The organism is Pseudomonas sp. YQ_6, from assembly GCF_043103245.1.
Taxonomy (GTDB): domain Bacteria; phylum Pseudomonadota; class Gammaproteobacteria; order Pseudomonadales; family Pseudomonadaceae; genus Aquipseudomonas; species Aquipseudomonas alloputida.
The window spans coordinates 57,672-113,449 of record NZ_JBICJR010000047.1 but is presented as its reverse complement, the minus strand read 5'-3'; the positions used below and the strand labels follow the sequence as shown (position 1 = coordinate 113,449).

At 61.2% G+C, this 55,778-nt stretch carries 53 protein-coding genes, 1 tRNA gene and 3 pseudogenes (1 of these 57 only partly in view); 38 read left to right on the top strand and 19 right to left on the bottom strand.

The window, feature by feature from the left end:
• Positions 1–377: the 5' portion of a TetR/AcrR family transcriptional regulator gene (locus ACF8FG_RS15420; RefSeq protein WP_076402838.1), read on the bottom strand. Its footprint begins 229 nt before the window's first position; only the first 377 of its 606 coding nucleotides appear in the window; its start codon is at positions 375–377; its stop codon lies off the left edge, out of view.
• A 161-nt stretch (positions 378–538) separates the two neighbouring features.
• On the bottom strand, positions 539–1,747 hold the full coding sequence (locus tag ACF8FG_RS15415; protein ID WP_318081695.1) for an MFS transporter: 1,209 nt from the start codon (positions 1,745–1,747) through the stop codon (positions 539–541).
• A gap of 259 nt (positions 1,748–2,006) precedes the next feature.
• Between ACF8FG_RS15415 and ACF8FG_RS15410 the strand changes: the two are divergent.
• The 3 genes and pseudogenes from ACF8FG_RS15410 to ACF8FG_RS15400 form a co-directional block, all read left to right on the top strand.
• Positions 2,007–2,117 (top strand): annotated as a pseudogene (locus tag ACF8FG_RS15410) (transposase domain-containing protein); the annotation flags it as partial.
• Positions 2,118–2,549: 432 nt separating this feature from the next.
• The gene (locus ACF8FG_RS15405; protein WP_019438235.1) at positions 2,550–3,344 is read left to right on the top strand and encodes an OBAP family protein; all 795 of its coding nucleotides are present in this window, start codon (positions 2,550–2,552) and stop codon (positions 3,342–3,344) included.
• A gap of 730 nt (positions 3,345–4,074) precedes the next feature.
• Positions 4,075–4,401, top strand: coding sequence for a general stress protein (locus tag ACF8FG_RS15400; protein ID WP_081343580.1), 327 nt, complete (start codon positions 4,075–4,077; stop codon positions 4,399–4,401).
• 170 nt (positions 4,402–4,571) lie between these two features.
• Here ACF8FG_RS15400 and ACF8FG_RS15395 read toward each other — a convergent pair whose 3' ends face one another.
• Positions 4,572–4,844, bottom strand: a complete 273-nt coding sequence (locus ACF8FG_RS15395) for a PepSY domain-containing protein (RefSeq protein ID WP_014590392.1) — start codon at positions 4,842–4,844, stop codon at positions 4,572–4,574.
• 297 nt (positions 4,845–5,141) lie between these two features.
• Here ACF8FG_RS15395 and ACF8FG_RS15390 point away from each other — a divergent pair, with 297 nt between their 5' ends.
• Positions 5,142–5,543 (top strand): NUDIX hydrolase, encoded by a 402-nt coding sequence (locus tag ACF8FG_RS15390; RefSeq protein ID WP_318081696.1) that lies wholly within the window; start codon positions 5,142–5,144, stop codon positions 5,541–5,543.
• Between the two features lie 5 nt (positions 5,544–5,548).
• Here the strand turns inward: ACF8FG_RS15390 and ACF8FG_RS15385 are convergent, their stop codons facing one another.
• A complete protein-coding gene (locus ACF8FG_RS15385; RefSeq protein ID WP_014590391.1) occupies positions 5,549–6,667 on the bottom strand; it encodes a sensor histidine kinase in 1,119 nt (372 codons plus the stop codon).
• 147 nt (positions 6,668–6,814) lie between these two features.
• Between ACF8FG_RS15385 and ACF8FG_RS15380 the strand changes: the two genes are divergently transcribed.
• The 4 genes from ACF8FG_RS15380 to ACF8FG_RS15365 all read left to right on the top strand — a co-directional run bounded on the left by ACF8FG_RS15380 (position 6,815) and on the right by ACF8FG_RS15365 (position 10,134).
• On the top strand, positions 6,815–7,177 hold the full coding sequence (locus tag ACF8FG_RS15380; protein WP_019438231.1) for a response regulator: 363 nt from the start codon (positions 6,815–6,817) through the stop codon (positions 7,175–7,177).
• Between the two features lie 149 nt (positions 7,178–7,326).
• Complete coding sequence (locus ACF8FG_RS15375) at positions 7,327–8,529, top strand: zinc-dependent alcohol dehydrogenase (protein WP_076402834.1); 1,203 nt, start codon at positions 7,327–7,329, stop codon at positions 8,527–8,529.
• Between the two features lie 13 nt (positions 8,530–8,542).
• Positions 8,543–8,776: a PLD nuclease N-terminal domain-containing protein gene (locus tag ACF8FG_RS15370; protein ID WP_010954786.1), complete on the top strand. Its 234-nt coding sequence runs from the start codon at positions 8,543–8,545 to the stop codon at positions 8,774–8,776.
• Positions 8,777–8,808: 32 nt separating this feature from the next.
• Positions 8,809–10,134, top strand: coding sequence for an SDR family oxidoreductase (locus tag ACF8FG_RS15365; protein WP_076402833.1), 1,326 nt, complete (start codon positions 8,809–8,811; stop codon positions 10,132–10,134).
• A gap of 246 nt (positions 10,135–10,380) precedes the next feature.
• Here ACF8FG_RS15365 and ACF8FG_RS15360 read toward each other — a convergent pair.
• Positions 10,381–10,569: pseudogene (locus ACF8FG_RS15360) on the bottom strand (DUF6555 family protein); the annotation flags it as partial.
• A 311-nt stretch (positions 10,570–10,880) separates the two neighbouring features.
• Between ACF8FG_RS15360 and ACF8FG_RS15355 the strand changes: the two are divergent.
• Both ACF8FG_RS15355 and ACF8FG_RS15350 read left to right on the top strand, forming a co-directional pair.
• Positions 10,881–11,345, top strand: coding sequence for a hemerythrin domain-containing protein (locus ACF8FG_RS15355; protein ID WP_014590387.1), 465 nt, complete (start codon positions 10,881–10,883; stop codon positions 11,343–11,345).
• 76 nt (positions 11,346–11,421) lie between these two features.
• On the top strand, positions 11,422–11,679 hold the full coding sequence (locus tag ACF8FG_RS15350; protein ID WP_076402832.1) for a hypothetical protein: 258 nt from the start codon (positions 11,422–11,424) through the stop codon (positions 11,677–11,679).
• A 599-nt stretch (positions 11,680–12,278) separates the two neighbouring features.
• On the opposite strand, the gene ACF8FG_RS15345 is transcribed toward ACF8FG_RS15350, so the two are convergent.
• Positions 12,279–12,366, bottom strand: a tRNA-Ser gene (locus tag ACF8FG_RS15345).
• A 133-nt stretch (positions 12,367–12,499) separates the two neighbouring features.
• On the opposite strand from ACF8FG_RS15345, the gene ACF8FG_RS15340 reads away from it, so the two are divergent.
• The 8 genes from ACF8FG_RS15340 to ACF8FG_RS15305 all read left to right on the top strand — a co-directional run bounded on the left by ACF8FG_RS15340 (position 12,500) and on the right by ACF8FG_RS15305 (position 18,243).
• Positions 12,500–13,171 carry a Bax inhibitor-1/YccA family protein gene (locus tag ACF8FG_RS15340; protein ID WP_014590385.1) on the top strand — a complete coding sequence of 224 codons (672 nt, stop codon included), beginning with the start codon at positions 12,500–12,502 and terminating at the stop codon, positions 13,169–13,171.
• Positions 13,172–13,334: 163 nt separating this feature from the next.
• The gene (locus ACF8FG_RS15335) at positions 13,335–14,714 is read left to right on the top strand and encodes a uracil-xanthine permease family protein (protein WP_318079923.1); all 1,380 of its coding nucleotides are present in this window, start codon (positions 13,335–13,337) and stop codon (positions 14,712–14,714) included.
• 95 nt (positions 14,715–14,809) lie between these two features.
• Entirely contained in the window at positions 14,810–15,202 is a 393-nt protein-coding gene (gene tusD / locus ACF8FG_RS15330; RefSeq protein ID WP_076402780.1) for a sulfurtransferase complex subunit TusD, read from the top strand.
• A gap of 1 nt (position 15,203) precedes the next feature.
• Positions 15,204–15,563: a sulfurtransferase complex subunit TusC gene (gene tusC / locus ACF8FG_RS15325; RefSeq protein ID WP_014590382.1), complete on the top strand. Its 360-nt coding sequence runs from the start codon at positions 15,204–15,206 to the stop codon at positions 15,561–15,563.
• The gene (gene tusB / locus ACF8FG_RS15320; RefSeq protein ID WP_014590381.1) at positions 15,563–15,859 is read left to right on the top strand and encodes a sulfurtransferase complex subunit TusB; all 297 of its coding nucleotides are present in this window, start codon (positions 15,563–15,565) and stop codon (positions 15,857–15,859) included. Before tusC ends, tusB begins: the two co-directional genes overlap by 1 nt.
• Positions 15,856–16,191 carry a TusE/DsrC/DsvC family sulfur relay protein gene (locus ACF8FG_RS15315; protein ID WP_010954804.1) on the top strand — a complete coding sequence of 112 codons (336 nt, stop codon included), beginning with the start codon at positions 15,856–15,858 and terminating at the stop codon, positions 16,189–16,191. Before tusB ends, ACF8FG_RS15315 begins: the two co-directional genes overlap by 4 nt.
• Positions 16,188–17,189: a glycosyl transferase family protein gene (locus tag ACF8FG_RS15310; RefSeq protein WP_135198425.1), complete on the top strand. Its 1,002-nt coding sequence runs from the start codon at positions 16,188–16,190 to the stop codon at positions 17,187–17,189. Before ACF8FG_RS15315 ends, ACF8FG_RS15310 begins: the two co-directional genes overlap by 4 nt.
• Positions 17,190–17,283: 94 nt before the next feature.
• The gene (locus tag ACF8FG_RS15305; RefSeq protein ID WP_014590378.1) at positions 17,284–18,243 is read left to right on the top strand and encodes a glutathione S-transferase family protein; all 960 of its coding nucleotides are present in this window, start codon (positions 17,284–17,286) and stop codon (positions 18,241–18,243) included.
• Between the two features lie 106 nt (positions 18,244–18,349).
• Here ACF8FG_RS15305 and cysG read toward each other — a convergent pair whose 3' ends face one another.
• The 6 genes from cysG to ACF8FG_RS15275 form a co-directional block, all read right to left on the bottom strand.
• On the bottom strand, positions 18,350–19,741 hold the full coding sequence (gene cysG / locus ACF8FG_RS15300; RefSeq protein ID WP_318079924.1) for a siroheme synthase CysG: 1,392 nt from the start codon (positions 19,739–19,741) through the stop codon (positions 18,350–18,352).
• Positions 19,742–21,022 carry a serine--tRNA ligase gene (gene serS / locus ACF8FG_RS15295; protein ID WP_014590376.1) on the bottom strand — a complete coding sequence of 427 codons (1,281 nt, stop codon included), beginning with the start codon at positions 21,020–21,022 and terminating at the stop codon, positions 19,742–19,744.
• Positions 21,023–21,052: 30 nt separating this feature from the next.
• The gene (gene crcB, locus ACF8FG_RS15290) at positions 21,053–21,427 is read right to left on the bottom strand and encodes a fluoride efflux transporter CrcB (RefSeq protein ID WP_003251205.1); all 375 of its coding nucleotides are present in this window, start codon (positions 21,425–21,427) and stop codon (positions 21,053–21,055) included.
• Positions 21,424–22,749 carry a replication-associated recombination protein A gene (locus ACF8FG_RS15285; protein ID WP_019438220.1) on the bottom strand — a complete coding sequence of 442 codons (1,326 nt, stop codon included), beginning with the start codon at positions 22,747–22,749 and terminating at the stop codon, positions 21,424–21,426. The genes crcB and ACF8FG_RS15285 overlap by 4 nt, the downstream gene beginning before the upstream one ends.
• A 12-nt stretch (positions 22,750–22,761) precedes the next feature.
• Positions 22,762–23,385, bottom strand: a complete 624-nt coding sequence (lolA, locus tag ACF8FG_RS15280; protein WP_392518933.1) for an outer membrane lipoprotein chaperone LolA — start codon at positions 23,383–23,385, stop codon at positions 22,762–22,764.
• A 62-nt stretch (positions 23,386–23,447) separates the two neighbouring features.
• Positions 23,448–25,952 (bottom strand): DNA translocase FtsK, encoded by a 2,505-nt coding sequence (locus ACF8FG_RS15275; RefSeq protein WP_014590374.1) that lies wholly within the window; start codon positions 25,950–25,952, stop codon positions 23,448–23,450.
• A 406-nt stretch (positions 25,953–26,358) separates the two neighbouring features.
• On the opposite strand from ACF8FG_RS15275, the gene aat reads away from it, so the two are divergent.
• The 3 genes from aat to infA all read left to right on the top strand — a co-directional run bounded on the left by aat (position 26,359) and on the right by infA (position 28,123).
• Positions 26,359–27,039, top strand: a complete 681-nt coding sequence (gene aat, locus ACF8FG_RS15270; RefSeq protein ID WP_014590373.1) for a leucyl/phenylalanyl-tRNA--protein transferase — start codon at positions 26,359–26,361, stop codon at positions 27,037–27,039.
• A gap of 56 nt (positions 27,040–27,095) precedes the next feature.
• Positions 27,096–27,803, top strand: a complete 708-nt coding sequence (locus tag ACF8FG_RS15265; RefSeq protein ID WP_003251215.1) for an arginyltransferase — start codon at positions 27,096–27,098, stop codon at positions 27,801–27,803.
• A 101-nt stretch (positions 27,804–27,904) separates the two neighbouring features.
• Positions 27,905–28,123, top strand: a complete 219-nt coding sequence (gene infA / locus ACF8FG_RS15260; protein WP_002553999.1) for a translation initiation factor IF-1 — start codon at positions 27,905–27,907, stop codon at positions 28,121–28,123.
• Positions 28,124–28,208: 85 nt separating this feature from the next.
• On the opposite strand, the gene clpA is transcribed toward infA, so the two are convergent.
• Complete coding sequence (clpA, locus tag ACF8FG_RS15255; protein WP_010954812.1) at positions 28,209–30,479, bottom strand: ATP-dependent Clp protease ATP-binding subunit ClpA; 2,271 nt, start codon at positions 30,477–30,479, stop codon at positions 28,209–28,211.
• A gap of 30 nt (positions 30,480–30,509) precedes the next feature.
• The gene (gene clpS / locus ACF8FG_RS15250; RefSeq protein WP_003251220.1) at positions 30,510–30,872 is read right to left on the bottom strand and encodes an ATP-dependent Clp protease adapter ClpS; all 363 of its coding nucleotides are present in this window, start codon (positions 30,870–30,872) and stop codon (positions 30,510–30,512) included.
• Between the two features lie 230 nt (positions 30,873–31,102).
• Between clpS and cspD the strand changes: the two genes are divergently transcribed.
• Positions 31,103–31,369, top strand: coding sequence for a cold shock domain-containing protein CspD (gene cspD, locus ACF8FG_RS15245; protein ID WP_014590372.1), 267 nt, complete (start codon positions 31,103–31,105; stop codon positions 31,367–31,369).
• A 71-nt stretch (positions 31,370–31,440) separates the two neighbouring features.
• Here the strand turns inward: cspD and icd are convergent, their stop codons facing one another.
• Positions 31,441–32,697, bottom strand: a complete 1,257-nt coding sequence (icd, locus tag ACF8FG_RS15240; RefSeq protein ID WP_014590371.1) for an NADP-dependent isocitrate dehydrogenase — start codon at positions 32,695–32,697, stop codon at positions 31,441–31,443.
• A gap of 414 nt (positions 32,698–33,111) precedes the next feature.
• On the opposite strand from icd, the gene ACF8FG_RS15235 reads away from it, so the two are divergent.
• From ACF8FG_RS15235 to ACF8FG_RS15175, 13 genes and pseudogenes are all read left to right on the top strand, one after another.
• Positions 33,112–35,337, top strand: a complete 2,226-nt coding sequence (locus ACF8FG_RS15235) for an NADP-dependent isocitrate dehydrogenase (protein ID WP_014590370.1) — start codon at positions 33,112–33,114, stop codon at positions 35,335–35,337.
• A gap of 202 nt (positions 35,338–35,539) precedes the next feature.
• Positions 35,540–35,980 (top strand): NUDIX hydrolase, encoded by a 441-nt coding sequence (locus tag ACF8FG_RS15230; RefSeq protein ID WP_019438216.1) that lies wholly within the window; start codon positions 35,540–35,542, stop codon positions 35,978–35,980.
• A gap of 59 nt (positions 35,981–36,039) precedes the next feature.
• Positions 36,040–37,164, top strand: a complete 1,125-nt coding sequence (gene mnmA, locus ACF8FG_RS15225) for a tRNA 2-thiouridine(34) synthase MnmA (RefSeq protein WP_014590369.1) — start codon at positions 36,040–36,042, stop codon at positions 37,162–37,164.
• Positions 37,161–37,787: a high frequency lysogenization protein HflD gene (gene hflD / locus ACF8FG_RS15220; protein WP_010954818.1), complete on the top strand. Its 627-nt coding sequence runs from the start codon at positions 37,161–37,163 to the stop codon at positions 37,785–37,787. The genes mnmA and hflD overlap by 4 nt, the downstream gene beginning before the upstream one ends.
• A 215-nt stretch (positions 37,788–38,002) precedes the next feature.
• Positions 38,003–39,373 carry an adenylosuccinate lyase gene (gene purB / locus ACF8FG_RS15215; RefSeq protein WP_010954819.1) on the top strand — a complete coding sequence of 457 codons (1,371 nt, stop codon included), beginning with the start codon at positions 38,003–38,005 and terminating at the stop codon, positions 39,371–39,373.
• Positions 39,374–39,454: 81 nt separating this feature from the next.
• Positions 39,455–40,621: a cupin domain-containing protein gene (locus ACF8FG_RS15210; protein ID WP_014590368.1), complete on the top strand. Its 1,167-nt coding sequence runs from the start codon at positions 39,455–39,457 to the stop codon at positions 40,619–40,621.
• Positions 40,614–41,042 carry a GNAT family N-acetyltransferase gene (locus ACF8FG_RS15205; RefSeq protein WP_003251237.1) on the top strand — a complete coding sequence of 143 codons (429 nt, stop codon included), beginning with the start codon at positions 40,614–40,616 and terminating at the stop codon, positions 41,040–41,042. Before ACF8FG_RS15210 ends, ACF8FG_RS15205 begins: the two co-directional genes overlap by 8 nt.
• 207 nt (positions 41,043–41,249) lie before the next feature.
• Positions 41,250–43,211 (top strand): DNA topoisomerase III, encoded by a 1,962-nt coding sequence (locus ACF8FG_RS15200; RefSeq protein ID WP_076402775.1) that lies wholly within the window; start codon positions 41,250–41,252, stop codon positions 43,209–43,211.
• 146 nt (positions 43,212–43,357) lie between these two features.
• Positions 43,358–44,647: an FAD-binding oxidoreductase gene (locus ACF8FG_RS15195; protein WP_267273262.1), complete on the top strand. Its 1,290-nt coding sequence runs from the start codon at positions 43,358–43,360 to the stop codon at positions 44,645–44,647.
• A gap of 193 nt (positions 44,648–44,840) precedes the next feature.
• The gene (locus ACF8FG_RS15190; protein WP_318078979.1) at positions 44,841–45,671 is read left to right on the top strand and encodes an alpha/beta hydrolase; all 831 of its coding nucleotides are present in this window, start codon (positions 44,841–44,843) and stop codon (positions 45,669–45,671) included.
• Positions 45,672–45,839: 168 nt separating this feature from the next.
• Positions 45,840–46,619, top strand: a complete 780-nt coding sequence (locus tag ACF8FG_RS15185; protein WP_003251244.1) for a TSUP family transporter — start codon at positions 45,840–45,842, stop codon at positions 46,617–46,619.
• A gap of 111 nt (positions 46,620–46,730) precedes the next feature.
• Positions 46,731–47,507, top strand: a complete 777-nt coding sequence (locus tag ACF8FG_RS15180; protein WP_135198422.1) for an RHS repeat-associated core domain-containing protein — start codon at positions 46,731–46,733, stop codon at positions 47,505–47,507.
• A 3-nt stretch (positions 47,508–47,510) separates the two neighbouring features.
• Positions 47,511–47,660: pseudogene (locus tag ACF8FG_RS15175) on the top strand (hypothetical protein); the annotation flags it as partial.
• A gap of 9 nt (positions 47,661–47,669) precedes the next feature.
• Here the strand turns inward: ACF8FG_RS15175 and nudC are convergent.
• Both nudC and ACF8FG_RS15165 read right to left on the bottom strand, forming a co-directional pair.
• Positions 47,670–48,500, bottom strand: coding sequence for an NAD(+) diphosphatase (nudC, locus tag ACF8FG_RS15170; RefSeq protein WP_019437254.1), 831 nt, complete (start codon positions 48,498–48,500; stop codon positions 47,670–47,672).
• A 36-nt stretch (positions 48,501–48,536) separates the two neighbouring features.
• Entirely contained in the window at positions 48,537–49,349 is an 813-nt protein-coding gene (locus ACF8FG_RS15165; protein ID WP_014590363.1) for a crotonase/enoyl-CoA hydratase family protein, read from the bottom strand.
• A 150-nt stretch (positions 49,350–49,499) separates the two neighbouring features.
• On the opposite strand from ACF8FG_RS15165, the gene nhaB reads away from it, so the two are divergent.
• From nhaB to ACF8FG_RS15150, 3 genes are all read left to right on the top strand, one after another.
• On the top strand, positions 49,500–51,002 hold the full coding sequence (nhaB, locus tag ACF8FG_RS15160; protein WP_014590362.1) for a sodium/proton antiporter NhaB: 1,503 nt from the start codon (positions 49,500–49,502) through the stop codon (positions 51,000–51,002).
• A gap of 146 nt (positions 51,003–51,148) precedes the next feature.
• Entirely contained in the window at positions 51,149–51,694 is a 546-nt protein-coding gene (locus tag ACF8FG_RS15155) for a lipocalin family protein (RefSeq protein ID WP_003251256.1), read from the top strand.
• An 87-nt stretch (positions 51,695–51,781) separates the two neighbouring features.
• Entirely contained in the window at positions 51,782–52,741 is a 960-nt protein-coding gene (locus ACF8FG_RS15150) for a ribonuclease Z (protein ID WP_019437253.1), read from the top strand.
• Here the strand turns inward: ACF8FG_RS15150 and ACF8FG_RS15145 are convergent.
• Complete coding sequence (locus ACF8FG_RS15145) at positions 52,738–54,021, bottom strand: Zn-dependent hydrolase (protein WP_019437252.1); 1,284 nt, start codon at positions 54,019–54,021, stop codon at positions 52,738–52,740. The two genes, ACF8FG_RS15150 and ACF8FG_RS15145, sit on opposite strands and share 4 nt — an antisense overlap.
• Before the next feature lie 49 nt (positions 54,022–54,070).
• Positions 54,071–55,561 (bottom strand): NCS1 family nucleobase:cation symporter-1, encoded by a 1,491-nt coding sequence (locus ACF8FG_RS15140; RefSeq protein WP_014590359.1) that lies wholly within the window; start codon positions 55,559–55,561, stop codon positions 54,071–54,073.
• Positions 55,562–55,778: the final 217 nt, after the last annotated feature.

Sequence of the window (55,778 nt, the reverse complement as noted above, 5' to 3'; positions counted from 1 at the left end):
TACCGCTGGGCCTCAGGCGAGCCGCCACCCAACACCGCTCTGGCGTCGCGCAGCACGATGCGCTGGATCTCGGGCTCCAGCGCCATCTCCAGGTAGGCGTGGCAGCGTTGGCGAAAGCCGTCCAAGGCGTTCTCGGCGGTCTCGGTAATGGCACGCAGGCGCTCGTCCATTTCAGCGTCGAGCTGCTCGACGACGGCTATCAGCAACCCCTTCTTGTCGCCAAAGTGGTGGTACAGCGCCCCCCGCGTCAAGCCCGCCCGGGCAGTCAGATCATCCATCGAGGCGTGCGCATACCCCTGCTCGCTGAACATCTGGCGGGCGGTGCTCAGCAACAGGGCTCGGGTTTCTTGCATTGCGGCGCGGGTGCGGCGAACCATCCAGCTATTCCTTGTGTTCAGGCGGCATGGGGAGGGCGTATGCGAGTATTCATACCGCTTGCATGCATTGTCTTGGGCCCGAGGCCCACTGACAAGCCTGTCGTATCGCCGCGCGGTGACCGAGCCCCAAGCCGGGCGGCCTGCACCGAGCCTGAAGCCGATCAAACCGAATACGACGCCTGTCGGGCTCGGTCGCGCATGCGCTGGTAGCCCCAAAGCGCGACCAACAACACTGCGGCCCCGGCGGCCAAGGCCACGTTGAATCCGGCCTGGGCACCCCACACATCGACCACCTGCCCAGATGCTGCGGCACCGCCGGCAACTCCAACGTTGAGGCCGGCGAGCAACCAGGTCATCCCTTCGGTCAGCTTGCTTTCGGGCACGATGCGCTCTACCAGCGACATCGCCACGATCATGGTCGGGGCGAAGAACAGACCCGCAACCAGCACGGCGATGGCCAGCCCGATGATGTTTCCCACCACCAGCAGCGGCAAGGTTGTCGCCGCCGTCGCCAACCCATCCAGCAGTAGCAGCTTGTGTAGCGGGGTATCGAGTTTCAGGACACCGAACACCAGCCCCGCGACACAGGAGCCGATGGCATAACAGGACAGCACCACGCTGGCCGCAGCCGGCATGTCCATCTGCTCGGCGAATGCCACGCTGACGATGTCGACCGTACCGACGATCAAGCCCATAGCGACCATCAGCAAGGTCAGCAGGCGTACGTCGGCCAGCCTGAACACCGACGTGCTGTCTTGCCCGGTGGCGGCATCAGCCTCTACTGGCGGCTCGGTGCCGACCTGCACCGCCAAGGCGAACACGCCGATGGCCAGGAACACGGCAGCAGCCAATGTACCGGCCTGCGGAAGTACCGCCACGCTCAGCCCCACCGAAATCGGCGGGCCAGCAATGAAGGTGACTTCGTCAAGAACGGTTTCCAGCGAGTAGGCTGTCTTCAGTTGCGCCTTGCCGCGGTAAATCGCGGTCCAGCGCGCGCGCACCATCGCCGACATGCTGGGCATGAAGCCGGCGAGCGCGGCCCCGACGAACAGGGTCCAGTCCGCCAGCCGCCAATAGCTGCAAGCCAACAGCAGAAGGATGCCCAGCACGCTGAGCCCGGCGGCGGCCGGCAATAAGCGGCCCTGGCCATGGCGGTCGATCAGGCGCGAGATCTGCGGCGACATCAGTGCATAGGTCAGCACGAAGGTGGCCGCCACCGCACCGGCCAGGCCGTAACTGCCGGTGATCTGCGACAACATGGTGATGATCCCGATACCGGTCATCGGCAACGGCAGCCGGGCCAGCAGGCCGGCCAAGGCGAAGCCCTTGGCGCCTTTGGCCTGGAACAACTCGCGGTAGGTACTGAACACGCTCGACTCTCCTTATCGAAAGGCCCTTGGGCAGTCACGCTCAAGGTAAAATACATGCAGCTCGTATGATTAAAACCTTATTATCATACGAATTGAATGTAAATACTCGACGGGGAACGTCCTTATTCAGCCGCCCTGCCCCGTGACGCCTTGTGTGTCGCGAGCACTCGTTCGCCGTTGAGCGAGAGTTGAAGGTGTGAGCGATGAGGCCCGCAGGCCAGTCGCCACGAACGTCGCTGCAGTCGTAGAGCTTGCTTGAACCACCAAAGCCAACGGCCAAGAACCCTATGCATGGCATCGCCACGTACTGGAGGACTTGCCGCATGCCGCGAAGGTTGAGGATTACGAATCGCTATTGCCGTGGAAGTGAAAGTCGGGGAAGCCACGGTAAACCAAGCCCTGACCTTGCGGCAGGAGGGGAACGTGGATCGGTTAAGAAACGCAAAAAGCCCTGAATAATCAGGGCTTTCCTCACGCCTCTGTCCCATTGGGCCGGCGCGCTCCGCTTGCCATTTGACCACAAGATTCAATGACGTGAACCGTCGCATATGTCTGTCGCAGATCACGCGCATAGACTGGCCCTGCGTTGGAGAACCCTGCGATGACATTGTAGGGACTTTTCTTTCACCCCATTTTCACGACACCTAGGCAACACTCGTCCTATCCCCCCGTGTGATAGAAGCTCCCATTAGCCCGCCTAGCAGCGGGCTTTCTTTTGCCTAGAATTCGGCCGTTTGTCTTCTGAGTTGTCCGTTCAACAGGCCCAAGCTGTCCCTTGAGGACACTAGCTAGAGCCACTCTCATGCCACAACTCATCAGATTCATAACCCTTCCCCTGGCCTGTAGTCTTCTGTGGGCTTGCTCTGCTCCTGAGACGAAGTCGCCTGTGGAGACGCCTGGCAGGCCCGAATCCGCAAAGACCCAGTTGCTGGAAGCCGGCGCCGCGACCTTGCAGGCCAAGCCGCCCATTGAGGCCATCAACGCCTACCTGGATGGCTTCCACTTTTACAACGGACATCCTGATGTGCAGATGGAAGCGCATCACTACTGCTCCATCCTGAATGAGGATGTCATCCAGTGCGTCATCTTCGACGGTAATACCAAGGAAGCGAAGATCATGGGTGTCGAGTACATCATCGACGAAAAGCTGTTTGCTGATCTGCCGGCCAACGAGAAGGCGATGTGGCACAGCCACGGGTATGAAGTCTCGTCCGGTCAGTTGGTTGCACCAGGCATACCAGCGACTGCTGAACATGCGCTGATGGAGCGGCTTGCCCATACCTACGGGAAGACATGGCACACGTGGCACACCGACCAGGATAAAGCTCTTCCTGTGGGCGTTCCGCAGTTGATGATGGGGTTCACAATGGATGGCCAGGCTGACCCGGCGATGGTCGGGCAGCGCAATCGCCGTCTGAAGGTAGATGCGGCAAAAATCAAAGCTCAGCGGGCTGACATTCAAATCCCTGCGGCTGATCCCAAGGCGGATGGTTGGCAACACGGCAACGTTATTCAGATCACCGATCCAACGGGTGCTCATCTGCATCGGCCCGCCACGTCGACATCTGAGAAAGCGAACAGCCGTTCCAGCCAATAGCACTTGGGACAGTTGCATATAGTTATGCCCCTGGCGTGCCCCTCTTGGGACGGCTGTCGTAAACCGCACCCTGGCAAAGCCAGGCTACGGCCCTTTCGGGCTTACATCCTCACGCTCTGGCCCATCCTTGGGCCGGCGCGCTCCGCTTGCCTTATCCAAATTATCCCGGCGCATCCCGCAACTTGGATTCCCGGCCACCCTTGTCAGTAGTTGCCATCATCCAGCAGCGGGCTGGGCAAGCTAGCCTCATGTCAAAGTGAACGTTCAGCACACCGCGCCACTCCATCTACCGCAACGTGTTTCACGAACAGCACGGCAACGTAAGGATACTAATCAACATCCATGGAGAGGAAAGCTGTGAGCGTCACACTGAGATGTCTAAAATGCGGTGGGCAAGACCTTGTGACACCAATAAAGTTGAACAAAAAGGCCATTCTCACGTGCCGAAGGTGTGGCGCAATTGCAAATTATGGCGATCTGATGCAAGCAGAAGGCAGACGGCTCATCGCCGACATCCGGCAGCGTCTGCCCCTCTTGGAAGTAAGTTAGCCGCGCTCAGATCGCCACACCTACCTATACCATTGCAACGATCTTTATCACACGATACGTTGCGCTTTACGATCTTTCGCGCCCCCGGTCAGCTAGCACGAAAGTAAAGGGAGCATCCCGCACTCTCCCGGCATCCGAAGAAAACACAGGCTCTCTGTGTGAACACACGAGGTGCGAGATCATGGCTAACGATCAAGACAAGGCTGGTCAGCAAGGCGGCACCGCTCAAAACAACCCTGGCAATTTTGCCAATGATCCACAACGGGCGTCTGAAGCCGGCCAGAAAGGTAGTCAAATGTCCGGAGGGAGACCTGAGGGTCAGCAAACTGGGCATGGCCGCGGCAGTAACCTTCAGGAAGATGATCCTCAGCGTGCCGGTGGTGCAACCCAACGGGGTGGCCAAGGAGGCCATTCCACCGGCATTAAATCTGACCGGGAGGAAAGTATGGACGATGAGTCGCAAGCGATTCAGGACGAAGACAGCGGAATGACGGGAGACAACCGCTGAGCAAATAGCCAGGGAGAGGGATAACCCTGGCTTCCCCAATATCTTCGAAGCCACCATTCAAGGAATGACGGAATGACCGGCTAAGGAAACAGTACAGTTTTCCCAATTGATAGGCGAAAAAAAGCCCGCGCACAAAGCGCGGGCCGATCAGAGAGCAACAACCGCCCTGATTAGTTATCCAGCTCGTCCTTGATGATCTTGCCGTCGTGCGGATCGACCTGGAACTCATACTGCTTGCCGTCAGTTTTCATTCCTTCCCCCTCCCAATGACCATCATCGGCCTCGATCTTGGTGATCTGCGTGTAGCCGGCGCCTTTTAAGGTTGCTTCGGCCTGATCCTTGGTTACTTTCCAATCTGCTCCAGGCTGATCCGCCCATGCTGCAGTGCTTGCCATTGCGGCGACCATGGCGAAGCCAGTGAACAGTCGAGTCATCGCTTTCATCGTTAACATCCTTTTTCGTGACAGTTATCGTTCCGACCCTCACGCTGATCTCGCCGTTCAGTTTGAGTGCGGGTCGACACCGAAACTGAGGTCTTTTCATGGAGCTCCGGCAGACCTCGTAACAGCAAGGCAGCGACTGTGGTTTCAGCATGGTTGAAATTCCACCCAAGGTTCCGATGGATGGAAGCGGTTGGAATCATGCTGAGAGGATGGTGAAACGACCCGACAGGCCATTCACCGAGCGGAGTGAACTTCCAGATGTAGGTATGGCCTTCCGTTCATACCGGAGGAACCGTCATGAGCCAATCGAAAGAATTGCACTCCACTGTCATTTGCCTGCAAGCCGACAAAGTCTTGCTGGTGCGCAAAGAAGCTTCCGAGTGGTCACTGCCAGGCGGAAAAATCGATCCTGGAGAGACCCAGCTAGAAGCAGCCCGTCGAGAGCTCTGTGAAGAAACCGGCATGCAACTGACGGATGCTCACTTCCTCGGACACAGCGTACTCCAATCGGAAGAGCACTGGCTCTATCGCATGAACGTGCCAACGTCAGTACAGCCGCACCCCTCACACGAGATCGTGGAGTGTCGCTGGTTCTCAGCTCCCGAACTCGAGCAGGTTACGGTCAAACCTACAAACACCGAATTGCTGAGGCGAGAAGGCTTCCTAGCTGTCAACGGTAGGCGCTTCCAGTCGGACTGAAGGCATCAGGACAGAATGACCTGGAAGGTCGTCCCCCCTTCAACGCCAGACTCGACCTCTATCCTGCCACCATGGCTGGCGACTATTTCCGATGCGATGAATAGCCCCAAACCTAACCCAGCGGCTGAGCCCTTTTCTTCTGCCGCATAGCTTGAATATCTCCCCTCTGGCTTGAACAGATAAGGCATCACATCCCTGGGAATCGGCTCTCCGGAATTGTGCACGCTGAAGCACGGAACTCCGGCTTCGTTGAAGAAGGTGACCTGGATCGGTAGCGTCGAGTCACCATGGCGTAGGGCATTGCCAATCAAGTTAGAGAAGACCTGAGCCATGCGGTCAGGATCAAACTGACCGGTGATCTGTACGGATTCGTTCAAAATAATGTTCGCCCCAGGGGAACCCGCGCGCAGTTCCTCGATGACCGAGCGACAGATCGGGTTCAGCTCCACCTGCTGCAGGTGCACCGGGATACCTGTTCCCAAATTACAGCGCGCCAGATCCAGAAGGTCGTTCACCATATTGTTGGCCCGGCGAGCGCTGTTACAAACCTGAGTGGCGAGCAGTTTTACCTTCTCACCTGACTCATCCTGTCGCAGGATTAGATCACCAGCCATGAGTACCGCACCCAATGGCGAACGCAGATCATGGCCAAGCACAGCCAGTACCATTTTTCGAGTTGATTCCACTGCTGCGCCATAGGCTGCAATGGATTCAACCATGGCTTGGTCTACTGCCTCGTTGAAGCGGATCATGTCTTGAACATGCTCTGCGTCTCGAAGCGTCTCTTTTGCCAGCCAGAGCGATAGAACACTGGAGCGCAACGCTCGGTACTCAGAGACCAATTGATCCATCGAAAATCCCGCTATCAAACGAGTAATGGCATGGGTCTGAGCCGCCGTATCGCTGCTCATTAGAGGGCCTCTACCTTGCGCCTTTTCAGGCTGCTGATGCGCAGTCTGAGCAGTACGCATATCAGCGGCAACGGTGCGCAGAATCTTCTCAGAGTGATTCCTGAGGCCGGCTGAATCCTGAGTGGGTAAGTCCGTCTTGACCGAACGTGCGAAATCCTCCCAAGCCTGGAGAATGCTTCCCATATCACTCTCAATGAAGTCGTACAGGCGCATTACGGTTTCCCACCATCCACACGTACCAAGCGTTCAGCCTAGCCCATTGAGTCATCAGGGCAAAGAAACCACTTCGTCATCCTCTGTCAGCGCTTTGGAACGAGTTGTTATATGCCAGGTCTGTAGAGGTAGGGCGAGAGGCTAACCATGCGACACCAGGTGTTGGTAGTAGAGAACGATGAGGTTCTTCGGTGGCTGATGACCGAGGCCGTCACGCACCTCGGTCACGCCGTCACCGATTGCGCCAATGCGGACGATGCCTTGGCTATCTTGGACAAAATTCCAAACCTTTCCCTAGTCATTACCGATATACAGATGCCCGGGCACATCGATGGTCTCGAATTAGCCAAAGCCATCTGGTGGGGGCATCCTGAGTTGCCAGTGATCATCGTCTCAGGGCATGTCGTCTTCTCGCCCAGCTCCCTACCTGCCAATGCGCGCTTCATTAAAAAGCCCTGCACCTTGGACACGCTCAGCCGTGCCATGCTAGAGCTGCTTCCCACCCGGTAAGGATCAGTACATGTCGCCATCTGGCGCCAACTCGTGACCTAGCGTCAATCAAAACTGCTTACCCCCACCACTGAAGCGTTTGCTCTGAACTTTGCCAGCCCAAAAGACTTCCCCTGCATACCCCACGTTTTTTTTGCAGGAGCAAGACTATGAGAGCAGTCTCCTACCACGGTGCTAACGATGTGCGGGTCGATACTGTCCCAGACCCCATCCTCCAAGACGCAGACGACATCATCCTAAGGGTGACGGCCACCGCCATCTGCGGATCCGACCTCCACCTCTATCGAGGCAAGATCCCGGAAACAGAGCAAGGCGACATCTTCGGCCACGAATTCATGGGCATCGTGGAAGAGGTTGGCAGGGACGTGACGACCCTGCAGGTTGGCGACCGAGTGGTGATTCCTTTTGTCATCGCTTGTGGAAGTTGCTTTTTCTGCCAGCATGATCTCTTCGCTGCCTGTGAAACCACCAATAGCGGGCGCGGATCGATCATCAACAAAAAGGGCATACCACCAGGCGCAGCGCTGTTCGGATACAGCCATCTGTATGGAGGGATCCCTGGAGGCCAAGCTGATTACGTTAGGGTGCCCAAAGGCAATGTCGGGCCATTCAAAGTCCCGACGACCCTCGCGGATGACAAAGTGCTGTTCCTATCCGACATCCTTCCCACCGCTTGGCAAGCGGTCATCAATGCCGAGATTGGCGAAGGCTCATCGGTAGCGATCTATGGCGCGGGGCCAGTGGGGCTGTTGAGTGCGGCCTGCGCACGGATGCTGGGCGCTCACATCGTCTTTATGGTGGATGACAACGACTACCGGCTAGCCTATGCCCAGCAAGCCTATGGCGTCATCCCGATCAACTTCGAAAAGGATGATGATCCTGCCGACAGCATCATTCGCCAGACACCGGGTACGCGTGGCGTGGACGCGGTCATCGATGCCGTCGGGTTTGAAGCCAAAGGCAGCACCACGGAAACCGTGATGACGGCCTTGAAACTGGAAGGTAGCAGCGGCAAGGCCCTGCGCCAGAGCATCGCGGCTGTGCGACGTGGCGGCATAGTCAGCGTGCCCGGCGTCTATGCGGGGTTCATTCACGGCTTCATGTTCGGTGATGCCTTCGACAAAGGCCTGACCTTCAAAATGGGTCAGACCCATGTTCAAAAATACCTTCCCGAACTGCTGGAGCACATTGAAGCAGGACGCCTGCAACCGGAATTGATCGTTACTCACCGCTTAGCCCTAGAAGAGGCGGCCATGGGCTACAAAATGTTCGATCAAAAGCAGGATAACTGTCGCAAGGTCATCCTCGTGCCAGGTGCTGCACCGGGCACCTTGGGCCCTGACCACCTCTAGAGGAGGAGTGATCATGAACGGTCTCGCCAGTTACTTCTGGATTGCCGTTGCGGCAATTCTTCTGCTCATCGACCTGTGGGCCATCGTCAGCGTGTTCCGGAGCGACAAGACAGATGCGGTGAAAGCGGCCTGGGCTCTCCTGATCGTGGCCCTACCGCTTGTTGGCCTGGGGATATGGGGCGTTGCTGGCCCGCGAGGCATCAAGCGAGGCACTGGGCCCACTTCAGACGAGCACAGCAAAGGCTGATATTCCAGGCCCAACCTATAGAGGTTTGCATAATGGTCGATCAAGCGACAGGTATGAAATCAGGTGAGCGCTACCGGGTTGAAAACGTGGAGCGAGCGCATCAGTTTCCAGGCTTCTTTCAAGACGGGAAATATTATCTAGGCCCCGAGCTTCTCACCGCCGTGGGATGGCTCGAAGGTACACGCTTCATATACGACAGCCTGGATGCTGAAGGTGAACCCGTGTTTCCAAACAAAGAGGCAGGTACGGTCGAAGGGCTGACCTTGACCCTGGTCGATGGCACCGCCCTTGAGCTCTCTCTGGTTGAAGCCGACGAAATCATCGCACCCTTCGAACACCGTAGCAGCGGCACAGAGCAAGAAGCTCCCCGTAGTGGATATCCCGTCAGGGGGCCGCTGCGTGGCAAAGTCGTGGTAATCACAGGGGCATCCAGCGGCATAGGCCGCGCCGCCGCACACGCCTTTGCCTGCAAAGGCGCACGCTTGGTGCTCGCAGCCCGCGATGAAGAAGCATTATTTGACGTCCTGGATGAATGCACCGATTGTGGTACGGATGCCATAGCGATCACCACCGACGTCACCCACAGCGACCAGGTTCAAGCGCTGGCCGCCCAGGCCTCAGCGTTTGGCCATGGACGGATCGATATCTGGGTCAACAACGCCGGGGTTGGGGCGGTCGGAAGCTTCGAGGCTACCCCGCTGGAAGCTCACGAACAGGTTATCCAGACCGATCTGATTGGCTACCTGCGAGGCGCCTACGTCGCCCTTCCCTTCTTCAAAGCGCAAGGTAGCGGCATTTTGATCAACACACTGTCGCTGGGCAGCTGGGTAGCCCAGCCCTATGCAGCGGCTTATTCGGCGAGCAAGTTCGGTTTGCGTGGACTGACCGAGGCGCTGCGAGGGGAGCTGACCAAGTTTCCAAACATCCATGTGTGCGACATTTATCCAGCAGTCATGGACACACCCGGCTTCCGAGACGGCGGCAACTACACCGGGCATGCGCTGACACCGCCAAGCCCCATCTACGATCCCGAACGGGTAGCCAAGGCAATGGTAGCCTGTGCAATTTCACCTCGAGCTCACACAACGGTCGGGACTGCTGCTCGCCTCGCACACTTGGCCAGCTACCTAGTACCAGGAATAGCTTTGTTGTCTGGATGGGTAACGCGGTGGGGGATAAATCGCAGTCCCATAGCCGAAACCTCATCAGGCAACCTGTTTGAGCCTCCAAGTGACAGAAGGAGTATCGACGGAGGGTGGAGGCAACCTAAAGCTAAAACGCCCCTGCTAATAGGCGCCGCGGCGCTTGGGATCATCGCAGGGTTAACAATCGCCTGTTCCCGACGCAGGAAAAACTAGAAAGGCAACATCTATCGGGGTATGGACGGAGCTTTTCGCAAGACTACGTCCATGCCTACATCGCTTGGCCCTTTTTCTTCGGCACCTTCAGTTGTCGGCTGCATGGCAACACCTCCAGGCAAGTTGATCGGATGTCGGTCTTCAGGCACCTTCGGGAGCCCCGCAGAATTTGTTGACATCGATAGGCTGCGGAACGAACTCGGGGCCCTCGCCAGCCAGCCGCCACCTCACCTTGGCGACGCCTTAACGCTCAGCCATCGGCCGACTGACCAGCTTGATCTTCTGCTGACTGAATCTTGGGATGATACCAATGCCGGCATCACAGCTGGCGCAGTGCCATGCGACGGCATTACTCATTTTCTCCAGACGAATGATAAATGTCCGAGGCTCACCGTGAAGCTCATACTCAGTGACATACAGGTGCTGTCCCACCACCAGAATTCCCTCCCTAGTTCATGCGCTATTGAGCAAAGGGGCCACAAAAAATTCCATCGGAACGGCAACTGGCAGGGTCTTTCCAGAATGCCGGTCGCCGTTCTTCTTGTGTGCCTATCACCAGCGACGGCTGCGAGGCGAGCGCGCTGCTTTTCATTGGCAGACTCGCGACACAGCTTATCTCCTTAAGGGGCGCAATGGTCGCTACACCGCTCGAAGGTGTCAGCCATCGAGAGAGTTGAACCCTGCCGCTTGGCTGCGACTCAACCACAAGCAAACTTCGTAAACCCAATCCGTGATGAGGTAACGCCATGAACGCTATCGACTTACTGATCCAAGACCACAAGCTGGTGAAGAAGTTGCTCGAGGAACTGTCGGCCACAACAGAACGAGCCGTGAAAAAACGGGCCGAGCTACTGCAAAAAATCGAGCAAGAATTACAGATCCACACAGCGCTTGAGGAGGAAATCCTGTATCCGGCTATTAAAAAAGCCGGCGGCAAGGAAGAGGCGAAAATGTACTACGAGGCCAAGGAAGAGCATCGCACTGTCGACGCCCTCGTCATCCCTGACCTCCTACACACAGAAACCGGCTCCGTTGAGTTTGCCGGTCGGGTCAAAGTCATGAAAGAGCTGCTGGAGCACCACATCGAGGAAGAAGAAGGCGAACTCTTCCCGACGGCCAAAAAGCTTCTTGGCAAGGACGTGCTGGAACAACTTGGGCAAACCATGGAAGCCCAGAAAAAGATGCTCAAGGGCGAGCAGCGGGCCGCCTGATAAGGCCATTCCCTGCCAGTGCCACGGCTGGCAGGGATCCGCCGCAGATGTCGAACAAGCAGTCGGGTAAAGCTTCATGAATCATTGGATCGAGTTACTCGAATGGCCTGCCATGGCCATGACCGTGCTGGCAGCATGGTGCATTGGTTCCCGCCGCCCCGGGAGAAGGAAGTTAGGCTTCTGCTGCTTCATTGCCAGCAATGTGTTGTGGGCTGTGTGGGGCTGGCAATCAGAAGCGTGGGCGTTGATCATCCTCCAAATCTGTCTCTTCGGCATGAATTTACGGGGTTGGCGGAAGAACACTCATCGGCAAACATGTGGGTCAAACAGCTAAGCACGCCGCCTTCGACCATCCCTCAACGCTGTGAGGACGTTTCTTTCGCTTAATTTTCGCGGGATATTAGAGACCGCTATCCCTGCGTGATAGTGCGTGCCCGCCTAGCAGCAGGCATTCTTCTACCCATAAACCGGGCAAGCCTTCTAACCCCACCTTGGTTGGCCAAGCTCCTTCTCGTATCATCAGCCCTCCCCACATGGAATGATTGTCGTGAAGCCGTCACCTGGAAGTGCCCAGTCCATCCCTGCGAATGCCAACGGCCCGAAGTGGGATGTCGGCGAAGCTGTCAGCCACTATCCTGGGACGACTTGCGGATCATCAAAACGCTAAGTGACTGTAGCAACCGCTCCGAGTGGATTGCGGATCAGATGGGGTACACGTTGACAGCGATGATCTTCAAGCACTACGCGAAGTGGATCAGCGAGGACGGCCCGGATGCAGTGGGGTTGTTGAATCAGGCGCTCAGGTTGACCTGAACGCGAAAAAAAGGGGCCGCAAGGGCCCCTTTCTTCTGCCTGTCATTCCCAAAGTGTTCCCAAAACGCTCCCATTTGAGGGTCAAGCGGCGGCGAACATCAATGAAATCAAGCACTTGTATGGCGGAAGCGTAGAGATTCGAACTCTAGGATAGTTGCCCATCGACGGTTTTCAAGACCGTTGCCTTAAACCACTCGGCCACGCTTCCAGCTCGTTTTGCGGCCGCCATAATACCTTAATGAAACACGCTGTCAAACTCTCTGTGTCGCGGGTTGCAGGAGCTCTGATAGACTCCTAGCATCTGAACGTCCGAAACCACAGGTTTACCAAGGAGTGTCGCCATGCGCGAACAGGATTATGCCGTCCACCACGGCCAGCAGGTCGAGCAGCAGGAGATCAGCAAGGTCCTGCGCAACACGTACAGCCTGCTGGCGCTTACTCTTGCCTTCAGCGGTGTCATGGCTTTCGTTGCCCAGCAGATGCGCGTCGGCTACCCGAACGTGTTCGTGGTGCTGATCGGCTTCTACGGGCTGTTCTTCCTTACCAACAAACTGCGTGATTCGGCCTGGGGCCTGGTGTCCACCTTCGCGCTCACCGGTTTCATGGGCTTCATCCTCGGCCCGATCCTCAACCGTTACCTGGGCATGGCCGGTGGCGCCGAGGTAGTGAGTTCCGCGTTTGCCATGACTGCGCTGGTGTTTGGTGGTCTGTCGGCCTACGTGCTGATCACCCGCAAGGACATGAGCTTCCTGAGCGGCTTCATCACTGCTGGCTTCTTCGTTTTGCTGGGTGCTGTCGTTGCCAGCTTCTTCTTCCAGATCAGCGGCCTGCAACTGGCAATCAGCGCTGGCTTCGTGCTGTTCTCGTCGGTCTGCATCCTGTTCCAGACCAGCGCGATCATTCACGGTGGTGAGCGTAACTACATCATGGCGACCATCAGCCTGTATGTGTCGATCTACAACCTGTTTGTCAGCCTGCTGCAGTTGTTTGGCATCATGAGTCGTGATGACTGATTGATTGCTGTACCGCAAGAAGCCCGCTTCGGCGGGCTTTTTTGTGGGCGTTGGAAATGGGTTGAGCTGCAAGATGCTCGTGCCGTCATCCCGTTTTCTCTACCGCTATCCGCCATCACCCCGTAGAATGCGCTCCTTTTTTCTTCCGGGGCGGCTTTCAGCAATGAGCTCACACGAACACAGCCCAGGCGCAGCGGCGCCTGCCAATGAACTGGTGCTTGGTCTGGAGGACAAGCCACGGCTGTTGATCGGCCTGCTGGCAGCCCTGCAGCACCTGCTGGCGATCATCGTACCGATCGTCACTCCTGGCCTGCTGATCTGCCAGGCGTTGGGTGTATCTGCACGTGATACCAATTTGATCGTTTCGATGTCGCTGGTGATCTCGGGTATCGCCACCTTCGTCCAGTGCAAACGCTTCGGCCCATTTGGCGCGGGGCTGCTGATCGTTCAGGGCACCAGCTTCAACTTCGTCGGCCCGCTGATTGCCGGCGGTGCGCTGATGGTCAAGCAAGGCACGCCGGTTGAGGGCGTAATGGCAGCCATTTTTGGCGTAGTAATCGCAGGCTCGTTCGTCGAGATGGGCGTGTCGCGCATCCTGCCCTTCGTCAAACGCCTGATCACCCCGCTGGTGACTGGCATCGTGGTGTTGATGATCGGCCTGACACTGATCAAGGTCGGCCTGATCAGCATGGGCGGTGGTTTTGGGGCCATGGCCAATGGCACCTTTGCCAATGGCGAAAACCTGCTGATGTCGGGCGTGGTACTGGCGATCATCGTCGCTCTCAACCGTATCCCGGTGGTGTGGATGCGCAGCTGCGCCATCGTCATCGCCCTGGTGGTCGGCTACGCGCTGGCCGGATACCTGGGCCGCCTGGACTTTACCGGCATGCACGAGGCCGCGCTGTTCCAGGTGCCGACACCGCTGCACTTTGGCCTGGGCTTCTCGTGGGCACTGTTCATTCCGATGCTGGTGATCTACCTTGTCACTTCGCTGGAAGCCATCGGTGACGTTACCGCCACCAGCAAAGTGTCGCGCCAGCCGGTCGAAGGGCCGGTGTGGATGCAGCGGATCAAGGGGGGCGTGCTGGTCAACGGCGCCAACTCGCTGCTGGCCGGTCTGTTCAACACCTTCCCTAGCTCGATTTTTGCCCAGAATAACGGGGTGATTCAGCTGACCGGTATCGCTAGCCGTCATATCGGTATGTGGATTGCCGTGATGCTGGTGTTGCTGGGGCTGTTCCCGAGTGTTGCCGGGGTGATTCAGGCCGTGCCGGAGCCGGTGCTGGGCGGCGCGGCGATGGTCATGTTTGGCGCGGTTGCGGCTTCAGGGATCAATATTCTGGCCAGTACCCGACTGGACCGTCGGGCGCTGCTGATTATTGCCGTGTCGTTGGCACTGGGGCTGGGTGTGGCGCAGGTGCCGGAGTTCCTGGCGCACATGCCGGCGGCGATTCGCAATGTGCTGGAGTCGGGTGTGGCTACCGGGGGGATTTGTGCGCTGGTGCTGAACTGGTTCTTGCCAGAGGGCAAGGAGCAGGCTTGAACCTGGAGCTTGAATGAAAAGCCCGCGCCCGCTTGCACAAGCGGGCGCGGGCTTTTTTGCTTTATCATGGCACCATTCCTTTGCATGAGTTAGCCATGAAATTCGCTATCGCGGTGTTCTCACCGGCCCATGCGCCCTCTTCGCGACGCGCCCTGCGCTTCGCCGAAGCGGTGCTGGCCGGCGGGCATGAGATTGCCCGACTGTTCTTCTATCAGGACGGGGTACATAGCGCCTCGGCCAACGTCGTCGCGCCCCAGGACGAACTGGACGTGGCTGGCCAGTGGCACACGTTCATACAGACCCACCAGCTGGACGCCGTGGTGTGTATCGCCGCCGCCCTGCGCCGTGGCGTGCTCGACGAAGCCGAGGCCAACCGCTACCAGCGCCCGGCCGTGAACCTGCCCAAGCCCTGGGAACTGTCGGGGCTGGGCCAACTGCACGAGGCCGCGCAAGTGGCCGACCGCCTTGTCTGCTTCGGAGGCGACTGATATGGCCAAGTCTTTGTTGATCATCAGCCGTCAGGCACCGTGGAATGGCCCCTCTGCCCGCGAGGCGCTGGACATCGCCCTGGCCGGCGGCGCGTTCGACCTGCCGTTGGGCATGCTGTTCCTCGACGATGGTGTGTTCCAGCTCGCGCCGGACCAGCAACCCGCCGCCGTGCAACAAAAGAACCTGGCCGCCAACCTGCAGGCGTTGCCGATGTTCGGTGTCGAAGAACTGTTCGCCTGCAACCACAGCCTGGCCCGTCGTGGCCTGGCAGCCCATACCCTGGCGCTGCCGGTGCAAGTGCTCGATGACGCATCGCTGGCCGCGCTGATAGCCCGTTTCGACCAGGTGATAACGCTCTGATGAAGACCCTGCATGTAATTGCCCATTCCCCGTTTGGCGACGAGCGCCTGGCCAGTTGCCTGCGCCTGCTCGGTGCCGAAGATGCCCTGCTGCTGTGCGGCGATGCCGTGTATGCCCTGCGCAGCGGCAGCGAGCCGCATGGCCATCTGCAAGCCGCCGGCCTGGCCCAGCGCCTGTTCGCCCTGGACGAGGATGTACACGCCCGCGCGGTCGGCAACGACCTGGCAAAGGCCGTGGACTACGCCGAGTTCGTCGAACTGTCGCTGCAATACGACAAGGTCAACAGCTGGCTATGAATACGCTCACCGTTGGCGATCAGGTGATCGCCCTGGACAAGGATGGCTTCCTGGTCGACCTGCAAGATTGGTCCCACGACGCCGCCGAGGCTTTGGCCAAGCGCGAGGGTATCCCGTTGACGGCGGACCACTGGGAAATCCTCGAACTGCTCCGTCAGTTCTATCAGGAATACCAGCTGTCTCCGGCCACCCGCCCGCTGATCAAGTACACGGCCCTCAAGCTGGGCCCTGAAAAGGGCAACAGCCCGCACCTTAACCGCCTGTTCAACGGCACCCCCGCCAAACTTGCCGCCAAGCTGGCGGGCCTGCCCAAGCCGACCAACTGCATATGACCGAACCTCGTCCGCTCACTCTGGAAACCCCCGCCGAACACCCGTTCGCCGAATTCGTGCGCATTCTCGGCAAAGGCAAGCGCGGCGCGCGTGGCCTGACCCGCGAGGAGGCCCGTGCAGCCATGACCCTGCTGCTGGAAGGCAAGGTTGAAGACACCCAGCTCGGTGCCTTCCTCATGCTACTGCGGCACAAGGAAGAAAGCGCCGAAGAGCTGGCTGGCTTCACCGAGGCCTTGCGCGCCCACCTGCAGGCGCCGCGCATCGCCGTTGACCTGGACTGGCCCACGTACGCGGGCAAGAAGCGTCACCTGCCCTGGTACCTGCTGGCCGCCAAGTGCCTGGCCAGCAATGGCGTTCGCATCTTGATGCACGGCGGTGGCGCACACACTGCCGGGCGTATGTATACAGAGCAACTGCTCGACCTGCTGCAGATTCCGCTGTGCCGCGACTGGGCCGCCGTCGGCAACGCGCTGGACCAACACCAGCTGGCATTCTTCCCGCTGCACGACTGGGCGCCGCAGCTGCAACGCATGATCGACCTGCGCAATACACTGGGCCTGCGCTCGCCCATCCACTCGCTGGCTCGGGTGCTCAATCCGCTGGGCGCTCGCTGTGGATTGCAGAGCATCTTTCACCCCGGTTACCAGGCAGTGCACCGCGAAGCCAGCCGCTTGCTGGGCGACCATGCCGTGGTGATCAAGGGTGATGGCGGCGAAATCGAGGTCAATCCCGATGTCATCAGCCATCTCTACGGCACCACGGCGGGTGAGGCGTGGGATGAAGAGTGGCCAGCGCTGAGCGAACGCCGCCATGTCAAGCCGCCCAGCCTGCAGGCAGAGCACTTGCTGGCGTTCTGGCGTGGCGAAGTGGAAGACAGTTATGGCGAAAAGGCCCTGATTGCGACCATGGCGCTGGCCCTGCGTGGCTTGGGACAGCACCGCGAGCAGGCCTTCGTAACGGCGCAAGGCTATTGGGACACTCGAAATAGATCGATTTAGCCGATAATAGAACCCCGATCTTTGCGCTATTTCTTCGAACGATTTGCCCTAGACTGGGCTCCAACGACAAACAACTTTGTTTCAGGAGCTCACCATGGGCCTATTGATCGACGGTCGCTGGCACGACCAGTGGTATGAAAACGGCAAGGACGGCACGTTCAAGCGTGAGAATGCCCAGCGCCGCAATCAGCTGCCCGCCCCCGAGGGCGGCCGCTACCATCTGTATGTGTCGCTGGCCTGCCCATGGGCCCACCGCACCCTGATCGTTCGCGCGCTGAAAGGCCTGGAGCCGTTGATCGACGTGTCAGTGGTCAGCTGGCTGATGCAGGACCATGGCTGGACCTTCGATCAGCAGCAAGGCTCCAGCGGGGACCACCTCGACGCCCTGCAATACCTGCACCAGCGCTACACCCAGGATGACCCGCACTACACAGGGCGCGTGACGGTACCTGTACTGTGGGACAAGAAAGAGAAGCGAATCATCAACAATGAGTCGGCAGAAATCATCCGCATATTCAACAGCGCATTCAACGAGCTGACCGGCAATACACTGAACCTTTACCCCGAATCGCTGCGCCCGACCATCGAAGCACTGAACGAGCGCATCTACCCGGCGGTGAACAACGGTGTGTACCGCGCAGGCTTTGCCACCACGCAAGACGCTTACGAGGCTGCCTTTGACGATGTGTTCAACGAACTGGATTACCTGGAAGCCTTGCTAGGCCGCAATCGCTACCTGGCGGGTGAGTACCTGACCGAGGCTGATGTACGCCTGTTCACTACATTGGTGCGCTTCGATGCGGTGTACCACGGGCACTTCAAGTGCAACCTGCGCCGCCTGAGCGACTACCACAACCTGTCCAACTGGCTGCGTGAGCTGTACCAGTGGCCTGGGGTGGCGGGTACGGTGAACATGGAGCATATCCAGAAGCACTATTACATGAGCCACAAGACCATCAACCCGAACGGGATTGTGCCTAAAGGGCCTTTGCAGGACTTTGGTTTGCCGCATGATAGAGAGCGGTTGGTGGGCAAAGGGATTTGGCAGGCTTGAGAAAGCCGGGGCTGCTTTGCAGCCCATCGCGACACAAGGCCGCTCTCACAAGGACCTTGCAATGCCTGGGGCATGTGCGATGGGCCGCAAAGCGGCCCCAACGATTTCAGCTGTTCTGTGAACCTTCGAACCAGGCCAGCTTGTCACGCAACTGTACCACCTCCCCCACAATCACCAGGGTCGGCGCGTGCACCTCATGCTGGGCCACCAGGTCTGGCAAGTCCGCCAAGGTGCCGGTGAACACTCGCTGATTACGCGTGGTCCCCTGCTGCACCAACGCCGCCGGGGTACTCGCGGCACGCCCGTGGCGAATCAGCTCGGCACAGATGGTCGGCAAGCCCACCAACCCCATGTAGAACACCAAGGTCTGCGCCGGCGCCACCAGGTCATTCCACGGCAGGTTGCTGGTGCCGTCCTTGAGGTGCCCGGTGACGAAGCGCACCGACTGGGCATAGTCGCGGTGAGTCAGCGGAATGCCGCCATACGCCGAGCAGCCGCTGGCCGCGGTAATGCCCGGCACCACCTGGAACGGAATGCCATGCTCGGCCAGCTCTTCGATCTCTTCGCCACCCCGGCCGAAGATGAACGGGTCGCCACCCTTCAGGCGCAGCACCCGCTTGCCCTGCAGAGCCAGATTGACCAGCAGGCGGTTGATCTGGTCCTGCGGCACTGAATGATCAGCGCGGCGCTTGCCTACGTAGATACGCTCGGCATCACGACGACACATATCGATGATGGCAGGTGCGACCAGGCGGTCGTACAGCACCACGTCGGCCTGCTGCATCAGGCGCAAGGCACGGAAGGTCAGCAAGTCCGGATCACCCGGGCCTGCACCAACCAAGTACACCTCACCACCCTGCTGCACCGGTGCGCCGTCCACCATCGCCTGCAACAGACGTTCGGCTTCAGCACCCTGCCCGGCCAGCTGACGCTCGGCGATCGGCCCCTGGAACACAGTTTCCCAGAAGCCGCGACGCTGGTTGACGTCCGGGTACAGGGATTTGACCTTGTGCCGGAAGCGTGCAGCCAGCCCGGCCAGCTCACCATAGGCCGAAGGGATCCACGCCTCGAGCTTGGCTCGAATCAGGCGTGCCAGTACCGGGGCGTCACCGCCGCTGGAAACCGCAATTACCAGCGGCGAACGGTCCACGATCGCCGGGAAGATCACCGTACACAGGGCCGGCGCATCCACCACATTGACCGGCAGGCTAAGGGCCTGCGCATCGGCCGACACCTGGGCATTCAGCCCAGGGTCGTCAGTCGCCGCGATTACCAGCCGGCAACCGACCAGATCGGCTGCCTGATAGCCACGCACCAGCACCTCCCCGCCACCTTCCCGGGCCAACGCGGCCAACTGGCCGTCGACGTCCGGCGCCACCACGCGCAGCAAGCCGCCGGCATCGGCCAGCAGGCGCGCCTTGCGCAAGGCGATCTCACCGCCACCGACGACCAGCACGCGGCCACCCTGCAGCTTGTGGAACAGCGGCAGGTAATCCATTTAGCGGATGACCTCGACGCCGCCCATGTAAGGCTTCAGCACTTCCGGCACCAGGATCGAACCGTCGGCCTGCTGGTAGTTTTCCAGCACAGCAACCAGGGTACGGCCTACGGCCAGACCGGAGCCGTTGAGCGTGTGTACCAGCTCTGGCTTGCCGGTTTCCGGGTTGCGCCAGCGAGCCTGCATGCGGCGCGCCTGGAAGTCACCACAGTTGGAGCACGAGCTGATTTCGCGGTACTTGTCCTGGCTCGGCACCCACACTTCCAGGTCGTAGGTTTTCACCGCACCAAAGCCCATGTCGCCAGTGCACAGGGCCAGCACGCGGTATGGCAGCTCAAGCAACTGCAGCACGCGTTCGGCGTTGGCGGTCAGGCCTTCCAGGGCTTCCATCGACTTGGCCGGCTCTACCACCTGCACCATCTCGACTTTGTCGAACTGGTGCTGGCGAATCATGCCGCGGGTGTCACGGCCAGAAGCGCCGGCTTCGCTGCGGAAGCAAGGGGTATGGGCAACCAGTTTCAGCGGCAGCTGCTTGGCGTCGAGGATTTCACCCGCCACCAGGTTGGTCAGCGACACTTCGGCGGTCGGGATCAGGTAGAAGTCAGCCTCGCCTTCGCGGGTGATCTTGAACAGGTCTTCCTCGAACTTCGGCAACTGGCCAGTGCCCTGCAGCGCCGGCGCCTGCACCATGTACGGGGTGTAGTGTTCCTCGTAGCCATGCTCGCCGGTGTGCAGGTTGATCATGAACTGCGCCAGGGCGCGGTGCAGGCGGGCAACCGGACCACGCAGCACAGCAAAACGGGCGCCGGACAGCTTGGCAGCCGCTTCGAAGTCCAGGCCACCGCTGATTTCACCGAGGGCCACATGGTCCTTGATTTCGAAGTCGAACGCCTTCGGCGTGCCCCAACGGCGCACTTCGACGTTATCGTCTTCGCTGGCGCCAACCGGCACGCTGGCGTCCGGCAAGTTGGGAATGGTCAGCAGGATGCCATCCAGCTCGGCCTGAATGGCGTCCAGCTCAGCCTTGCCGGCAGCCAGTTCGTTGGCCATGCGCTCGACGTCCGCCATCAGCGGGGCGATGTCTTCGCCCTTGGCCTTGGCCTGGCCGATGGACTTGGAACGGGCGTTACGCTCAGCCTGCAGTTGTTCGGTGCGGGTCTGCACCGCCTTGCGGCGCTCTTCCAGTGATTCGATGCGCGCGACATCCAGGCTGAAGCCACGGGAGGCCAGGCGGTCCGCCACTTCCTGAAGTTGGCCGCGTAACAGTTTGGAATCGAGCATATCGTTCTCTCGTTATATGTAGGTGTTGGTTCAGAATCGGGTCAGGGACAGGCCAGCCCAGGTTGCGAGCAGCCCGCCCACCACGCTGATACTGGTATAGCCCAAGGCAAGGGGCACTTGCCCGCTTTCCATCAGGCGCACGGTATCGAGCGAGAAGGAGGAAAAGGTCGTCAGGCCACCGAGAAAGCCGACAATCAGGCCGGCGCGCAATTCGACCGGCGCCAGCGGCTTGTGCAAGAACAAGCCATAGAGCAAGCCGATCAGCAGGCAGCCAACCAGGTTGACCGCCAGCGTACCGGCATAGAAGTGCCGTGGCCAGTGGGCCGCCACCCAGTTGGTGGTAGCGAAGCGCAACAAGGTACCAGCAATACCACCGGCGCTGACTGCGGCGATGAGTGCAATCATGGTTTTCTCCGCTGGCGGGGGCTGTTGCGGTCGAGGTCAGCCAGGTGGCGCAGCTTCTCGCCAATTTTCAGTTCCAGGCCACGGGGCACCGGCTGATAGTACTGGCGCGGCTCCAGTTCATCGGGGAAGTAATCCTCTCCGGCGGCGTAGGCGTCGGGTTCATCATGGGCATAGCGGTACTCGTCGCCATAGCCCAACTGCTTCATCAGCTTGGTCGGGGCATTGCGCAAGTGCAACGGCACCTCCAGCGAACCGTGCTCGGCCGCTTCACGCAGGGCGGTCTTGAAGGCCACGTACACCGCGTTGCTCTTGGGTGCACAGGCAAGGTAGGTGATGGCCTGGGCCACCGCCAACTCGCCCTCGGGGCTACCAAGGCGCTCCTGCACATCCCAGGCTGCCAGGCACAGGCTAAGCGCACGCGGGTCGGCGTTGCCGATGTCCTCGCTGGCCATGCGCACCACGCGGCGGGCGATGTACAGCGGATCGCAGCCGCCGTCGAGCATGCGTGCAAACCAGTACAGGGCGCCATCGGGGTTGGAGCCACGCACCGACTTGTGCAGCGCGGAAATCTGGTCGTAGAACGCCTCGCCGCCTTTGTCGAAGCGGCGGCGACTGTCACCCAGCAGGCTCTGTAGCATCTCGACGTCGATCTCGCTGCCGTCTTCAGCCAGGTCCGAGGCGTTCTCGAGGAAGTTGAGCATGCGCCGGCCATCGCCGTCGGCAGCGGCCATCAGCATCTTGAAGGCGTCGTCGCCCACCCGCAGGTTGCGCTTGCCCAGGCCACGCTCTTCCGTCAGCGCACGGTTGACCAGCTTGCGCAGGGCCGCTTCGTCCAGGCTCTTGAGCACATACACCCGCGCCCGCGACAGCAGCGCGTTGTTCAGCTCGAACGACGGGTTTTCGGTGGTGGCACCGATGAACAGCAGCGTGCCGTCCTCGACATAGGGCAAAAAGGCGTCCTGCTGCGACTTGTTGAAGCGGTGCACCTCGTCAACGAACAGGATGGTGCGACGGCCATATTGGCCAGCCTGCTGTTTGGCCACCTCCACGGCCTGGCGGATCTCTTTCACCCCGGCCAGCACCGCCGACACCGTTTCGAAGTGCGCATCGCAGAACTGCGCCAGCAACCGCGCCAGCGTGGTCTTGCCGACCCCGGGCGGCCCCCAGAAGATCATCGAGTGCAGCGCACCTTGTTCCAGCGCTTCGCGCAGCGGTTTGCCGCGCGCCAGCAGGTGCTCCTGGCCGACGTACTCATCCAGGCTGGACGGGCGCAGACGGGCGGCCAGGGGCTGGGCGACGGGTTCGCTTCGAAACAGGTCCATGGCGAGCTCTGGTTACTCCTTGATCACGTCCGCGCCCTTGGGGATGTCGAACTTGAACTTGCTGTCCGGCACCGCCTGGTTGGCCTTGACGCCATTGAACAGGATGTTGGTGCGCTGGCCGACGCTGTCGATCAGCTGCATGTCATTGATCAGGCCTTTGCGGAACGACACGCGCAGCGAGTCGAACAAGGTGTCCTTGGTCTTTGGCTTGAGGGTGAAGTCCATTACTTCGCCCTGCTCCTTGGACGCGATATCAAAGCTCTGGCTGATCTTCGACACGTCCCCGGACAGCAACAGGGCCGGGGTCTGGTTCAGGCGCACGTCGAGCTTCTTGATGGTGGCCTGTTCCAGGTCCGGGTCCCACAGGGTGACGTTCTTGCCGTCCGACACCACCACCTGCTCCTGCGGTGCATCGGTGTGCCAGTAGAACAGGCCCGGGCGCTTGACCGTCATCTTGCCCGAGGTTTCCTGCAGGCTGGTGCCATCGGCGCCCAGGGTCAGCTGGGAGAAGTTGGCCTCGATGGCCTGCGACTTTTCCAGCAACTGGGTCAGGCGTTGTACGTCTTGCTCACCGGCATAAGCTGTAACCGAGCCCAGGGTAAGGGCAGAAACCAACAGCATGCGAATCGCGCGCATGGGAATCCTCATTGAGCGTTGAAAAGGCCGGGCGCCACCGTTGGCGCCCGGCAGGGTGTTCATCAATCGCGCGGGCCGCCCGGGGCTATCACTTCCCGCGAGCCGTTGCTGTTCATCGGGGTGACAACGCCGGCCATCTCCATCGACTCGATCATGCGCGCGGCACGGTTGTAGCCGATCTTCAGCTTGCGTTGCACGGCAGAAATGGAGGCGCGACGGCTCTCAAGCACGAATTGCACCGCTTCATCATACAGGGCGTCGGTTTCGGCATCGTCACCCTCGCCACCGCCGCCGCCGCCATCAAAGCCGCTACCGGCTTCTTCGACGCCGTTGAGGATGTCGTCGTTGTAGTCCGGGGCGCCACGCAGCTTCCACGCCTCGACCGTGCGGTGCACTTCGTCGTCGGACACGAATGCGCCGTGCACCCGGATAGGCAGGCTGGTGCCTGGCGGCATGTACAGCATGTCGCCATGGCCGAGCAGCTGTTCGGCACCGCCCTGGTCGATGATGGTACGCGAGTCGATCTTGCTCGACACCTGGAACGCCATACGGGTCGGGATGTTGGCCTTGATCAGGCCGGTGATCACGTCCACCGACGGGCGCTGGGTGGCGAGGATCAGGTGAATACCGGCCGCCCGAGCCTTCTGCGCGATACGGGCGATCAGCTCTTCGACCTTCTTGCCGACGATCATCATCATGTCGGCGAATTCGTCCACCACCACCACGATGGTCGGCAGGGTTTTCAGCGCAGGCGGCTCATCGTCCATGCTCTCACGGCGGTACAGCGGGTCATGGATGATTTCGCCAGCTTCCTGGGCGTCCTTGATCTTGCGGTTGAAACCGGCCAGGTTACGCACGCCCATGGCCGCCATCAGTTTGTAGCGCCGCTCCATTTCGGCCACGCTCCAGCGCAGGGCGTTGGCGGCGTCCTTCATGTCGGTGACCACCGGGCATAGCAGGTGCGGGATGCCTTCGTAGATGGACAGTTCAAGCATTTTCGGGTCGATCATGATCAGCCGCGCGTCTTCCGGGCTGGACTTGAACAGGATCGACAAAATCATCGCGTTCACACCTACCGACTTACCGGAGCCGGTTGTACCGGCCACCAACAGGTGCGGCATCTTGGCCAGGTCGGTGATCACCGGCTTGCCGCCAATGTCGTGGCCCAGCGCCAGCGTGACGGGCGATTTCTGCTCGTCGTACTGCGGCGTGGCCAGCACTTCGGAGAAGCGCACCATCTGGCGGTTTTCGTTGGGTATCTCGATACCCACCGTGGTCTTGCCAGGGATGACCTCGACCACTCGCACACTGGTCACGGCCAGCGAACGCGCCAGGTCCTTGGCCAGGTTGGCGATGCGGCTGACCTTCACGCCGGCGGCCGGCTGGATTTCGTAACGGGTAATCACCGGGCCGGGGTGGATCGAATCCACCGCCACTTCCACACCGAATTCCTTGAGCTTGATTTCCAGCAACTGGCCGACACCGGCCAGGGATTCTGGCGAATACTCGATCTTCTTCTGTTCGGCCGGGTCGAGGATGGAAATCGAGGGCAAGGTGCCCTCCACGGCGCTGTCGACAAACAGCGGCGCCTGCTTTTCCTTCATCGCCCGCTTGCTCGGCTCCGGCGCTCTGCTGGCGGCTGACGGCGGCACAATGGTGGGCGCTGCGTGCTGCTGGCGGGGCACCACGGTTTCACGCGGCGCCAACGCCTCAGGCGCCGTTTCACGTGGCGGCACAATCGGTTCGCGTGCAAGGGTTGGCTCACGTGGCTCGACCGGCTGAGCGGGTGGCTCTTCACGCTTGAGGATGCGCTCGCGCAGTGACGGCTTGGCCGGCTCACGCTTCTCGGCAGCCATCGGCGCGGCCTTGAACACCGGTTCGTCCTCGCGCAGCTGTGCCTCGAGGCGCTTGCGCTCGTTGCGCGCTTCCCACCAGCGGGTAGCAGCCCCTTGCACCAGTTCGAACAGGTCGAGGGTGATCTTGCCGGTCAGGTCCATCACCTTGAACCACGACAGGTCGGTGAAGACGGTCAGGCCGAACAGGAACAGGGCAATGAACATCAACGTGCTGCCCTGCACGTTCAGCAGGTTGCGCGCCAGGTCGCCCAGGCTTTCGCCCAGTGCGCCACCGGCAGAGAACGGCAGGCTGGCGGGCGGGTGGAAGTGGATATGCGCCAGCGCCGCCCCCGACAGCACCAGGAACACCAGGCCAATCAGCCGCCAGGAGAACAGCCAGCCACTCCAGTCCCACGGCTGGTGGCGTTCGCGGAAAATCTGCCAGGTCTTGACCGCCAGCAGCAGCGGAAAAATATAGGCGAAGTAACCCAGCACCATGAACAGGATGTCGGCGAAATAGGCACCGGCACGCCCGGCCGCATTCTGCACCTGGTCGACGTTGCTGGTGTGGCTGAAGCCCGGGTCCGACGTATCGTAGGTCAGCAGCGCCATCCACAGGTACAGGCACAGAGCGCCGACAGCGATCAACGCACCTTCCTTGAGGCGATAATGCAGCTGCTGCCGCCACAGTGGCACAGGCAATGGAGCTGGAGTTGCGGTGGATTTCTTCAAAACGCGTCTATTCCTGCGCGTGGTGCGCGTCCAATAGTGATCGGCCGCTGCGCGACCAACGAACCACTACTTTTAACATTACTGCCCGCCAGCCGCCATGGCGGCACGCCGTATGGGGGTTTGGCCGGGGGCGAATTCCTATAGCTGCAATTTGAGCATGCATTTTCTTTTGTGACAAAGGCTTATGCTGTGTTTTTGCACAGGTGTGACAGCAAATGTAGCGGATGGTGCCTGCGGCTGGATGAATGTGTAGGAAATTGCCCTGAATTGCCGCAAAACTGCCTCACCTCGCTGTAGGGGTAGCCTTTTGCAGGTTACCGCGCTGGTTTGAGGCCCCCAAAGAGATTGACCCCGCTTTTCTCCCAAGCCATGCTGCCCTCTCCCCTCCCCCACCGCACGATAGACCATGCTCACCTGGCTGACCCGCGACTCGCTGACCTTCCCGCCCCTGGAAAAGGCGCTGCACGACCCCAACGGCCTACTGGCCGCCGGCGGCGACCTGAGCCCCGAGCGCCTGGTGCAGGCGTATCGCCATGGCTGCTTCCCGTGGTACCAGGACGGCCAGCCGATCCTGTGGTGGTCACCCGACCCGCGCACGGTGTTGTTGCCCGACCAGTTGCATGTGTCACGCTCGCTGGCCAAGCTGATACGCAAAGGCCGTTACCAGGTCAGCTTCGACACCGACTTCCCGGCCGTGATCGCCGCCTGCGCCGCGCCTCGCGACTACGCTGACGGCACCTGGATCACCGACACCATGCGCAACGCCTACTGCGAGCTGCACCGCCGTGGCATCGCTCATTCGGTTGAAGTTCGCCAGGACGGCGAACTGGTCGGGGGCCTGTACGGTCTGGCCATGGGCCAGCTGTTCTTTGGCGAATCGATGTTCAGCCGCGCCGACAACGCCTCCAAGGTCGGTTTCGTGACCTTGGTCAATCACCTGCGAGACGCCGGCTTCGTGCTTATCGACTGCCAGATGCCGACCAACCACTTGCACAGCCTGGGCGCCCATGCCATCAGCCGTGCCGAGTTCGCCAGCTACCTGGCACGCCACCTTGACCAGCCCAACAGTGCTTCATGGGTTGCCTAGGCGAGTTCCCGTAGCTGGCTTACACTTAAAACAACGTCTCACCGAAGGGGTCGATCATGACAGAGTTGGCGCGGTTGAAGTTCTATGCCACTCAGCCCCATTCCTGCAGCTACCTGCCGGAGGAGCAAGCGACCACGCTGTTCCTCGACCCCAGCCAGCCGATGGACGTGCACGTGTACGCCGATTTGTCGGAAATGGGCTTTCGCCGCAGTGGCGACCACCTGTACCGCCCACACTGCCAGAACTGCAACGCCTGCGTGCCGGCGCGCATCCCGGCGGCGCGCTTCATCCCCAACCGCCAGCAGCGTCGCATACTCAAACGTAACGCCGACCTGACCGTAACCGCAGCGCGCCCGGCGTTCAAGGAAGAGTACTTCGAGCTGTACCGGCGCTATATCGAAACGCGCCACGCCGATGGCGACATGTACCCGCCCAGCCGCGATCAGTTTTCCACCTTCCTGGTACGCGACCTGCCGTTCTGCTGGTTCTACGAGTTTCGCCTGGAAGGCCGGTTGATGGCGGTGGCAGTGTGCGACCTGCTGCCCAATGGCCTGTCGGCGGTGTACACCTTCTACGAGCCGGACGAGGAGCGCCGCAGCCTTGGCCGTTTCGCCATTCTCTGGCAGATCACCGAAGCGCTGCGCCAGAACCTGGAGGCGGTTTACCTGGGCTACTGGATCAAGAACTGCAAGAAGATGAACTACAAGACGCAGTACCGACCTATCGAGCTGCTGATAAACCAGCGCTGGGTCACCCTCAACTGAAAGCATTGGCTTGACACGCAGTTTTCCGGCATAATCCACGCCACTTTTTTGCCCGGTGCGGATATGCGTCGGGCTAACACTGGATCCGAGGGCTCAACTGCATGTCGAAAGAAGACAGCTTCGAAATGGAAGGTACTGTCGTCGACACCCTGCCCAACACCATGTTCCGCGTGGAGTTGGAAAACGGGCACGTCGTAACCGCGCACATCTCCGGAAAGATGCGCAAGAACTACATCCGTATTCTCACTGGCGACAAGGTCCGCGTCGAACTGACGCCGTACGACCTGAGCAAGGGCCGCATCACCTACCGTGCGCGCTAAGCTCAAGCCATGAAAAAGCCCGGCCAGGTGCCGGGCTTTTTTGTGCCTTAAGAAATTGCAAGGGGCTGCAGGCAGCCCCTGCACATCACGCGACCTCAGCCGTGGTTTCGAAGTCGAACACCAGCTCGCCATCGCGCAGGTCGACATGCACCACGCCACCATGCTCGGCCAGCTCGCCAAACAGGATCTCCTCGGCCAGCGGCCGCTTGATCTTGTCCTGGATCAGCCGCGCCATTGGCCGCGCGCCCATCTGCACGTCATAGCCCGAAACCGCCAGCCAACCGCGCGCTTCATCGCTGACTTCCAGCAGCACACGCTTGTCTTCCAGCTGCGCCTGCAATTCGATAAGGAACTTGTCGACGATGCTTTTGATCGTCTCCGTGCTCAGGCGGCCAAACTGGATGATGGTATCCAGACGGTTGCGGAACTCTGGCGTGAAGCTCTTGCGGATCACTTCCATGGCATCGGACGCGTGGTCCTGATGAGTGAAGCCGATCGACGCCCGCGCCGCGGTTTCTGCACCGGCGTTGGTGGTCATGATCAGGATCACGTTACGGAAGTCGGCCTTGCGCCCGTTGTTGTCGGTCAGGGTACCGTGGTCCATCACCTGCAGCAGCAGATTGAAGACTTCCGGGTGGGCCTTCTCGATTTCGTCGAGCAACAATACGCAGTGCGGCTGCTTGGTGATCGCCTCGGTCAACAAGCCACCCTGGTCGAAACCGACATAACCCGGAGGCGCACCAATCAAACGCGACACGGTGTGGCGCTCCATGTACTCAGACATGTCGAAACGCACCAACTCCACACCCAGCGCCTTGGCCAATTGCCGCGCCGCTTCGGTCTTGCCGACGCCGGTAGGACCGGCGAACAGGAACGAACCCACCGGCTTGTCTGGCGACTTGAGGCCGGCACGGGACAACTTGATCGCGGTGGCCAGCGAGTCGATTGCCTGGTCCTGGCCAAACACGGTCAGTTTCAGGTCGCGCTCGAGGTTGCGCAGCAGCTCCTTGTCGGAACTGGTGACGTGCTTCGGCGGAATTCGCGCAATCTTGGCGACGATGTCCTCCACTTGCGGCACATCGATGCGCTTGACGCGACTGGCTTCTGGCTGCAGGCGCTGGTAGGCGCCAGCCTCGTCGATCACATCGATGGCCTTGTCAGGCATGTGCCGGTCATTGATGTAGCGCGAAGCCAGTTCGGCAGCGGCGCGCAGGGCTTCGTCGCTGTACTCGATGTTGTGGTGGCTTTCGAAACGCCCTTTCAGGCCGCGCAGAATGCCCACGGTGTCTTCGACCGATGGCTCGCTGACATCCACCTTCTGGAAGCGGCGCGCCAGGGCACGATCCTTCTCGAAGATGCCGCGAAATTCCTGGAACGTGGTCGAACCGATGCAGCGGATTTCACCCGACGACAGCAGCGGCTTGAGCAGATTGGAAGCATCCATCACCCCGCCCGACGCCGCACCGGCACCGATGATGGTGTGAATTTCGTCGATGAACAGGATGGCCTGCGGACGCTTGCGCAGCTCACCGAGCAGCGCCTTGAAGCGCTTCTCGAAGTCACCACGGTATTTGGTACCGGCCAGCAACGCGCCCAGATCGAGGGAGTACACCACGCTCTGCGCCAGCAGGTCAGGCACCTGACCATCGACGATGCGCTTGGCCAGGCCTTCGGCGATGGCCGTCTTGCCCACGCCTGCCTCACCCACCAGCAGCGGGTTGTTCTTGCGCCGACGAGCGAGGATTTGTGCCACGCGCTCCACTTCCTGCTCGCGACCGACCAGCGGGTCGATACGGCCGGCACGGGCCAGTTCGTTCAGGTTGCTGGCGTAGGCGTCCAGCGGGTTGCTCGAAGAGGAGGTTTCGCCACCCTCATCGTCCTGCATGTCCTGCTCGCTTTCAGACTGTGCACCATGCCCTGGCACCTTGGAGATGCCATGGGCGATGTAGTTGACCACGTCGATACGGGCCACGCTCTGCTGCTTGAGCAGGAACACGGCCTGGCTTTCCTGTTCGCTGAAAATCGCCACCAGCACATTGGCGCCGGTCACTTCGCGCTTGCCAGAGCTTTGCACGTGGAACACGGCACGCTGCAGCACGCGCTGGAAGCCCAGGGTCGGCTGGGTTTCACGATCTTCGTCGTTGACAGGGATCAACGGCGTGGTGGAATCGATGAACTCTTGCAGGTCATGCTTGAGCTTGTCGAGATTGGCGCCACAGGCGCGCAGAACGGTCGCGGCAGCCTCATTGTCAAGGAGTGCCAGCAGCAGATGTTCGACGGTCATGAACTCATGACGCTTCGAACGGGCCTCCTTGAAGGCAAGATTGAGGGTGACTTCGAGCTCGCGGTTTAACATAGCTTCACCTCATACCCAAGTGGTCGGCGATTAACCGTCCTTCTCGATTTCACAGAGTAGCGGATGCTGGCTTTCCCTGGCGTATTGGTTGACCTGCATAGCCTTTGTTTCGGCGATGTCACGGGTAAACAATCCGCACACTGCCCGCCCCTCGGTATGGACGGTCAGCATGATCTTGGTCGCCAGCTCGCGGTTCAGACTGAAGAACGTCTCGAGCACTTCGACGACGAAATCCATTGGCGTGTAGTCATCGTTGAACAAAACCACCTTGTACATCGGTGGCGCCTGCAGGATCGGCTTGGCTTCCTGAACTGCAAGACCTGAGCCGTCGTCCTCATTCGATTGCGGGCGATCCTGATTGAATGTTAGTCGAATCTCACTAGGTGCATGCATGGAAAGAATTTCATCATGAGCGTCAGGTTAAGGTTGCAGGTTGACTGCACAGGCCACCGCCAGCGCAGGCGCCGCGTGACCTTGACTATCGGCAAAACGGTGTTACAACCAATAAGAACCCACCGTGGTCGATAAAGATCCGCGCAGTCAACCAGATTTTTCGCAAGGTTCGTATGCGGATGAAGTGGATGATACTCCAGTGATGGAGTCCTTTGCAGAGGGACATAGGGATGGCAAGCGGTAAAGTCAAGTGGTTCAACAATGCCAAGGGCTATGGATTCATCAATGAGGAAGGTAAATCCGATGACCTGTTCGCCCATTATTCCGCCATCCGAATGGACGGATACAAGACCCTGAAAGCTGGCCAGGCCGTGATATTCGACATCGTCCAGGGCCCCAAAGGCTTGCACGCCGTCGAAATCAAAGATGCCGCGGCCGCTGCGGCAGAGGCTGCCAGAACCCTGGGCGAGCCGCAAAGCGAAACTGCAAAAGCCTGACTGCCTGCGCTGTGCCGATAGACGAAAAAACCGGCCGCCTCTTTACGGGAGGCGACCGGTTTTCTGTTGCCTTACATGTGTTTGATCATTTCATCGCCAAAGCCTGAGCTGCTTACCAGCTTGGCGCCCTCCATCAGCCGCTCGAAATCGTAGGTCACGGTCTTGGCCGCAATGGCGCCATTGGTGCCCTTGATGATCAGGTCGGCGGCTTCGGTCCACCCCATGTGGCGCAGCATCATCTCTGCCGAGAGGATCACCGAGCCCGGGTTGACCTTGTCCTGCCCGGCATACTTGGGCGCAGTGCCGTGAGTGGCCTCGAACATGGCCACGGTGTCGGACAGATTGGCGCCCGGGGCAATGCCGATACCGCCCACTTCTGCCGCCAGGGCATCGGACAGGTAGTCACCATTGAGGTTGAGGGTGGCGATCACGTCGTACTCCGCCGGGCGCAGCAGGATCTGCTGCAGCATGGCGTCGGCGATGGCGTCCTTGACGATGACCTCGCGACCGGTCTTGGGGTTCTTGAACTTCATCCAAGGGCCGCCATCGAGCAGTTGAGCACCGAACTCGTCACGCGCCACCTCGTACCCCCAGTCCTTGAAGGCACCCTCGGTGAATTTCATGATGTTGCCCTTGTGCACCAGGGTCAGTGATTCGCGGTCGTTATCCACCACATATTGCAGGGCCTTGCGCACCAGACGCTTGGTACCTTCCTTCGACACCGGCTTGACGCCGATACCGCAATCCTGGTCGAAGCGGATCTTGGTGACCCCCATTTCCTCCTTGAGAAACTTGATCACCTTGTTCGCCTCGGGCGAGCCGGCCTTCCACTCGATGCCGGCATAGATGTCTTCGGAGTTCTCGCGGAATATCACCATGTCGACGTCGCCAGGCTTTTTCACCGGGCTCGGTACACCCTGGAACCACAGCACCGGCCGCAGGCACACATACAGGTCCAGTTGCTGGCGCAGGGCCACGTTGAGCGAGCGGATGCCGCCACCGACCGGTGTGGTCAGCGGGCCCTTGATCGATACCACGTAATCACGCACGGCATCGAGGGTTTCCTGCGGCAGCCAGGTATCCTGGTCATACACCTGGGTGGCTTTCTCGCCAGCGTACACCTCCATCCAGGCAATCTTGCGCTTGCCACCGTAGGCCTTCTCCACGGCGGCATCGACCACCTTGATCATTACCGGCGAAACATCGACGCCGATCCCGTCGCCTTCAATGTAAGGAATGATCGGATTATCAGGCACGTTAAGCGAATGATCTGCATTGACGGTGATCTTGGTGCCGTCGGTCGGAACCTTGATTTTCTGGTATCCCATGCTTGCACTACTCCGCTGTCTGGTGTGGTTTGGACATCGTGCGATCCACTGAGCCTAAACCACATCTGCCGACCTGCAAGGCATGCGACAACCCGCCGCATTGCCGCTTAGTCTTTGGTCTTATAAATGGGCCGATATCACTTGGCCTTGCTGATTAGCCCGAATGGTTTGGTATACTCCGCCGCGACCGAAGGGTCATCGGGGCGAATCCCAGGAAAATGCGGACCGCCCTAGGCCATGAATGGCCATAAAGCCTGGGTTGTTACCGCAGCTCAGCACTTGACGCTCGACTGATGCATCCACCATCACCGCTCGCAGCCTCTCGACTTTCCGCTCATGGCGCTGCCAGGGCGATGCGCCTACCCTGCGCACCACGAGACTCGAGCACGCTCAGCACACAGAGAGTTAACCCGCATGCCCACCCGTTCCAAGATCATCTATACCTTCACCGACGAAGCCCCCGCCCTCGCCACTTACTCGCTGCTGCCGATCATCGAAGCGTTCACCGCTTCGGCTGACATCGCTGTCGAAACTCGCGACATCTCCCTGGCTGGCCGTATCCTTGCCGCCTTCCCGGAGCAACTGGGCGCAGAGAAGCAAGTAGGCGATCACCTGGCGGAACTGGGCCAGCTGGCTACCACCCCTGAAGCCAACATCATCAAGCTGCCGAACATCAGCGCCTCGGTACCGCAGCTCAAAGCCGCGATCAAGGAACTGCAAGGCAAGGGCTTCAACATCCCTGACTACGCCGACGAGCCGGCCACCGCGGAAGAAAAAGAATCCCGTGCCCGCTACGACCGCATCAAGGGTTCCGCCGTGAACCCGGTGCTGCGCGAAGGCAACTCCGACCGCCGCGCGCCGCTGTCGGTCAAGAACTACGCCCGCAAGCACCCACACAAGATGGGCGCCTGGGCCGCTGACTCCAAGTCGCACGTTGCCCACATGACCCAGGGCGACTTCTACGGCAGCGAAAAAGCCGCACTGATCGAAGCTGACGACAGCCTGCGCATCGAGCTGGTCAGCAAAGACGGCAGCACCACCGTGCTGAAAGAAAAGACCGCCGTCAAAGCCGCCGAAGTCATCGACTGCGCCACCATGAGCCGCAAGGCCCTGAAAGCCTTCATCGCCGAGCAGATCGCCGATGCCAAGGCCGCTGGCGTGCTGCTGTCGGTGCACCTGAAAGCCACCATGATGAAGGTCTCCGACCCGATCATGTTCGGCGTCATCGTCGAAGAATTCTACAACGACGTGCTGACCAAGCACGCCGCTGCCCTGGCCGAAGTAGGCTTCAACGCCAACAACGGTATCGGCGACCTGTACGCCCGTATCAAGGACCTGCCCGCCGACAAGCAGGCCGAGATCGAAGCCGACATCCAGGCCCTGTATGCCGAGCGCCCGGCCCTGGCCATGGTCAACTCCGACAAAGGCATCACCAACCTGCACGTGCCGAGCGACGTGATCGTCGACGCCTCGATGCCGGCCATGATCCGTGACTCGGGCAAGATGTGGAACACCGCAGGCGAACTGCAAGACGCCAAGGCCGTGATCCCGGACCGCTGCTACGCCGGCATCTACCAGGCCACCATCGAAGACTGCAAGGTCAACGGTGCCTTCGATCCGACCACCATGGGCAGCGTGCCGAACGTTGGCCTGATGGCGCAGAAAGCCGAAGAGTATGGTTCCCACGACAAGACCTTCCAGATCAAGGCTGACGGCGTGGTTCGCGTAGTCGATGGCAAGGGCAACGTCGTGCTGGAGCAGAACGTCGAAGCCGGTGACATCTTCCGTATGTGCCAGACCAAGGACGCGCCGATCCAGGACTGGGTCAAGCTGGCCGTCAACCGTGCCCGCCTGAGCAACACCCCGGCGGTGTTCTGGCTGGACCCGGCTCGCGCCCACGACGGCGTCATGATCGAGAAGGTGCAGCAGTACCTGAAAGATCACGACACCACCGGCCTGGACATCCGCATCCTGGCACCGGTCGACGCCATCAAGTTCTCCCTGGCCCGCATCCGCGAAGGCAAGGACACCATCTCGGTGACCGGCAACGTGCTGCGTGACTACCTGACCGACCTGTTCCCGATCATGGAACTGGGCACCAGCGCCAAGATGCTGTCGATCGTGCCGCTGATGAACGGCGGTGGCCTGTTCGAAACCGGCGCCGGTGGTTCGGCTCCGAAGCACGTGCAGCAGCTGGTTGAAGAAAACTTCCTGCGTTGGGACTCGCTGGGTGAATTCCTGGCCCTGGCCGCTTCCCTGGAGCACCTGGGCAACACCTACGACAACCCGCGCGCCAAGGTTCTGGCCAACACCCTGGACCAGGCTACCGGCAAGTTCCTCGACACCAACAAGTCGCCGTCGCGCAAAGTCGGCGGTATCGACAACCGCGGCAGCCACTTCTACCTGACCCTGTACTGGGCCGAAGCCCTGGCTGCTCAGACGGACGACGCTGCCCTGCAGGCACGCTTCGCACCACTGGCAAAAACCCTGGCCGAGAACGAAGCGACCATCGTCGCCGAGCTCAACGCCGTTCAGGGCAAGCCAGCCGACATCGGCGGCTACTACGCCCCGGATGCCGAGCTGACCGCCAAGGTGATGCGCCCAAGCCAGACCCTGAACAGCGCCATCGCTGCCCTGTAAGGTTCGCTTGAAGTAACAGCTCAAACCCCGGCCACGCACCGGGGTTTGTGCTTTCTGGATTGGGGCCGCTGCGCAGCCCTTCGCGGGCTTGCCCGCTCCCACAGGAAAGGTGCTGTCAGCAAGACCTGCACTGCACCTTTGGGAGCGGGCGAGCCCGCGAAGGACCGCAAGGCGGTCCCGGCAATCTGAAAGGACATGGCAAATGACCTGGCAACCCCACATCACCGTCGCCACCATCGTCGAGCACGAAGGCAAGTTCCTCTTCGTCGAGGAATTCAAAGCCAACCAGCACGTCTTCAACCAGCCTGCCGGCCACCTCGAGCCCAACGAGACCCTGCCCCAGGCCGCCCTGCGCGAAACCCTGGAAGAAACGGCCTGGGAAGTCGAGCTGACCGGCGTGGTCGGCATCTACCTGTACACCGCCCCCAGCAACGGCGTGACCTACCAGCGCGTCTGCTTCGCCGCCCGCCCCGTGCACCATCACGCCGACCTGGCCCTGGACAGCGACATCCTCCGCGCCGTGTGGCTGACCCGCGACGAACTGCTGGCCGACCCGACTCGCTGGCGCAGCGAGCTGGTGCCACGCTGCCTTGATGACTACCTCAAAGGCCCGCTGCACAGCCTCGACCTGCTACGCGACTGACGCGGCTCCGCAGGTTTGATAGAATCGGCGTTTTTCCCCCTTGATACACACCGGTACCCATGACCAGCCCAGCACTTAAAGACCCCGCCAAGACCCGCGTCATCGTCGGCATGTCCGGCGGCGTGGACTCTTCCGTCTCAGCCCTTCTGCTCATCGAGCAGGGCTACCAGGTGGAAGGGCTGTTCATGAAGAACTGGGAAGAAGACGACGGCACCGAATACTGCACCGCCCGTGAAGACCTGGCCGACGCCCAGGCCGTGTGCGACCGCATCGGCATCAAGCTGCACACCGCCAACTTCGCCGCCGAATACTGGGACAACGTGTTCGAGCACTTCCTTGACGAATACAAGGCTGGCCGCACACCCAACCCCGACATCCTCTGCAACCGCGAAATCAAGTTCAAGGCGTTCCTCGACTATGCCCTGTCGCTGGGTGCCGACCTGATCGCCACCGGCCACTACGTGCGCCGCCGCGACACCGGCACGCTCACCGAACTGCTCAAGGGCCTGGACCCGAACAAGGACCAGAGCTACTTCCTGCACGCCGTCGGCGGCAAGGAAATTGCCCGCACCCTGTTCCCGGTCGGCGAACTGGAAAAGCCCGAAGTGCGCGCCATCGCCGAAAAACACGGCCTGGCCACCGCCAAGAAGAAAGATTCCACCGGCATCTGCTTCATTGGCGAGCGCCGCTTCAGCGACTTCCTCAAGCAGTACCTGCCGGCCCAGCCGGGCGACATTGAAACCACCGAAGGTGAAGTGATCGGCCGTCACCACGGCCTGATGTACCACACCATCGGCCAGCGCCAGGGCCTGGGCATTGGCGGCCTGAAGGATGCCAGTGACGAGCCGTGGTACGTGCTGCACAAGGACCTGGCCCGCAACGTGCTGGTGGTCGGCCAGGGCAACGAGCACCCATGGCTGTTCTCCCGCGCCCTGCTGGCCTCGGAGATTTTCTGGGTCAACCCGGTCGACCTCGGCAGCCCACGGCAGTTGACTGCCAAGGTGCGCTACCGCCAGAGCGACCAGCGATGCACCCTGGAACGCACCGCCAGCGGCTACCGCGCCGTGTTCGACGAGCCTCAGCGCGCCGTGACGCCGGGCCAGTCCGTGGTGTTCTACGACGGCGAAGTGTGCCTGGGCGGCGGCGTGATCGAGGCTGCCGAGCCGTGGAGCCCGCGCGCATGAGCAACCTGCAGGAGCAGCTGATCGCGTTGGGTGGTGTGTTCCAGGCCGCCGTGCTTGTCGACCGCATCGCCCGCACCGGCCAGGCCAGTGAAGCCAATATCGGCTGCATGCTGGGCAGCCTGCTGGTGCGCGACCCCAAGGACACCCTGGAGGTGTTCGGCGGTGACGACCTGAACCTGCGCGACGGCTACCGAGCGCTGATCGGCGCCCTCGAGCGCGACCCCAACAGCCTGCAACGCGAGCCGCTGCGCTACGCCCTGTCGATGCTGGGCCTGGAGCGCCAGCTGAACAAGCGTGGCGACCTGCTGGACACCATCGGCAACCGCCTGCCGCAAATCCAGTCGCAGGCCGAGCATTTCGGCCTGGTTCACGAAAACGTCATCGCTTCCAGTGGAGCCTTGTACCAGGACACGCTGAGTACCTTGCGCCAGCGCATCCAGGTGCACGGCGACATGCGCTTCCTGCAGCAGCCCAACAACGCCTCGAAGATCCGCGCCCTGCTGCTGGCCGGCATCCGCGCCGCGCGACTGTGGCGGCAGCTGGGCGGGCACCGCTGGCAGCTGGTGTTCAGCCGGCGCAAGTTGCTGAACGAACTGTATGACATGATGCGCAGCCCCAACTGACGGGCTGGGCTGCCCTTTGTGGGAGCGGGCGTGCCCGCGAAGCAGGCGACGCGGTGTATGGCACCGGCTACGCCGGTGTTGGCGGGCATGCCCGCTCCCACAGGGTCTGCCACCAGATCCAAATTGGGCCGACCTTTGGTCAGCCACCCGACCCAGGCGCATTTTTCATGTATGATATGCGCCCTTCCAAAAGCCTGACTGTCCGAGAACACCCCATGCAGCTTTCTTCGCTCACTGCGGTTTCCCCTGTAGACGGCCGTTATGCCGGCAAAACCCAGGCCTTGCGCCCCATTTTCAGCGAATTCGGCCTGATCCGTTTCCGCGCCCTGGTCGAAGTGCGCTGGCTGCAGCGCCTGGCCGCCCACCCGCAAATCGGCGAAGTGCCGGCGTTCTCCGCCGAAGCCAACGCCCTGCTGGACAGCCTGGCCACCGATTTCAAGCTGGAGCACGCCGAGCGCGTCAAGGAAATCGAGCGCACCACCAACCACGACGTCAAGGCCATTGAATACCTGCTCAAGGAGCAGGCCGCCAAGCTGCCTGAGCTGGCCAAGGTCAGCGAGTTCATCCACTTCGCCTGCACCAGCGAGGACATCAACAACCTGTCCCACGCCCTGATGCTGCGCGCCGGCCGTGACGAAGTGCTGCTGCCGCTGATGCGCCAGGTCGCCGACGCCATCCGCGCCCTGGCCCACGCCCACGCCGAAGTGCCAATGCTGTCGCGCACCCACGGCCAGCCGGCTTCGCCGACCACCCTGGGTAAAGAGCTGGCCAACGTCGTGTATCGCCTGGAGCGCCAGATCGCACAAGTTGCCGCCGTGCCGCTGCTGGGCAAGATCAACGGCGCCGTGGGCAACTACAACGCCCACCTGTCGGCCTACTCGCAGATCGACTGGGAAGAGAACGCCCGCGCCTTCATCGAAGACGAGCTGGGCCTGCAGTTCAACCCGTACACCACCCAGATCGAGCCGCACGACTACATCGCCGAGCTGTTCGACGCCATCGCCCGCTTCAACACCATCCTGATCGACTTCGACCGTGATGTGTGGGGCTACATTTCGCTGGGTTACTTCAAGCAGAAGACCGTCGCCGGCGAAATCGGCTCGTCGACCATGCCGCACAAGGTCAACCCGATCGACTTCGAAAACTCCGAAGGCAACCTGGGTATCGCCAACGCGCTGTTCCAGCACCTGGCCAGCAAGCTGCCGATCTCGCGCTGGCAGCGTGACCTGACCGACTCCACCGTGCTGCGCAACCTGGGCGTGGGCTTTGCCCACAGCGTCATCGCCTTCGAGGCCAGCCTGAAAGGCATCGGCAAGCTGGAAGTCAACGAAGCTCGCATCGCCGCCGACCTGGACGCCTGCTGGGAAGTACTGGCCGAGCCGATCCAGACCGTGATGCGCCGCTTCAACATCGAAAACCCCTACGAGAAGCTCAAAGAGCTGACCCGTGGCAAGGGCATCACCCCAGAAGCGCTGCTGACCTTCATCGACGGCCTGGACATGCCAGCCGAAGCCAAGGCCGAGCTCAAGCAGCTGACCCCCGCTACCTACATCGGTAACGCGGCAGCCCAGGCCAAACGCATCTAAGCTGAGCGTCGCGTACAACGCCCGGCCTGGCCGGGCGTTTTTATTCCCGTACGAAAATTACGTTTTTTCAATAGGTTGAACATGAATCCTGATACTCCACTGCAGCTGCTCGGCGGCATCTCGGCCCGCGAATTCATGCGCGACTACTGGCAGAAGAAGCCGCTGCTGGTACGCCAGGCCTTCCCGGACTTCATCAGCCCGATCGACCCCGACGAGCTCGCCGGCCTGGCCCTGGAAGACGAAGTCGAGTCGCGTATCGTGTTGGAGCACGGCGCACACCCGTGGGAGCTGCGCCGCGGCCCGTTCAACGAAGACACCTTCGCCGAACTGCCGGAAAAAGACTGGACCCTGCTGGTACAGGCCGTTGACCAGTTCGTTCCGGAAGTGGCCGAACTGCTGGAAAACTTCCGCTTCCTGCCCAGCTGGCGTATCGATGACGTGATGATCAGCTTCGCCGCCCCGGGTGGCAGCGTCGGCCCGCACTTCGACAACTACGATGTGTTCCTGCTGCAAGGCCACGGCCAGCGCAACTGGAAGATCGGCCAGATGTGCAGCAGTGACAGCCCACTGCTGGAGCACGCCGACCTGCGTATCCTGGCCGAGTTCGAGCAGAGCGGCGAGTGGACCCTGGAGCCCGGCGACATGCTCTACCTGCCACCGCGCCTGGCCCACTACGGTGTGGCCGTGGATGACTGCCTGACCTACTCGGTCGGCTTCCGCGCACCGAGCGCTGCCGAAGTGCTGACCCACTTCACCGACTTCCTCGGCCAGTTCCTGCCCGACGAAGAGCGCTACAGCGACGCCGACGCCCAGCCAGTCAGCGACCCGCACCAGATCCAGCACGATGCCCTCGACCGCCTCAAGGCGCTGCTCGACAAGCACATGGGCGACAAGGACCTGCTGCTGACCTGGTTCGGCCAGTTCATGACCGAGCCGCGCTACCCCGAGCAGATCGTTGGCGAAGAGCTGAGCGAGGAAGAGCTGATCAATGCCCTTGAGCAAGGCGCCATCCTGATCCGCAACCCCAGCGCACGCCTGGCCTGGTCCGAGTTCGAAGACGACCTGCTACTGTTCGCCAGCGGCCGTAGTTGCCCACTGCCTGGCAAACTGCGAGAGCTGCTGAAGCTGGTATGTGCGGCCGACGCCCTGCACATCGATAACCTGGCCGAGTGGCTGCAGGATGAGGATGGCCTGATGCTGGTACAGCAGCTGGTCAAACAAGGGAGCCTGGGATTCGCCAATGAATAAGATCAGCGTTCGCCTCGCCGATTGGCACAAAGACAACGCCGACATCCGCCGTATCCGTGAAGCCGTGTTCGTCGCCGAGCAGCACATTCCGCCAGAGCTCGAGTTCGATTCGGAAGACCAGGACGCCCTGCACTTCCTGGCCCTGGAAGGCGACTATCCGATCGGTACTGCGCGCCTGCTGGCCGACGGCACCATCGGGCGCATCTCGGTGCTCAAGGACTGGCGCGGCCTGAAGGTGGGCGATGCGTTGGTCAATGCGGTCATCGTCGAAGCGCAGAACCGCGACCTGAAACAGCAGATGCTCAGCGCCCAGGTGCACGCCACGCCGTTCTATGAGCGGCTGGGCTTTCGCGTAGTCAGCGAGGAATTCCTCGAAGCTGGCATTCCGCATGTCGACATGGTGCGCGACTCGCGCGCCTGATCCATAACCTGCACTGGCCGCTTCGCGGGTAAACCCGCTCCTACAAGCACCGCGCTTCTGTAGGAGCGGGTTCACCCGCGAAGAGGCCGGCACAGGCGATATACATCCCCGCTGACAAAAAACCTGTACATCCATCCAGATAAAACTTGCCTCTGCGCCCCCGCTTGCGCATCCTATGGCCCACCACCCCGATGAAGCGTCCCGGCCATGCGCCTGTTCCTCTGTGAAAAACCCTCCCAGGCAAAAGACATCGCCAAAGTGCTCGGCGCCAACCGCAAAGGCGACGGCTGCTGGCAAGGCACCGACATCTGCGTAACCTGGTGCATCGGCCACCTGCTGGAAACTGCCCCGCCCGACAGCTACGACGAACGTTACAAGCGCTGGAACCTGGCCGACCTGCCGATCATTCCAGACAAGTGGAAGATGCTGGTAAAGCCCAAGACCGCCAGCCAGTTCAAGGCGGTCAAGCGCCTGCTCGGTGAAGCGCGGGAGCTGGTGATTGCCACCGACGCCGACCGCGAAGGCGAAATGATTGCCCGCGAGCTGGTCGAGCATTGCCGCTACCGCGGCCCGGTGCAGCGCCTGTGGCTGTCGGCACTGGACGACACCTCCATCCGCAAGGCCCTGGCACGCCTGCTGCCAGGCCACGAGACGTTCAACCTGTACCACTCGGCGCTGGGCCGCTCGCGCGCCGACTGGCTGATCGGCATGAACATGAGCCGGCTGTTCACCCTGCTGGGCCGCCAATCCGGCTACCAGGGTGTGCTGCCGGTAGGCCGCGTGCAAACGCCTACCTTGCGCCTGGTGGTCGACCGCGACCGCAGCATCGCCAACTTCGTGCCGGTGCCGTTCTGGGCCATCGACGTACAGCTGGAACACGCCGGCCAACGCTTCAATGCCCAATGGCGCGCCCCCGAAGACGCCTGTGATGACCAAGGCCGCTGCCTGAAGCAAAGCCTGGCACAGCAGGCCGCCACCGACATCGGCCATGCCGGCACTGCCCGAGCGGTAAAGGTGGCGACCGAGCGTGTGCGCGAAGCTGCACCGCTGCCCTTCGACCTTGGCACCCTGCAGGAGCTGTGCTCGAAAAAGTTCGGCCTCGGCGCCCAGGAAACCCTCGACATTGCCCAGGCACTGTACGAAACACACAAGCTGATCACCTACCCGCGCAGCGATTGCGGCTATTTGCCACAAAGCCAGCACGCTGAGGCACCCGCCATCCTCTCCGCCCTGCAACGGGCCGATGCCAGCCTTGCGCCGCTGCAGCCGTACCTGGAGCCGCAACGCCGCTCGCGGGCGTGGAACGACGCCAAAGTCAGCGCTCACCATGGCATCATCCCCACCGCCGCCGCCAGCGACCCCTCGCGCCTGCCGGCCAAGCACAAGGCCGTGTACACCCTGATCCGCGCCCGCTATCTGGCGCAGTTCCTGCCCAACCATGAGTACGACCGCACCCAGGCCGACTTCGACTGCGCCGGTCATGCGCTGCGTGCTGTGGGCAAACAGATCGTCGAGCCGGGCTGGCGCCGCGCCTTGCCCGAAGCGCTGACCCCGGCCAAAGGCCGCGAGGCACCACCGGCCCAGGTGTTACCAGCGCTGCGCGAAGGCCAGGACTGCAACGTACACGGCCTGCAGCTGAAAGACCTGTGGACCCAGCCACCCAAGCCATTTACCGAAGGCGACCTGATCAAGGCGATGAAAAACGTGGCCAAGCTGGTGGATGACCCTCGGCTGAAGCAGAAGCTCAAGGAAACCACCGGCATCGGCACCGAAGCCACCCGCGCCAGCATTATCCAGGGCCTGCTCGACCGCGGTTACCTGGTGAAGAACGGCAAGGCGTTGTCGGCCACCCCTGCGGCCTTCAGCCTGATCGACGCCGTTCCCCGAGCCATTGCCGACCCCGGCACCACGGCGATCTGGGAGCAGGCGCTGGACATGGTGCAAAGCGGCGAGATGCCCCTGGAAGAGTTCGTCGCCCGGCAGTCAGCGTGGATGGGCAAGCTGGTGGAGCGTTGCAGCGGCATGCGCATGACCATCAGCGGGCCAGCGGCCGGGGCGGCGCCGCCCTGGAAGAAGAAACGTCGCGGTGGCGGGAAGAGCAAAGCGACTGGAAGCAAGGCGACCCCAAGCAAGCCACGGCAGGCGCGGAAAAAGCGAGCCCCCCTGTAGGAGCGGGTTCACCCGCGAAGAGACCAGCCCAGGCAGCACATTAACAAAAGGCAAACCACAAACCCCAACCAACCCATTGGCAACGTGAAATTTAACTGCTAACTTTTCATGAAAATAATCATAATAATTTTCACGGAAAATCCGGCATGTTCAAACAATCCGCCCAGCACGTCGCCAGTTACTACGCCCAGACCTACCCCGCCAACATCCCGTTACGCCCTACCCTGCAAGGCGCTCAGGACACCGACGTGCTGATCATCGGCGCCGGTTTCAGCGGCCTGCACACTGCACTGCGCCTGACCCAGGCCGGCAAACGCGTAACGCTGCTGGAAGCCAGCCGGGTTGCCTGGGCGGCCTCCGGACGCAACGGTGGCCAGGCGCTGTTGGGCTGGTCGTGCGACATGCCGCCGCTGGAGCAGGCCCTTGGCATCGAACGCACCCAACGGCTATGGGCCAGCATGTGCTGGGCCGCCGACGAGATGCGCGAACTGCCCCAACGCCACGGCTTCGACATCGACTACCGGCAGGGCAGCCTGTGGACTGCGGTATTGCCGCGCCGGGTGAAAATGCTCGAAGAGGCCCTGCATGATGCCGAGCATAAATGGGGTTACGACGCCCTGCGCCTGATCAGCCGTGACGAGTTGCCGCAATGGATCGACAGCCCGCGCTACCAGGCCGCGCTGTACGACGCCAAAGGTGCCCACCTCAACCCGCTGAAACTGGCACAGGGCCTGGCCAGTACCATCGAGGCTGGCGGCGGGCGCATCTACGAACAGAGCCAGGTGCTCAGCTACCAGCAGGCTCGCGACGGCTATGTCGCCCGTACCGACCGTGGCGAAGTCCGCTGCCAGGTATTGGTGCTGGCCTGCAACGCCTACATCGACCGCCTTGACCGCAGCCTGTCGCGTCGCCTGTTGCCAGTCGGTTCCTACCAAGTCGCCACTGCGCCTCTGGATGCCGACTTGGCCCATTCCTTACTACCTCGCAACAGTTGCGTGATCGACAACCAGTTCGTACCCGACTATTTCCGCCTCACCCCAGACCACCGCCTGCTGTTCGGCGGTGGCTGTACTTACCTGGGCGGCATTCCCAAGGACGTCGCCAGCGCCACCCGCCCGTACCTGGAGCGGGTATTCCCGCAACTGGCCGGGGTGGCCATCGACTATGCCTGGGGTGGCCACATCGATTGCAGCATCAAGCGCACCCCGGACGTCGGCCGCGAGGGCCAGCGCTACTGGCTGCAGGGTTTCTCCGGCCATGGCGTACTGCCGACCCTGGCGGCGGCGCGTGCGGTCAGCGATACCATTCTCGGCGATGAAGACCTGTTGGCGCTGTACCAAGGCATCGACAACGGCCGCTTCCCCGGTGGTGACCTGCTGGCTGCACCTTTGGAAGCTGCGGCAAAGGCCTGGTACCGCATGCGCGACCGCGTCTGAAGGGCATGAGTGTTGCCTGTGCGCGCCTCTTCGCGGGAGAACCCGCTCCTGCGCATTCAAACCCATGAGCCCCCTGTAGGAGCGGGTTCACCCGCGAAGAGGCCCGCACAGGCAACACAACTTCCTGATACCTGCCAAAATCCCTCCTATTCTCAATAGCTCCCTTCGCTTCCTGCACTCAGGAGAAACGACCATGAGCTATGTAACCACGAAGGACGGCGTACAGATCTTCTACAAGGACTGGGGCCCGCGCGATGCACCTGTGATCCACTTCCATCACGGCTGGCCGCTCAGTGCCGATGACTGGGACGCGCAGATGCTGTTCTTCCTCGCTGAAGGCTACCGCGTGGTCGCCCACGACCGGCGGGGCCATGGCCGCTCCAGCCAGGTATGGGACGGCCACGACATGGACCACTATGCCGACGACGTAGCCGCCGTGGTCGCCCACCTGGGCACCCAGGGTGCCGTGCATGTCGGCCACTCGACCGGCGGCGGTGAGGTGGTGCGCTACATGGCCCGGTACCCTGAAGACAATGTGGCCAAGGCCGTGCTGATCGCGGCCGTACCACCCTTGATGGTACAAACCCCCGGCAACCCCGGTGGCCTGCCCAAGTCGGTATTCGACGGTTTCCAGGCCCAGGTTGCCAGCAACCGGGCGCAGTTCTACCGGGATGTGCCAACAGGGCCGTTCTACGGCTACAACCGCCCGGGGGTCGAAGCCAGCGAAGGCATCATTGGCAACTGGTGGCGCCAAGGCATGATCGGCAGTGCAAAGGCCCATTACGATGGCATCGTGGCGTTTTCCCAGACAGACTTCACCGAGGACCTGAAGGGCATCAAGCAGCCGGTGCTGGTGATGCACGGCGACGATGACCAGATCGTGCCCTATGAAAACTCCGGGGTACTGTCGGCCAAGCTACTGCCCAATGGCACGCTGAAAACCTACAAAGGCTACCCGCATGGCATGCCGACCACCCATGCCGATGTGATCAATGCGGATTTGCTGGCGTTTATTCGTAGTTGATGTTTTCGCCAGTGCCGGCCCTTTCGCGGGTAAACCCGCTCCTACGGGATTACGCGGGCGTGCCCGCGAAAGGGCCGGCACTGGCAACACACCTTCCCCAGGATTACCATGCTCCCCTTCTAGTGCAGCACTTTGCCGCCTCCTTGCCTCCCTGCCTGTCAAAAACCCATGCCCTTCGAACTCACCGTAGAACCCCTCACCCTGCTGATCCTGGCGCTGGTCGCCTTCGTCGCCGGATTCATCGACGCCATCGCCGGTGGCGGGGGCCTGCTCACCACTCCGGCCCTACTCACTGCCGGCATGCCACCGCACCTGGTACTGGGCACCAACAAGCTCAGTTCCACCTTCGGCTCGGCCACAGCAGGTTTCACTTACTACAAACGCAAACTGTTCCACCCGGCGCAGTGGCGCCCGGCATTGTTCGCCACCCTGACCGGGGCGTTGCTCGGCGCCGTCATCGCCCATTACATGCCAGCCGAATGGCTGAACAAGATGCTGCCAGTGATCGTCTTCGCCTGTGGCATCTACCTGTTGTTCGGCGGCACGCCCAAGGCGCCGCTGGATGCCGATGCACCGATCAAGAAAAAGTGGCAAGTGCCGCAAGGCTTCACCCTGGGCTTCTACGACGGCGTAGCTGGCCCGGGTACCGGTGCGTTCTGGACGGTCAGTACCCTGCTGCTGTACCCCATCGACCTGGTACGCGCCAGCGGCGTGGCGCGCAGCATGAACTTCGTCAGCAACATCGCGGCGCTGACGGTGTTCATCATTTCCGGGCAGGTGGACTACATCGTCGGCCTGTGCATGGGCCTGTCGGTCATGGTCGGCGCCTTTTTCGGCGCACGCACGGCGATCAGCGGCGGCAGCAAGTTCATCCGCCCGGTGTTCATCACCGTGGTGCTGGCGTTGACCGTGCGCCTAGCGTGGCAACACTGGTTCGGGCAGGCCTGAACCTTTGTACCCGATCATGAGGCCCATCAGCCGTACTATCATTTATGCCAGTTGAGGGGGGGCGCAAGGAATTGTAAATATATGACGCCTCTCATCAACGGAAATATCTAAATGCAAAGCAAGGTTATTTCCTTCCAATATACCTGCTATGGAGCCTCAGCTAAGCCAGGGAATATTTACGTACTGGGTTTCACGGGAGCACCTCGCGACCTATGGACAGGCTGCTACCTACTGGGAAACGGCAAGCGTACTTATAACCCGAATTTGATGAGGTTCCTCTCGCCCGACAGCCTAAGCCCTTTTAGCAAAGGAGGCATAAACGCCTACGCCTATTGCTCTGCCGACCCAATAAACAGGCTAGATCATTCAGGCCAGAATTGGATCAAGAAACTGTTCAGTCGCCCCGAACCTGCTTATACGATGACAGAGATAATAGCCGCTCACGACCATCCAGAACTGCAAAAGTACTCGGGGTGGCGTTTCAGCAGCAAGGCAACTGGCTGGGATGTTAAAATGGCGAAAAAGCTACCAAAACGACTGGCAGAAAAGGCTCAGCTTGAGCGCGACATACCAGAAGCAGCACAACTTCGATCGCATAACCTCCTCCCAAAGCTGGTAAAGCGATTACAGTATGTCACCGCTAAGATCGAAGCCACTGGCAGCAGGCTTTCAGAACTACAGTCTGGATTGACCCCGCACGAATTAGCTGCTGCTCTTTCACAAAATCCAGGTCTTCCACCACCGCCGTATTCCGAAACTAGCCCAGATAGCTTAGGTCTTCCCAACCCTTTTTTTCGGGCAATGAATACCATACGTTGGGCAGGGAGCTCCCCCCAAGCGACACCAGATTCCCGAGCATATAACAGTTATCAGAATAACGATTTCTGAATACCCATCGACCCGGTTCGCGTCAGCGATGTGGCGCGCAGCATGAACTTCGTCAGCAACATCGCGGTGCTAACGAAGTTCATCATTTCCGGGCAGGTGGACTATATCGCCGGCCTGTGCATGGGCCTGTCGGTGAGGGTCAATGAACATTTCTCACTGCAGCTAGGACGGGAAAGCAGGGATATCACAGCCCAGCCGCCGCGCAACATACAGGTCGATCAAGTACCGGGCGATGGACCGCCCGGCCGGCAGCGGCGGCAGGTCGTGCACGCTGAACCACTTGGCGTCCTCGATCTCGTCCGGCTGCATGACAATCTCGCCACCGGCGTACTCGGCATGGAAACCGAGCATCATCGAATGCGGGAACGGCCAGCACTGGCTGCCGACGTACTGGATGTTCTGCACCTCCACCGCCACTTCTTCGCGCACTTCGCGCACCAGGCAGTCTTCGGCCGATTCACCCGGTTCGGCAAAACCTGCCAAGGTGCTGTACACCCCGGTGACGAAGCGCGGCGAACGCGCCAGCAGGATTTCATCGCCGCGGGTCACCAGCACGATCATGCTGGGTGAAATGCGCGGATAGCTGCGCAGGTCGCAGGGTTGGCAATACATCGCCCGCTCCCAGCGAATTTGCGTCATCGGCTGACCGCAACTGCCGCAGAAGCGATGCTCGCGGGCCCAGGTGCCGATTTGTGCGGCATAGCCCAGCACCTTGTAAGTGTCGAAGTCGCCTTCGAGCATGAACGCACGCAGGCCGCGCCAGCTGCAGCCAGGCACATCAGTGGCGCAGCGCAGTTCCAGCAGGAACACCGGCTGGCCGTCAAAGTGGCCGATGCCGTGCTCGCACAGCACGTCGAGGTCCTGGCGCTTGAGCCAGTCGCGGGGGAACAGCGCGCCGTTGGCGTCCACCAAAAACCCTTCAGGGCTGCGGGCCACCGCAAGCCCCCCGGTTATCTGTGGGTCGAGTACTGCAGTAGTCCAGCGTGCTGACATGTCGGGGGTTCCTTTACTACGCGTCCCCCGGCCCGATCAGTCGGCGAACGTCGGTTTCTGTTTGCTCATGTGCGCCGCCACCGCCACGCGCAAGTCTTCGGACTGCAGCATTGCGGCGTTCCAGGTGGCAATGTAGTCCAGGCCATCGTCGATGCGATGGTCACGCATGTAGCTGAGCATTTCCTTGGTGCCGGCCACAGCGATCGGCGATTTTGCGGCAATCTCGCGGGCGATGGCAAAGACGCCGTCCATCAGTGAGGCCTGATCATCATAGACTCGGTTGACCAGGCCGATGCGCAGCGCCTCGTCGGCCTCGACATTGCGCCCGGTAAACGCCAGCTCCCGCATGATGCCGTCGCCAATGATGCGTGGCAAACGTTGCAATGTGCCGACATCGGCAGCCATACCCATGTCGATTTCCTTGATCGAGAACTGCGCGTCACTGCTGCAGTAGCGCATGTCGCACGCCGAGATGAGGTCGATGGCGCCGCCGATGCAGTAGCCTTGCACGGCCGCCAGTACGGGTTTGCGGCACGTGTCCACAGCGGTGAACGAGGCCTGCAGCCGCTGGATGGTCTTGCGCAGGAAGCGTGCATTGCGGCCCACGTCCTTGCCCATCTGCCCAGCCAGCGAGGCCAGCATCATCAGGTCGATACCGGCGGAAAAGTGCTTGCCAGCGCCGCTGATCACCACCGCGCGCACGGCATCGGTGTCATCGATCCACTGGAAGATGTCGACGATTTCCTCCCAGAAGGCCGCATTCATCGCGTTGACCTTCTCTGGGCGATTGATCTGAACATGGGCGACGCTGTCGGTCAGTTCGACCTTGAATGCACTGTACTCGGTCACGGGCGGCACTCCTGAGGGTGAAAGGTTCATGACACCGATGGTAACCCAGCCCAATGGCCGTACATGTGCCAAAAACGGGACTGTGCGCCTTGCCTAAGACGCGTATATCCGGCACCGTGCGCCATCGTTGAATTATAAGGATACATATTTATGTCACGCCCCCTGACCGGCGCCCTCGCCCACGGTTTTCTGGGCAAATCGCCGTTTTGGTACAAGGTGGTCATCTGCCTGTTTTTGGTGCTCAACCCGCTGTTGTTGGTAACCATTGGCCCGGTTGCGACCGGCTGGGCACTGGTGCTCGAATTCATCTTCACCCTGGCCATGGCCCTGAAATGCTACCCGTTGATGCCCGGTGGCTTGTTGCTGATCGAAGCCCTGCTGTTGCAGATGACCACGCCCCAGGCGCTGTACGAGGAACTGCAGCACAACTTCCCGGTAATCCTGTTGCTGATGTTCATGGTCGCCGGCATCCACTTCATGAAGGAACTGTTGCTGTTCCTGTTCTCACGCATTCTGCTCGGGGTGCGTTCAAAGGCCATTCTGGCGCTGCTGTTTTGCGTACTGTCGGCGTTTCTATCCGCGTTTCTCGATGCACTGACCGTCACGGCGGTGATCATCAGCGCTGCGGTCGGCTTTTACGCGGTGTACCACCGCGTCGCGTCCGGGGCCAATCCGCGCGAGGAGAGCGCACTGGAGAGCGACCAGCAAGTCGCTCACCTGCACCGGGAAGACCTCGACCAGTTCCGCGCCTTCCTGCGTAGCCTGCTGATGCATGGCGCTGTGGGTACCGCCTTGGGCGGCGTTTGCACGTTGGTGGGCGAGCCGCAGAACCTGCTGATCGGCCACGAGATGGGGTGGCACTTCGTCGACTTCTTCTTGAAAGTGGCGCCCGTTTCGCTGCCAGTGCTGGGTGCTGGCCTGGTGACCTGCGTGCTGCTGGAAAAAGTGCGTCTGTTCGGCTACGGCACGCTGATGCCCGAACCGGTGCGCAGGGTGCTGACCGCCTATGCGGCCGAAGACGATGCGGCGCGCACCCAGGCCCAGCGCATCGCGCTGTGGGTACAAGGGCTCGCTGCGCTGATCCTGATCATCTGCCTGGGGCTGCATGTGGCCGAGGTCGGCCTGATCGGCCTGATGGTGATCGTACTGATCACGGCCTTCACCGGCATCACTGACGAGCACCGCCTGGGCCGTGCCTTCCAGGACGCCATGCCATTCACTTCGCTGTTGGTGGTGTTCTTCGCCGTGGTCGCGGTGATTCATCAGCAGCAGCTTTTCAGCCCATTGATCAACTGGGTGCTGACGCTGCCGGCCGAAAAGCAACCGGGCATGCTGTATCTGGCCAACGGCTTGCTGTCGGCGATCAGCGACAATGTGTTCGTTGCCACCATCTACATCACCGAAGTGAAGCAGGCATTTCTCGATGGCAGCATGAGCCGCGAGCATTTCGAAACCCTGGCAGTGGCGATCAACACCGGCACCAACCTGCCAAGCGTGGCGACGCCGAACGGGCAGGCGGCGTTCCTGTTCCTGCTGACCTCGGCCATTGCGCCGCTGATCCGGCTGTCGTATGGGCGGATGGTGTGGATGGCGCTGCCCTATACCGTGGTGATGGGCGGGTTGGGATGGTGGGCGGTGACGTACTGGCTGTGAGGCAGGCCTGTGCGGACCTGTGCGGGGCCTTTCGCGGGTAAACCCGCTCCTGCACGGGTTTCGCAGCAGGCAATATCGTCTACAACTTTTTCCCCGCACAGGCGTCGAAACACAGGTACGCCCCATCCGCTCCAAGGAGGTCACCCATGGCGCTGCGCACTACACTGCTGCTTTCCTGCATGACCCTGGCCCTGCTCGGCTGCGCCGGCAACGATCACCCGGCACCGCCGCGTACCCAACAGGTGGACCTGCAACGCTATCAGGGTACCTGGTATGAACTGGCGCGACTGCCGATGTTCTTCCAGCGTAACTGCGTGAAGTCCGAGGCGCGCTACGGCTTGCGCGAGGACGGCCGTATCGATGTAACCAACCGCTGCCAGGAAAAGGACGGCCAGTGGAATGAAGCCAAGGGCATCGCCGAGGCTCAGCAACCGGGCAGCACCGACAAGCTGTGGGTGCGCTTCGACAACTGGTTCAGCCGCCTGGCACCGGGCCTGACCAAGGGCGAGTACTGGGTGCTGTACCACGACAAGGACTACCGCGTGGCACTGGTCGGCCACCCCAACCGCGAGTACCTGTGGCTGCTTTCGCGCACGCCAGCGGTCACCGACCAGCAGCGCGAGCAACTGCTGACAATCGCCCGAGAGCAAGGGTATGACACCAGCAAGCTCATCTGGCGACAGGATAACTAGCGGGCCGTCGACGGCGGATGGCAATCCGGCTAAGGTGTGCGCCCCGTATCACCTTGGCCGCTTCTGGCCTGAAACAGGAGCCTGAGCATGGACCTGCTGTTCCTCGGCACCTCCGCCGGGGTGCCCACCAAGGCACGCAATGTCAGCGCCACTGCCGTGATCGAAGCCAGTGGCAGCCACTGGTATCTGGTCGATTGCGGCGAAGGCACCCAGCACCGCCTGCTGCACACCCCGCTTTCGATCCGCGACCTGCGCGCGATCTTCATCACCCACGTGCATGGTGACCATTGCTTCGGCCTGCCCGGCCTGCTGGCCAGCGCGGGCATGAGCGGGCGCACCCAGCCGCTGGAAGTGATCCTGCCCGCCGTACTGCACGACTGGGTACGCCAGGGCCTGGTTGCCAGCGACACCTTCCTGCCGTTCGAGCTGCGCCTGTTGCCCGTTGAAGAGCTGATCGCATGGCGCAGCGAGACCCTGCAGGTGACCACCGTGCAACTGTCGCACCGGGTGCCCAGCGTGGGTTTCGTATTCACCGAAATCAACCCTGAGCCACGCCTGGACATCCAGCGCCTGGACGCCGAGGGCATACCGCGTGGTCCGCTGTGGGGCGAGCTGGCCAAGGGGTTGACCGTGACGTACGACGGGCAACTGCTGAACGGCAACGACTACCTGCGCCCTTCGCGTCCGCCCCGGCGGGTGATCGTGTGCGGGGACAACGACAAGCCAGAACTGCTGGCAGCCGTCGCCAGGGGTGCGGATGTACTGGTGCACGAAGCCACCTTCACCCAGGCGGTGGTCGAACGCACCGGGGGCACGTTCGGCCACAGCACCGCCGCTGAGGTGGCACGCTTTGCCGAGGCCGCGGGCGTGCGCAACCTGGTACTGACCCATTTCAGCGCCCGCTACCAGAACGACCCGCGGCGCAGCCCGCACATCGACAACGTGCGCGACGAGGCCCTCGCCCACTACAGCGGGCAGTTGACCTTGGCGCAGGACCTGCAGCGCTATCACCTTGGCCGTAACGGCCGTCTTGAGGCCAGTGCCTAGGCCGCCAGGCGCCCGCTGGCAATTGCCTCCGACGCCGCCAGCATCGCCCGCAACAACACTGCGCAGCCCGCCGCCAGGTCATCGGGCGTGGCGTTCTCGATCTCGTTATGGCTGATGCCGTTTTCGCACGGCACGAAAATCATCCCCGCCGGCCCCAGCTCGGCCAGGAAGATCGCGTCATGCCCCGCGCCACTGACGATGTCCATGTGCGGCAGGCCCAACGCCTTGGCCGACTCGCGCACGGCGTCGACACAGCCTTTGTCGAAGTAAAGTGCCGGGAAGTCGGCCGTGGGCACCAACTCATGGCTCAGGCCATGCTTGGTACAGGTCGCCTCGATCACCCCGCGCACATCGGCAATCATCGCATTCAACTGCTCGCCCTCCAGGTGGCGGAAGTCGAGGGTCATACGCACTTCGCCCGGGATCACGTTACGCGAGCCCGGGTACGCCTGAAGGCAACCCACCGTGCCACAGGCGTGGGGCTGGTGGGCAAGCGCCGTGCGGTTGACCGCCTCTACCACAGCGGCTGCACCCACCAGGGCGTCCTTGCGCAGGTGCATCGGCGTAGGGCCGGCATGGGCTTCAACACCGCGCAGGGTCAGGTCGAACCACTTCTGCCCCAAGGCGCCGAGGACCACGCCGATGGTCTTGGCCTGGTCCTCAAGGATAGGACCCTGCTCGATATGCGCTTCGAAATACGCCCCCACCGGGTGCCCCGACACGGCACGCGGACCGGCGTAGCCAATGGTGTTCAATGCTTCGCCAACGCTGACACCCTGGGCATCGCGCTTGGCCAGGGTGTCTTCCAGGGTGAACTTGCCGGCGAATACCCCAGACCCCATCATGCACGGCGCAAAACGCGAACCTTCTTCGTTGGTCCACACCACCACTTCGAGCGGCGCTTCGGTTTCCACGCCCAGGTCGTTGAGGGTGCGGATCACCTCCAGCCCGGCCATCACCCCGAAGCAGCCATCGAACTTGCCGCCGGTGGGCTGGGTGTCGATATGGCTGCCGGTCATCACCGGCGGCAGCTTGGGGTTACGGCCCGGACGGCGGGCGAATATGTTGCCGACGGCGTCGATGCTGACCGAGCAACCAGCCGCCTCGCACCACTGCACGAACAGATCACGGGCCTGGCGGTCGAGGTCGGTCAAGGCCAGGCGGCAGACACCGCCCTTGGCAGTGGCGCCGAGCCGGGCCAGGTCCATCAGCGACTGCCACAGGCGGGTGCTGTCGACGTGACGGGCGTTGGTATTCAGGATCTCTTTGACGGGGGTCACGGGCTTCTCCTTCAGGCTTCTTATTGTTTGTACGGGCCTCTTCGAGGCCTCAAGGCGAGGGCTTGGCCAGCCGCACCGGGTTGCGTGCCGCCAAACCGCCAAGCACGGCGTACAGTGCACCGCCCAGCAGCGAGCCAGTGAACCAGCCGTAGTCGTAGAACCAGCTGAAACTGCTGTTGCCAATCGCCATTACCGTCAGCCCCACTGGCAAGGCGAAGGCGGCAAAACCGGCCCAGTTCCATGCGGGATACACGTCGTCGCGGTATAGCCCGGCCAGGTCCAGCTTCTGCCGACGGATCAGGAAGTAGTCCACCACCATGATGCCGGCAATGGGCCCCAACAAGCTGGAATAGCCCAGCAGCCAGTTGGAATACACGCTCTCCAGGCTAAGGTCGGAGACAATCAGGCCCAGCTTCTTCAGCAGTTCATGCCCCATCAGCGCCAGGCCGATAAAGCCGGTCAGCCATACCGCGCGGCTTCGGCCGATCAAGCGTGGGGCAATGTTCTGGAAGTCATTGGTGGGCGACACGATGTTCGCCGCGGTATTGGTCGACAGCGTGGCGATCACGATCAGCGCCATGGCCAGGGCCACCCAGAACGGGCTTTGAATCTTGCCGATCAGGCTGACCGGGTCGGACACCGTCTCGCCCACCAGCGACGCCGAGGCGGCGGTCAGCACCACACCCAGCGCAGCGAACAGAAACATGGTCAGCGGCAGGCCGAAGATCTGCCCGAGAATCTGATCCTTCTGGCTGCGGGCGTAGCGGCTGAAGTCGGGAATGTTCAGCGACAGTGTGGCCCAGAAACCGACCATGGCCGTCAGCCCGGCGCAGAAGTAACTGACCACGCTTGCCCCTTCCGGGCGCTTGGGCGGCTGGGCCAGCAGTTCGGTCATCGACATGTGCGGCAAGGCCCAGAACAGCAGACCGACGCCCACTGCCACCAGCAGCGGTGCCGACAGCGTTTCCAGCCACTTGATCGACTCGGCGCCGCGCAGCACCACCCACAGGTTCAGGCACCAGAAGATCATGAAGCCAATCACCTCGCCTGTCCCGCCCAGCGCCTTCCAACCGTCGAACACCGAACCCAGGAACAGGTGAATGGCCAGCCCGCCGAACATGGTCTGGATACCGAACCAACCACAGGCCACCACCGCGCGGATCAGGCACGGTACGTTGGAGCCGAGAATGCCGAACGACGAACGCAGCAGCACCGGAAACGGGATGCCGTACTTGGTACCGGGAAAGGCATTGAGGGTAAGCGGTATCAGCACGATAACGTTGGCCAGCAGGATCGCCAGCAGCGCTTCGCCAACACTGAGGCCGAAGTAGGCGGTGAGCACGCCGCCGAGGGTGTAGGTGGGTACGCAGATGGACATCCCCACCCACAGGGCGGTGATGTGCCATTTGTTCCAGGTGCGCTGGTGCACCTTGGTCGGCGCTATGTCGGGGTTGTAGCGCGGGCTGTCGAGGACATCGCTGCCCTCGGACAGCTCGAACAGGCCATCTTGCTCGACCACTTCCGATCTGCTCTGTTGCATAGGCCCTTCTCCAGTTTTTCTTCTATTTTTCGCTCATCAGGCTGATTCGATGACCGGAGTTCGCACGCGGAATTGTGCTTAGAAATCTCGACCAGATTTTCATCTTGTCAAGTTAGTCAAATACCCTGAAAACCCCGTCGCCCATTCGCGCGTTAATTTTTTCCTTTTTGTATCAACAACTTAAAAACCACAAATTTAATGGGAAAATTTTCTTGCT

Excerpts from the sequence above, each read along its gene's own strand:
- ACF8FG_RS15375 (WP_076402834.1), top strand. The coding sequence starts at position 7,327 with ATGAGAGCAGTCTCCTACCACGGTGCTAACGATGTGCGGGTCGATACT.
- infA (WP_002553999.1), top strand. The coding sequence starts at position 27,905 with ATGTCGAAAGAAGACAGCTTCGAAATGGAAGGTACTGTCGTCGACACC.
- ACF8FG_RS15390 (WP_318081696.1), top strand. The coding sequence starts at position 5,142 with ATGAGCCAATCGAAAGAATTGCACTCCACTGTCATTTGCCTGCAAGCC.
- ACF8FG_RS15350 (WP_076402832.1), top strand. The coding sequence starts at position 11,422 with ATGAATCATTGGATCGAGTTACTCGAATGGCCTGCCATGGCCATGACC.
- ACF8FG_RS15340 (WP_014590385.1), top strand. The coding sequence starts at position 12,500 with ATGCGCGAACAGGATTATGCCGTCCACCACGGCCAGCAGGTCGAGCAG.
- ACF8FG_RS15365 (WP_076402833.1), top strand. The coding sequence starts at position 8,809 with ATGGTCGATCAAGCGACAGGTATGAAATCAGGTGAGCGCTACCGGGTT.
- ACF8FG_RS15210 (WP_014590368.1), top strand. The coding sequence starts at position 39,455 with ATGAATCCTGATACTCCACTGCAGCTGCTCGGCGGCATCTCGGCCCGC.
- ACF8FG_RS15185 (WP_003251244.1), top strand. The coding sequence starts at position 45,840 with ATGCCCTTCGAACTCACCGTAGAACCCCTCACCCTGCTGATCCTGGCG.
- tusD (WP_076402780.1), top strand. The coding sequence starts at position 14,810 with ATGAAATTCGCTATCGCGGTGTTCTCACCGGCCCATGCGCCCTCTTCG.
- clpS (WP_003251220.1), bottom strand. The coding sequence starts at position 30,872 with ATGCATGCACCTAGTGAGATTCGACTAACATTCAATCAGGATCGCCCG.
- cysG (WP_318079924.1), bottom strand. The coding sequence starts at position 19,741 with ATGGATTACCTGCCGCTGTTCCACAAGCTGCAGGGTGGCCGCGTGCTG.
- nudC (WP_019437254.1), bottom strand. The coding sequence starts at position 48,500 with ATGTCAGCACGCTGGACTACTGCAGTACTCGACCCACAGATAACCGGG.
- ACF8FG_RS15190 (WP_318078979.1), top strand. The coding sequence starts at position 44,841 with ATGAGCTATGTAACCACGAAGGACGGCGTACAGATCTTCTACAAGGAC.
- ACF8FG_RS15370 (WP_010954786.1), top strand. The coding sequence starts at position 8,543 with ATGAACGGTCTCGCCAGTTACTTCTGGATTGCCGTTGCGGCAATTCTT.
- ACF8FG_RS15195 (WP_267273262.1), top strand. The coding sequence starts at position 43,358 with ATGTTCAAACAATCCGCCCAGCACGTCGCCAGTTACTACGCCCAGACC.
- ACF8FG_RS15140 (WP_014590359.1), bottom strand. The coding sequence starts at position 55,561 with ATGCAACAGAGCAGATCGGAAGTGGTCGAGCAAGATGGCCTGTTCGAG.
- ACF8FG_RS15405 (WP_019438235.1), top strand. The coding sequence starts at position 2,550 with ATGCCACAACTCATCAGATTCATAACCCTTCCCCTGGCCTGTAGTCTT.
- icd (WP_014590371.1), bottom strand. The coding sequence starts at position 32,697 with ATGGGATACCAGAAAATCAAGGTTCCGACCGACGGCACCAAGATCACC.
- ACF8FG_RS15400 (WP_081343580.1), top strand. The coding sequence starts at position 4,075 with ATGGCTAACGATCAAGACAAGGCTGGTCAGCAAGGCGGCACCGCTCAA.
- ACF8FG_RS15355 (WP_014590387.1), top strand. The coding sequence starts at position 10,881 with ATGAACGCTATCGACTTACTGATCCAAGACCACAAGCTGGTGAAGAAG.
- ACF8FG_RS15315 (WP_010954804.1), top strand. The coding sequence starts at position 15,856 with ATGAATACGCTCACCGTTGGCGATCAGGTGATCGCCCTGGACAAGGAT.
- mnmA (WP_014590369.1), top strand. The coding sequence starts at position 36,040 with ATGACCAGCCCAGCACTTAAAGACCCCGCCAAGACCCGCGTCATCGTC.
- ACF8FG_RS15150 (WP_019437253.1), top strand. The coding sequence starts at position 51,782 with ATGGACCTGCTGTTCCTCGGCACCTCCGCCGGGGTGCCCACCAAGGCA.
- ACF8FG_RS15230 (WP_019438216.1), top strand. The coding sequence starts at position 35,540 with ATGACCTGGCAACCCCACATCACCGTCGCCACCATCGTCGAGCACGAA.
- ACF8FG_RS15155 (WP_003251256.1), top strand. The coding sequence starts at position 51,149 with ATGGCGCTGCGCACTACACTGCTGCTTTCCTGCATGACCCTGGCCCTG.
- hflD (WP_010954818.1), top strand. The coding sequence starts at position 37,161 with ATGAGCAACCTGCAGGAGCAGCTGATCGCGTTGGGTGGTGTGTTCCAG.
- ACF8FG_RS15310 (WP_135198425.1), top strand. The coding sequence starts at position 16,188 with ATGACCGAACCTCGTCCGCTCACTCTGGAAACCCCCGCCGAACACCCG.
- aat (WP_014590373.1), top strand. The coding sequence starts at position 26,359 with ATGCTCACCTGGCTGACCCGCGACTCGCTGACCTTCCCGCCCCTGGAA.
- ACF8FG_RS15385 (WP_014590391.1), bottom strand. The coding sequence starts at position 6,667 with ATGCGCCTGTACGACTTCATTGAGAGTGATATGGGAAGCATTCTCCAG.
- cspD (WP_014590372.1), top strand. The coding sequence starts at position 31,103 with ATGGCAAGCGGTAAAGTCAAGTGGTTCAACAATGCCAAGGGCTATGGA.
- serS (WP_014590376.1), bottom strand. The coding sequence starts at position 21,022 with ATGCTCGATTCCAAACTGTTACGCGGCCAACTTCAGGAAGTGGCGGAC.
- ACF8FG_RS15200 (WP_076402775.1), top strand. The coding sequence starts at position 41,250 with ATGCGCCTGTTCCTCTGTGAAAAACCCTCCCAGGCAAAAGACATCGCC.
- ACF8FG_RS15265 (WP_003251215.1), top strand. The coding sequence starts at position 27,096 with ATGACAGAGTTGGCGCGGTTGAAGTTCTATGCCACTCAGCCCCATTCC.
- ACF8FG_RS15305 (WP_014590378.1), top strand. The coding sequence starts at position 17,284 with ATGGGCCTATTGATCGACGGTCGCTGGCACGACCAGTGGTATGAAAAC.
- ACF8FG_RS15235 (WP_014590370.1), top strand. The coding sequence starts at position 33,112 with ATGCCCACCCGTTCCAAGATCATCTATACCTTCACCGACGAAGCCCCC.
- nhaB (WP_014590362.1), top strand. The coding sequence starts at position 49,500 with ATGTCACGCCCCCTGACCGGCGCCCTCGCCCACGGTTTTCTGGGCAAA.
- ACF8FG_RS15285 (WP_019438220.1), bottom strand. The coding sequence starts at position 22,749 with ATGGACCTGTTTCGAAGCGAACCCGTCGCCCAGCCCCTGGCCGCCCGT.
- ACF8FG_RS15205 (WP_003251237.1), top strand. The coding sequence starts at position 40,614 with ATGAATAAGATCAGCGTTCGCCTCGCCGATTGGCACAAAGACAACGCC.
- clpA (WP_010954812.1), bottom strand. The coding sequence starts at position 30,479 with ATGTTAAACCGCGAGCTCGAAGTCACCCTCAATCTTGCCTTCAAGGAG.
- tusC (WP_014590382.1), top strand. The coding sequence starts at position 15,204 with ATGGCCAAGTCTTTGTTGATCATCAGCCGTCAGGCACCGTGGAATGGC.
- lolA (WP_392518933.1), bottom strand. The coding sequence starts at position 23,385 with ATGCGCGCGATTCGCATGCTGTTGGTTTCTGCCCTTACCCTGGGCTCG.
- purB (WP_010954819.1), top strand. The coding sequence starts at position 38,003 with ATGCAGCTTTCTTCGCTCACTGCGGTTTCCCCTGTAGACGGCCGTTAT.
- ACF8FG_RS15380 (WP_019438231.1), top strand. The coding sequence starts at position 6,815 with ATGCGACACCAGGTGTTGGTAGTAGAGAACGATGAGGTTCTTCGGTGG.
- ACF8FG_RS15180 (WP_135198422.1), top strand. The coding sequence starts at position 46,731 with ATGCAAAGCAAGGTTATTTCCTTCCAATATACCTGCTATGGAGCCTCA.
- ACF8FG_RS15335 (WP_318079923.1), top strand. The coding sequence starts at position 13,335 with ATGAGCTCACACGAACACAGCCCAGGCGCAGCGGCGCCTGCCAATGAA.
- crcB (WP_003251205.1), bottom strand. The coding sequence starts at position 21,427 with ATGATTGCACTCATCGCCGCAGTCAGCGCCGGTGGTATTGCTGGTACC.
- tusB (WP_014590381.1), top strand. The coding sequence starts at position 15,563 with ATGAAGACCCTGCATGTAATTGCCCATTCCCCGTTTGGCGACGAGCGC.
- ACF8FG_RS15395 (WP_014590392.1), bottom strand. The coding sequence starts at position 4,844 with ATGAAAGCGATGACTCGACTGTTCACTGGCTTCGCCATGGTCGCCGCA.